The sequence below is a fragment of the Weizmannia acidilactici genome (assembly GCF_008974225.1).
In the GTDB taxonomy this organism is placed as follows: domain Bacteria; phylum Bacillota; class Bacilli; order Bacillales; family Bacillaceae_C; genus Weizmannia; species Weizmannia acidilactici.
Window position 1 is genome coordinate 1 of sequence record NZ_BKZR01000029.1, and the last position, 46,702, is coordinate 46,702.

At 47.1% G+C, this 46,702-nt stretch carries 42 protein-coding genes, 3 pseudogenes and 1 riboswitch; of the genes and pseudogenes, 5 read left to right on the plus strand and 40 right to left on the minus strand.

Annotated elements, in window-relative coordinates:
- From GBH70_RS18005 to GBH70_RS11170, 6 genes and pseudogenes are all read right to left on the minus strand, one after another.
- Window positions 1-339, minus strand: a pseudogene (locus GBH70_RS18005) (TIGR02556 family CRISPR-associated protein); the annotation flags it as partial.
- 37 nt (window positions 340-376) lie between these two features.
- A complete protein-coding gene (locus GBH70_RS18010; RefSeq protein ID WP_253693783.1) occupies window positions 377-1,075 on the minus strand; it encodes a TM1802 family CRISPR-associated protein in 699 nt (232 codons plus the stop codon).
- Complete coding sequence (locus GBH70_RS17265) at window positions 1,042-1,482, minus strand: TM1802 family CRISPR-associated protein (RefSeq protein WP_253693787.1); 441 nt, start codon at window positions 1,480-1,482, stop codon at window positions 1,042-1,044. Before GBH70_RS17265 ends, GBH70_RS18010 begins: the two co-directional genes overlap by 34 nt.
- A 284-nt stretch (window positions 1,483-1,766) precedes the next feature.
- Window positions 1,767-2,054 carry a hypothetical protein gene (locus GBH70_RS17270; protein ID WP_151681119.1) on the minus strand — a complete coding sequence of 96 codons (288 nt, stop codon included), beginning with the start codon at window positions 2,052-2,054 and terminating at the stop codon, window positions 1,767-1,769.
- Between the two features lie 1,676 nt (window positions 2,055-3,730).
- Complete coding sequence (rlmD, locus tag GBH70_RS11165; RefSeq protein ID WP_151681120.1) at window positions 3,731-5,134, minus strand: 23S rRNA (uracil(1939)-C(5))-methyltransferase RlmD; 1,404 nt, start codon at window positions 5,132-5,134, stop codon at window positions 3,731-3,733.
- Between the two features lie 55 nt (window positions 5,135-5,189).
- Window positions 5,190-5,771, minus strand: coding sequence for a hypothetical protein (locus GBH70_RS11170; protein ID WP_151681121.1), 582 nt, complete (start codon window positions 5,769-5,771; stop codon window positions 5,190-5,192).
- A 178-nt stretch (window positions 5,772-5,949) separates the two neighbouring features.
- Here GBH70_RS11170 and putP point away from each other — a divergent pair, with 178 nt between their 5' ends.
- A complete protein-coding gene (putP, locus tag GBH70_RS11175) occupies window positions 5,950-7,428 on the plus strand; it encodes a sodium/proline symporter PutP (protein WP_151681122.1) in 1,479 nt (492 codons plus the stop codon).
- Window positions 7,429-7,919: 491 nt separating this feature from the next.
- On the opposite strand, the gene GBH70_RS11180 is transcribed toward putP, so the two are convergent.
- The 15 genes and pseudogenes from GBH70_RS11180 to pcrB form a co-directional block, all read right to left on the minus strand.
- On the minus strand, window positions 7,920-8,834 hold the full coding sequence (locus GBH70_RS11180) for a diacylglycerol kinase (RefSeq protein ID WP_151681123.1): 915 nt from the start codon (window positions 8,832-8,834) through the stop codon (window positions 7,920-7,922).
- Window positions 8,835-9,090: 256 nt separating this feature from the next.
- Window positions 9,091-9,888 (minus strand): arylamine N-acetyltransferase, encoded by a 798-nt coding sequence (locus tag GBH70_RS11185; RefSeq protein ID WP_151681124.1) that lies wholly within the window; start codon window positions 9,886-9,888, stop codon window positions 9,091-9,093.
- A 192-nt stretch (window positions 9,889-10,080) separates the two neighbouring features.
- Window positions 10,081-10,419, minus strand: a complete 339-nt coding sequence (locus GBH70_RS11190) for a thioredoxin family protein (protein WP_253693790.1) — start codon at window positions 10,417-10,419, stop codon at window positions 10,081-10,083.
- A gap of 429 nt (window positions 10,420-10,848) precedes the next feature.
- Complete coding sequence (locus GBH70_RS11195) at window positions 10,849-11,055, minus strand: hypothetical protein (RefSeq protein ID WP_151681126.1); 207 nt, start codon at window positions 11,053-11,055, stop codon at window positions 10,849-10,851.
- 244 nt (window positions 11,056-11,299) lie between these two features.
- Complete coding sequence (gatB, locus tag GBH70_RS11200) at window positions 11,300-12,733, minus strand: Asp-tRNA(Asn)/Glu-tRNA(Gln) amidotransferase subunit GatB (protein WP_151681127.1); 1,434 nt, start codon at window positions 12,731-12,733, stop codon at window positions 11,300-11,302.
- Between the two features lie 12 nt (window positions 12,734-12,745).
- On the minus strand, window positions 12,746-14,203 hold the full coding sequence (gene gatA, locus GBH70_RS11205; RefSeq protein ID WP_151681128.1) for an Asp-tRNA(Asn)/Glu-tRNA(Gln) amidotransferase subunit GatA: 1,458 nt from the start codon (window positions 14,201-14,203) through the stop codon (window positions 12,746-12,748).
- A 12-nt stretch (window positions 14,204-14,215) separates the two neighbouring features.
- Complete coding sequence (gatC, locus tag GBH70_RS11210; protein ID WP_151681129.1) at window positions 14,216-14,506, minus strand: Asp-tRNA(Asn)/Glu-tRNA(Gln) amidotransferase subunit GatC; 291 nt, start codon at window positions 14,504-14,506, stop codon at window positions 14,216-14,218.
- A 197-nt stretch (window positions 14,507-14,703) separates the two neighbouring features.
- Window positions 14,704-14,871, minus strand: a pseudogene (locus tag GBH70_RS11215) (transposase); the annotation flags it as partial.
- Window positions 14,841-14,975: a hypothetical protein gene (locus GBH70_RS17525; protein WP_259370055.1), complete on the minus strand. Its 135-nt coding sequence runs from the start codon at window positions 14,973-14,975 to the stop codon at window positions 14,841-14,843. The pseudogene GBH70_RS11215 and the gene GBH70_RS17525, both read right to left, overlap by 31 nt.
- A gap of 292 nt (window positions 14,976-15,267) precedes the next feature.
- Window positions 15,268-16,545, minus strand: a complete 1,278-nt coding sequence (gene aceA / locus GBH70_RS11220; protein WP_151681130.1) for an isocitrate lyase — start codon at window positions 16,543-16,545, stop codon at window positions 15,268-15,270.
- Between the two features lie 112 nt (window positions 16,546-16,657).
- Window positions 16,658-18,253, minus strand: a complete 1,596-nt coding sequence (aceB, locus tag GBH70_RS11225; protein WP_151681131.1) for a malate synthase A — start codon at window positions 18,251-18,253, stop codon at window positions 16,658-16,660.
- A 511-nt stretch (window positions 18,254-18,764) separates the two neighbouring features.
- A complete protein-coding gene (locus tag GBH70_RS11230; protein WP_151681132.1) occupies window positions 18,765-19,931 on the minus strand; it encodes a CamS family sex pheromone protein in 1,167 nt (388 codons plus the stop codon).
- Window positions 19,932-19,970: 39 nt separating this feature from the next.
- Entirely contained in the window at window positions 19,971-21,977 is a 2,007-nt protein-coding gene (gene ligA / locus GBH70_RS11235; RefSeq protein WP_151681133.1) for an NAD-dependent DNA ligase LigA, read from the minus strand.
- Window positions 21,978-22,052: 75 nt separating this feature from the next.
- Complete coding sequence (gene pcrA / locus GBH70_RS11240; protein WP_151681134.1) at window positions 22,053-24,278, minus strand: DNA helicase PcrA; 2,226 nt, start codon at window positions 24,276-24,278, stop codon at window positions 22,053-22,055.
- 38 nt (window positions 24,279-24,316) lie between these two features.
- Complete coding sequence (gene pcrB / locus GBH70_RS11245; protein WP_151681135.1) at window positions 24,317-25,012, minus strand: heptaprenylglyceryl phosphate synthase; 696 nt, start codon at window positions 25,010-25,012, stop codon at window positions 24,317-24,319.
- 479 nt (window positions 25,013-25,491) lie between these two features.
- Between pcrB and GBH70_RS11250 the strand changes: the two genes are divergently transcribed.
- Together GBH70_RS11250 and GBH70_RS11255 are read left to right on the plus strand one after the other, a co-directional pair.
- On the plus strand, window positions 25,492-26,754 hold the full coding sequence (locus GBH70_RS11250) for a helix-turn-helix domain-containing protein (protein WP_151681136.1): 1,263 nt from the start codon (window positions 25,492-25,494) through the stop codon (window positions 26,752-26,754).
- A gap of 16 nt (window positions 26,755-26,770) precedes the next feature.
- A complete protein-coding gene (locus GBH70_RS11255; protein WP_151681137.1) occupies window positions 26,771-26,965 on the plus strand; it encodes a hypothetical protein in 195 nt (64 codons plus the stop codon).
- A 132-nt stretch (window positions 26,966-27,097) separates the two neighbouring features.
- On the opposite strand, the gene GBH70_RS11260 is transcribed toward GBH70_RS11255, so the two are convergent.
- The 3 genes from GBH70_RS11260 to GBH70_RS11270 form a co-directional block, all read right to left on the minus strand.
- Window positions 27,098-27,433, minus strand: coding sequence for a YerC/YecD family TrpR-related protein (locus GBH70_RS11260; RefSeq protein WP_151681138.1), 336 nt, complete (start codon window positions 27,431-27,433; stop codon window positions 27,098-27,100).
- Between the two features lie 70 nt (window positions 27,434-27,503).
- The gene (locus GBH70_RS11265) at window positions 27,504-28,529 is read right to left on the minus strand and encodes a DUF3048 domain-containing protein (RefSeq protein ID WP_151681139.1); all 1,026 of its coding nucleotides are present in this window, start codon (window positions 28,527-28,529) and stop codon (window positions 27,504-27,506) included.
- Window positions 28,530-28,745: 216 nt separating this feature from the next.
- Window positions 28,746-30,488, minus strand: coding sequence for an adenine deaminase C-terminal domain-containing protein (locus tag GBH70_RS11270; protein WP_151681140.1), 1,743 nt, complete (start codon window positions 30,486-30,488; stop codon window positions 28,746-28,748).
- A 108-nt stretch (window positions 30,489-30,596) separates the two neighbouring features.
- Between GBH70_RS11270 and GBH70_RS11275 the strand changes: the two genes are divergently transcribed.
- The gene (locus GBH70_RS11275) at window positions 30,597-30,827 is read left to right on the plus strand and encodes a YgaP family membrane protein (protein ID WP_151681141.1); all 231 of its coding nucleotides are present in this window, start codon (window positions 30,597-30,599) and stop codon (window positions 30,825-30,827) included.
- A gap of 50 nt (window positions 30,828-30,877) precedes the next feature.
- On the opposite strand, the gene purD is transcribed toward GBH70_RS11275, so the two are convergent.
- The 13 genes and pseudogenes from purD to GBH70_RS11340 all read right to left on the minus strand — a co-directional run bounded on the left by purD (window position 30,878) and on the right by GBH70_RS11340 (window position 44,310).
- Window positions 30,878-32,122, minus strand: a complete 1,245-nt coding sequence (gene purD, locus GBH70_RS11280; protein WP_151681142.1) for a phosphoribosylamine--glycine ligase — start codon at window positions 32,120-32,122, stop codon at window positions 30,878-30,880.
- Between the two features lie 244 nt (window positions 32,123-32,366).
- Window positions 32,367-33,896 (minus strand): bifunctional phosphoribosylaminoimidazolecarboxamide formyltransferase/IMP cyclohydrolase, encoded by a 1,530-nt coding sequence (purH, locus tag GBH70_RS11285; protein ID WP_151681143.1) that lies wholly within the window; start codon window positions 33,894-33,896, stop codon window positions 32,367-32,369.
- Window positions 33,893-34,486, minus strand: a complete 594-nt coding sequence (gene purN / locus GBH70_RS11290) for a phosphoribosylglycinamide formyltransferase (RefSeq protein WP_151681144.1) — start codon at window positions 34,484-34,486, stop codon at window positions 33,893-33,895. The genes purH and purN overlap by 4 nt, the downstream gene beginning before the upstream one ends.
- The gene (gene purM, locus GBH70_RS11295) at window positions 34,479-35,525 is read right to left on the minus strand and encodes a phosphoribosylformylglycinamidine cyclo-ligase (RefSeq protein ID WP_151681145.1); all 1,047 of its coding nucleotides are present in this window, start codon (window positions 35,523-35,525) and stop codon (window positions 34,479-34,481) included. Before purM ends, purN begins: the two co-directional genes overlap by 8 nt.
- A 19-nt stretch (window positions 35,526-35,544) precedes the next feature.
- Window positions 35,545-36,969, minus strand: coding sequence for an amidophosphoribosyltransferase (purF, locus tag GBH70_RS11300; protein ID WP_151681146.1), 1,425 nt, complete (start codon window positions 36,967-36,969; stop codon window positions 35,545-35,547).
- Entirely contained in the window at window positions 36,954-39,203 is a 2,250-nt protein-coding gene (purL, locus tag GBH70_RS11305) for a phosphoribosylformylglycinamidine synthase subunit PurL (protein WP_151681147.1), read from the minus strand. The genes purF and purL overlap by 16 nt, the downstream gene beginning before the upstream one ends.
- The gene (gene purQ / locus GBH70_RS11310) at window positions 39,187-39,870 is read right to left on the minus strand and encodes a phosphoribosylformylglycinamidine synthase subunit PurQ (protein WP_151681148.1); all 684 of its coding nucleotides are present in this window, start codon (window positions 39,868-39,870) and stop codon (window positions 39,187-39,189) included. The genes purL and purQ overlap by 17 nt, the downstream gene beginning before the upstream one ends.
- Complete coding sequence (gene purS / locus GBH70_RS11315) at window positions 39,867-40,121, minus strand: phosphoribosylformylglycinamidine synthase subunit PurS (protein WP_151681149.1); 255 nt, start codon at window positions 40,119-40,121, stop codon at window positions 39,867-39,869. Before purS ends, purQ begins: the two co-directional genes overlap by 4 nt.
- Window positions 40,114-40,824, minus strand: a complete 711-nt coding sequence (gene purC / locus GBH70_RS11320) for a phosphoribosylaminoimidazolesuccinocarboxamide synthase (protein WP_151681150.1) — start codon at window positions 40,822-40,824, stop codon at window positions 40,114-40,116. Before purC ends, purS begins: the two co-directional genes overlap by 8 nt.
- A gap of 69 nt (window positions 40,825-40,893) precedes the next feature.
- Window positions 40,894-42,189, minus strand: a complete 1,296-nt coding sequence (gene purB / locus GBH70_RS11325; RefSeq protein ID WP_151681151.1) for an adenylosuccinate lyase — start codon at window positions 42,187-42,189, stop codon at window positions 40,894-40,896.
- A complete protein-coding gene (gene purK / locus GBH70_RS11330) occupies window positions 42,182-43,342 on the minus strand; it encodes a 5-(carboxyamino)imidazole ribonucleotide synthase (RefSeq protein ID WP_151681152.1) in 1,161 nt (386 codons plus the stop codon). The genes purB and purK overlap by 8 nt, the downstream gene beginning before the upstream one ends.
- Window positions 43,335-43,799 carry a 5-(carboxyamino)imidazole ribonucleotide mutase gene (gene purE, locus GBH70_RS11335; protein ID WP_371862177.1) on the minus strand — a complete coding sequence of 155 codons (465 nt, stop codon included), beginning with the start codon at window positions 43,797-43,799 and terminating at the stop codon, window positions 43,335-43,337. Before purE ends, purK begins: the two co-directional genes overlap by 8 nt.
- Before the next feature lie 145 nt (window positions 43,800-43,944).
- A riboswitch (purine riboswitch) is annotated at window positions 43,945-44,045 on the minus strand.
- A gap of 66 nt (window positions 44,046-44,111) precedes the next feature.
- Window positions 44,112-44,310: pseudogene (locus GBH70_RS11340) on the minus strand (NETI motif-containing protein).
- A gap of 152 nt (window positions 44,311-44,462) precedes the next feature.
- On the opposite strand from GBH70_RS11340, the gene GBH70_RS11345 reads away from it, so the two are divergent.
- Window positions 44,463-45,191: a DsbA family oxidoreductase gene (locus GBH70_RS11345; RefSeq protein ID WP_151681154.1), complete on the plus strand. Its 729-nt coding sequence runs from the start codon at window positions 44,463-44,465 to the stop codon at window positions 45,189-45,191.
- A 152-nt stretch (window positions 45,192-45,343) separates the two neighbouring features.
- Here the strand turns inward: GBH70_RS11345 and GBH70_RS11350 are convergent, their stop codons facing one another.
- The 3 genes from GBH70_RS11350 to GBH70_RS11360 form a co-directional block, all read right to left on the minus strand.
- On the minus strand, window positions 45,344-45,832 hold the full coding sequence (locus GBH70_RS11350; RefSeq protein WP_151681155.1) for a PTS sugar transporter subunit IIA: 489 nt from the start codon (window positions 45,830-45,832) through the stop codon (window positions 45,344-45,346).
- Window positions 45,833-45,848: 16 nt separating this feature from the next.
- Entirely contained in the window at window positions 45,849-46,310 is a 462-nt protein-coding gene (locus GBH70_RS11355) for a hypothetical protein (RefSeq protein WP_151681156.1), read from the minus strand.
- The coding region (locus GBH70_RS11360; RefSeq protein WP_151681157.1) for an SIS domain-containing protein at window positions 46,303-46,702 on the minus strand (400 nt) is incomplete at its 5' end. The genes GBH70_RS11360 and GBH70_RS11355, both read right to left, overlap by 8 nt.

The following is a 46,702-nucleotide window of genomic DNA, read 5'->3' on the forward strand; positions in this document are numbered from 1 at the left end:
TATTAAGCTAAGATCTTGCAACATTTTCAAAAACAATTGCGCTCGCACCATCGCGTCTACTAAATTATAATCGTTATACTCTTTTTTATCGTTATACTGATAAACACTATAGTTCGCATACATGTGAATTTTCGCAAGTTGTGCAAATTGCGCAATTAACCATTGATAGGAAAGCGGTTTATTCGTTAATAGCGACTCATAGACTTGTAAAATTTTGCGCTTTTCGGAATTTTCTCCACCTTGAGCATGCATTGGAATTAAATAGTAAATAGGTTCTAAACCAAAATTGAATTTTTCGTTTTCAAAAAAGCGTTGCCCAGTTTCTCCAATTTTCCTCATCGCGGAACGTAGCCGTCGAAAATGAGTGAGGGGAACATCAGATAACAGCTTGTTCACTTTTAAAGCCGACTGTGTTTTTGTGTAAAAAAGAAAATGTAACGAAATATGGTTGTCGGTTGTCCATTTGGTATTCGTATTCTTTGTAGTCTTCGATTTCCTGTTCCAAATCCTCCGCAACTTTCACCGTTTTGATTGTGCGGACAAACCGATGAATATGTTCACGAATCTTTTCAAATGGAATATTTTCAAACGGCACATCGTATAGAAAGTCTGGGATAATATAACAAGGGAGACCACTGAAACGAGTATTAAAGTGGCGAAGAATATAGGCTTCTCCCGCCATAATCGCTTGATAAGCATCTTTACTGATGGATAAATTTTTGACAAATGATTTCTCCTCAAGGTCGCTCGCAAAGTTGATTTTGTCATTTATGTAATAGTTGAATTTTAGTTTTGTCGTTTGACCTGTAACCAAACTTTCCTCATTAGTAAGAGCGCACACTCCTTTTTTTGCATGTTCAAAAACACTTAATTTTTGGGCAATCACAAGCCGTTCATATTCGGGTTGCGAAACTACAAGTTGTCCATCGATAGCCAACGTGTATAGTAGAACATCTTTCGCCCGGACATTAGCTTCTTTTTCCATAAAAGTTTGGAATTGTTTTGCAACTGCTTTGACAGCTTTTTTCGCACTTTTTTCCGTTAATTCGCCGCCAACATAGGCTGGATTAAACACATAGCGATATCGTTCTTCCGATTTTTTTCCGCTCCAAGATCTACGAAGAAAACATTTTGCACTTCTTGTAAAAGAGAGTAATAGGGGTCCTCTTGGTTCCAACGATCAAGGAGATTAGTAATCGTCTGACTAAGCAAATATTCGACATTGTTAATGCTCACGGTTCCAAACCATTGCGGACTCGCAGCTCCATCCACCGTACCAATCCATAACAACTCCGATGACGTTGATTCTCCTATTTCCTTCGGCGTTAACCGAACTCTTTTTTCTGTAAGCGAAAAATCAACAATAACAGCGTATTTAATGGCATCATCGGACCTGGCAATCGGTAGAGTCATAGATTGAATCATAGATGGATTTTCCGCTGTTAAATAGTTCTTTCCCAAAGCATAAATGGTTTTAATCAACTTAAGCACCTCCTTATATTTTGAGCAGTTTTATGGCATGCCAAATAAACTTGCCGTTTCCATTTTTTGCAAGTTTTTCTGTCAACTCCGAATTTCATGCCGGCATTAGAAAAAAGCATAATAAAGGCGCTCAAAGGTTGGACGCCATTTGTTGGTTAAGCTGACTTTTAGTTTCCATTGGCGCCCCTGGTGAACCAGCTTCGAAGCCATGATGATCATGTTCTGGATGACGGTTCTAATTCTCCTCCTCGTGGCTCTCTTTTTCAGAGGGGCATCCTGTTCTCTCAAGCCTTCCTGCCCGATGTAAGCGAACATGGGGCGTAACCGTCACAGCCTTTATAGGTTCTTTCCACGCCTTCCTTTTTCGTCTTGGAATTGTCAAATGGGGAGACATCCAGGTCAACCGGTATATATGCCTTGTCTTTGGTGTAAACAGGGCTGATTTCAGCATTTATCCGGCGGATGAGATTCAGTGATTCTTCATGCAGGATCTCTTTCCACTTTTTCGTCAAGGCAGCCTGGTCTAGACGCTGCCTTAAAGTCGTGCTGGAAGGAACCCTTTGGATATCCAAAGCCAGTTGAAAGAAGGCATCATCCCGGAATGTTTCAATATGATCAAAATCGCTTTTACATCTCCATTGGAGCAGCTGCGATTTCTGGAAATCCCCGGCAGTTTATAGGCATTTAACTTTGAAGCTAAATTTGTTTGATCTAGTAAATTTCCTACAATAATCCAGATTGGGCAACAATCCGTTCATTGGTATATTCTATAATAAACTTTTTCACAAGATCACCTGTGGAATTGGTTAAATTGGATTTATGCCCATATTATACTAGATTTTAAGCGAATTGTATGACTTTATGTGAAAATTTCGTCACGGATTCAGGAAAGATATAAATTGGATTGTATAGAAGCGGTTTTAACGAGCCCTTCTAAGCATGACTTCCCTGCGGATGAATCAACTCTTTACCGTTGGCTAGATTGTTTTTCGTTTTATGTAGAGTACTGGATCAATTGCCTTGTATCCATTAAGCTTCAGACAGAACAAGATGGGGACGATCTGAATGTTTGCCCGGAATTTCAGAAACCGCACTCCAAAAATTAGGGCGATTGGTGGGCAATGTCCCCAGATGGCTGACACGTGTTGTCCGGCCCCTTGTAAATTTTTATTTTTGGATACATACCCGTTCTGCATTCTTGACCGCTGGGGGTTGATCTACACTCATGATAGACAAATAGGGTCAACTGATGTTCCGTTTTTTTGGACATTGAAATACCTCCAAGTGCAAGGCTTTTCACGTATTTTCCAAAAACGCTTACACTTTATATTCAACAAAAGTGGCTAAAACCCTTGTAATCAGCAAGCCCTAACTACCGTTCACGCTGTTTTTTTACGCGTGAACGGTCCTTATACCCCTTCTAACTACCATTCACGCTGTTTTTTTACGCGTGAACGGTCCTTATACCCCTTCTAACTACCATTCGCGCTGTTTTTTTATGCGTCAACGGTCCTTATACCCCTTCTAACTACCGTTCGCGTTATTTTTTTGTGCGCGAACGGTTCTTACACCCTTTCTAACTACCGTTCGCGTTATTTTTTTGTGCGCGAACGGTCCTTATACCCCTTCTAACTACCATTCGCGCTTTTTTTTATGCGCGAACGGTCCTTATACCCCTTCTAACTACCATTCGCGCTTTTTTTTTATGCGCGAACGGTTCTTACACCCTTTCTAACTACCGTTCGCGTTAATTTTTTGTGCGCGAACGGTTCTTACACCCTTTCTAACTACCGTTCGCGTTATTTTTTTGTGCGCGAACGGTTCTTACACCCTTTCTAACTAGGGCTTGCTGAACGAATCAGATGCAAGCCCTGTTTTATTTTTCACCGAATGGTAAAATATACCATTTTTTGGTCTCCAAGCGCAAGGTTTTTACGCATTTTCCAAAAACGCTTACACTTTATATTCGGCAAAAGTGGCTAAAACCCTTGTCAAATCTGGAATTTTTGCTTATTCAGCAAGCCATCGAGTAGGAGGAGGTGACTAGCCCCCGTCCTCTCGGCGAATCAGGATGCCTCTGAACGTAATGCCATTGAAGGCAAATACAAAAAGAAAGTACTTATGATTGGTCAAATTTTGGAAAATAGAGGACGAAAAGGATCCCCATACAGAACAAGTGTTTGCACATAAGAAGGCCCTGATTTCGGAAAAGTTTATTTTCACAAAATCAGGGCTGGATCAGAAATCTTTATTTTGGATCGGAAAAGTTTATTTGTGGGCTACAACCGAGTACAAGCCTTGCCACTGCTTCCACGTGCACGGTCTGCGGGAACTGATCCACCGGCTGGACGTCCGTTGTGCGGTAGCCGCCGTCCTCCAATATACGCAAATCGCGCGCCAACGTGGCCGGGTTGCAGGAAACATAGACGACTTTCCGCGGCTTCATTTCCAAAATGGTTCGAAGCAGCGACTCGTCACAGCCTTTGCGCGGCGGGTCGACCACCAACACATCGGCGGTGTTCCCTTCTTCGTACCATTTTGGGATGACTTCTTCCGCTTTCCCCGCTTTAAAATTTACATTCAACATCCCGTTCAGCGCCGCATTCCGTTTCGCGTCTTCAACCGCTTCCGGCACAACCTCAACGCCGAACACTTTTTGGGCCTTTTGCGCCAAGAAAAGCGAGATCGTCCCAATGCCGCAGTAAGCATCAATGACGGTTTCACTGCCGGTAAGCTCCGCGTACTCGAGCGCTTTTTCGTACAGCACTTTTGTCTGCACCGGGTTCACTTGGTAAAAAGAAAGGGCGGAAATGGCGAATTTTACGTTCCCGATCATGTCATATATCACATCTCTGCCCCATAATGTCTCCGTCTTTTCACCCAAAATGACATTCGTCCGTTTAGGATTGACGTTATGGATCACCGATTTTACTTTTGGAAGCCGCGAAACGATATGCTCAACCAGCTCGTTTTGGCGTGGAATTTTATCCGTCCGTGTTATCAGCACTACCATCAGTTCTTCCGTCTGCCTCCCGTACCGGGCCATAATGTGGCGGAGCACGCCGCTGTGGCTTTCTTCATTGTATGCGGGAATCCCGAGTCCGCTGCAGATTTCTTTCACCGTATGGATCGCTTCATTGACTTCCGGGAGTTGGATCACACTCTCGTCGGTATCGATAATTTCATGGGTCCTCGGTTTGAAAAAGCCGGCAACGAGTTTTCCATCCTTTTCCCCGACCGGCACCTGGGCTTTGTTGCGATATTGCCACGGGTTGTCCATCCCGATGATCGGATGGATGCGCGCACCTTCGATTTTTCCGATCCGGGCAATCACTTGGCGGACCTGGTTCTCCTTGTATTTCAGCTGCCCTTCATAGCTGATATGGGCAAGCTGGCAGCCTCCGTATTTAGGAGCGTCTTCTTTCGGGATATCAACGCGGTACGGGCTCCTTTCGTACAGGTCAAGCAGACGGCCGACCCCGTAGCTCTTATTAACTTTAATAACTTTTATTTTTGCTTTTTCACCAGGCAGGCCGTTTTTAACGAACAACGGGTAGCCGTCCACCTTGGCCACCCCTGCGCCGTCATGCGTCAAATCTTCAAAAACAACGTCTATACAATCGTTCTTTTGGACCGGTAATGTTCTTTTCATGCACGTCTTCCTTTACGTCTTAATGGCTACGGAAATTGTATCATAAAGAAAAGCGCTATGAAAAATCACTTTTTATTTTTTCCATCGGCATGCCGGTTTTTTCGGAAATAAACCGGTACAAAGCTTCCATGTCCCCGGAAGCCGCAATGCTTTTAAACTTGCCGGTTAGGGCATCAAAGCCCTTAAAATAACCATTCTCATAGTCCGGATTGTTATACATCAGCAAATATTCCTGGTAGTCTTTCACCGACATTTTATCTGTGATTTGGGCAAAGATTGCGTTCCACTTCCGGATTTCCTGTCCATAAAACGGTTTTAACAAAAACATGTTGGATTGCTGTTCCTGCTCAATTTGCTGAATAGTTTTTTCGATTTCCAATATATATTGGTAAAGGTCTTTTCTCGTACAGCCGCTGAAATGGCCCAGCACCTGCTTTTCGTAATATTCATATTGGTTTTTGAGGGTTCCCAGCTGTTTATTTTTATATTTCCGATACCATTGGATCGTTTTCCCGGCCGATCCGGCAGCCCCGATGATTTTGCTTGCACTTTTCCAATAATCGTGTACCCACTTGATCACGACAGGGCCTTGTGTTTTTATGATTTCGATCATCGATTTCACGGGGAACCAAACCATGCCGACCACTCCGCTATCACGTTATTTGCCTTTATTTTACTACAGTTCTATCCGGAATCCTTTTCTTAGAACGAAAAAATTCTTTCGGGCATTTTTTGTTACAATGATCTTTTTTTAAACATTTTCTAATGATAGACTATTTTTGAAAGTACAAAAAATAAAGGGGGATACTTCTTCTGTGAGTGACCAAACATTAAAGATGATTTCAATCGGCCTGTATATGGTGCTAATGCTTTGGATCGGGTGGGTTGCTTACCGGCGGACGAGCAACCTGGATGATTATATGCTCGGCGGGCGTTCACTCGGCCCGGCTGTTGCCGCGTTAAGCGCCGGTGCTGCCGATATGAGCGGATGGCTGCTGATGGGGCTCCCGGGCGGCATTTATGTGACCGGACTTGCCGATGCATGGATTGCAATCGGGCTGACGATCGGGGCGTACTTAAACTGGAGGCTTGTGGCGCCGCGTTTGCGCTCCTACACAAAGGTCGCCGGCGACTCCATTACGATCCCTTCTTATCTTGAAAACCGTTTTAAAGACCCGACAAAAATGTTGCGGCTTGTTTCTGCACTTGTCATTTTGATCTTCTTCACCCTTTATGTTTCATCGGGGATGGTATCCGGCGCAGTCTTTTTTGAAAACTCGTTCCATATGTCCTATTATACAGGGCTTGTCATCGTGGCAGGCGTTGTAGTGCTGTACACCCTTTTCGGCGGATTTCTCGCCGTTTCTTGGACGGATTTTGTCCAGGGACTGATTATGGTGACCGCGCTTGTGCTTGTGCCGATTGTGGCTTTTACGAAAACGGGCGGGCCGGTGGAAACGTTTCATACCGTGAAAACCATCAACCCGGAGCTGCTCGACTTTTTTAAAGGGACAACGGTACTCGGTATTATTTCTGCACTGGCATGGGGGCTCGGATATGTCGGCCAGCCGCATATTATCGTCCGTTTTATGGCCATCAAATCGGTAAAAGAAACGGCAAACGCGCGCAGAATCGGAATCGGCTGGATGATTTTATCACTCGTTGGCACATCCCTTACCGCTTTAATCGGGATCGCCTATTTCCACCAGCCAGGCCATAAACTGGCAAATCCGGAAACGGTCTTTATCCAGCTCGGGCAAATCCTGTTCCATCCGCTGATTGCCGGATTCGTACTGGCAGCGGTGCTGGCTGCGATTATGAGCACAGTTTCCTCCCAGCTTCTCGTCACCTCGAGCGCGCTGACGGAAGACTTGTACAAATTATTTTTCCGCCGGAATGCCTCGGATAAAGAATCGGTTTTCTTCGGCAGGCTGGCGGTGCTGGTTGTTTCCGTCGTGGCCGCATTGCTCTCCTTAAACCGCGACTCCACCATTCTGGAGCTGGTCAGTTATGCGTGGGCGGGGTTCGGTGCTTCATTCGGGCCGGTCATTTTTTTGAGCCTGTTCTGGAGAAAGATGAATTACAAAGGGGCGCTTTTCGGCATGATTACGGGCGCTGTCACCGTGATTGTGTGGACGCTGTCGGGGCTGGACGCCAAATTGTATTCCATGGTTCCCGGCTTTGCATTTAACCTGATTGTTAGTTACGTTGTCAGCCTGGTTACTTATCAGCACCACACGGAAATTGAGGAGGAATTTAATAACAGCGTGGCTGCATTGAAAGAAGAAGTTTAAACGCGCCGGGAAGGGGGCTGCCCATGAGTTTTTAAAAGGCCGGGCACCCTCTTTTTTATAAGTTGTCCAAGGCGGACCACGATAAGCTATATGATTGCAAGTAAAGGCTTCTACGAGACATTTCGGTCGCGGATTCACGGGCTTTTGTCTAATTGGAACCGTATGCGAGATATTTCGGTCGCGAATCCACGAGCTTTTGTCTATTTGGAACCCTCTATGAGACATTTCGGCCGCTGTCCCCCGGCTTTTGTCTAGTTGGGCTCTTCTTTAAAGACATTTTGCACGGTTTCAGGCTTTGTCTTATCTCTTAGAGGCTTTTAAGAGACACTTCACCCGGCCCACGGCTCAGCTTTGTTTCTAACAGATTTCTAAAAGATGCAGCGGATGAATTACAGCTCATATTACTTGATGGCAGCTTAAAAAACCCATTGAGAAATACATTATTTCTCAATGGGTTTTATTGGCAGGTTACCGTAAAAACAATCGTATTGTTAGTCGATTTTATCCTGCGGGCGGATTTTGTCAATCGGCACAAAAACTTCGAGATGGCGGTACAGATTTTCGAATACAGCCGGAGCTTCCCCGCCATATTCGCCGTCCAGGTTTAATAAAACTTTCTCAGGCGACTTGACTTTGACGCGGCTTGCGGATGTGTAGATCAAGTTCGGATGGTTGATATGCTCACCGCGCAAAGCAAGGGTTACGATGCGGATGAATTCGGCCAGATTCGTTTTTTTCAAGATCATTAACGTGAACAGACCGTCATTGACCGATGAATCCGGGGCAAGTTTTTCAAAACCGCCGACGGAATTCGTTAAGCCAATCAGAAACATCATCGCCTCGCCTTCAAACAGCTTACCGTCATATTCGATCGTCATTTCCGTTGCGCGGATCGATGGCAGCATTTCAATCCCTTTTAAATAATAAGCGAGCTGGCCGAGCATCGTCTTTAACCGGCTTGGAACATCGTACGTTAATTCGGTAAGCCGCCCGCCGCCGCCGATATTGATAAAATATTTGTCGTTCATTTTGCCAATATCGACGGGGAGCGTATCCCCTTTTACGATAATATCAACCGCCGAGGCCACATCCCGCGGAATCTGCAGGGCACGGGCAAAGTCGTTTGTTGTGCCCATTGGGATGACGCCGAGTTTCGGCCGGTAATCCTGCTCGGCGAGGCCGTTGACCACTTCATTAATGGTACCGTCCCCGCCGGCCGCCACGACAATGTCAAAGCGGCGTTCGACCGCTTTTCTTGCCGCTTTAGTGGCATCCCCCGCCCCTGTTGTCGCATGGCAGGACGTTTCATACCCCGCCATTTCAAGTTTTTGCAGAACGTCCGGAAGATGGCGCTTAAAAGCTTCACGGCCGGAAGTCGGATTGTATATAATTCTCGCTCGTTTCATTCCAATCATCCTTATACATGTTCTTACACATGAGATTTATGTATTGCAAGCAAACGGACAGTTTCCGCATACAGGCCGAAAAAAGTCCGAATGGCGGAAACTGTCCGCTGAAGTTGTCCTTTCATGCTGCATAAAAATACCGTACTGTAAATGTCTACCGAATTATCATACAACTTTTTGAACAAAAAATCCAGCACCTGCCGGGAAAGCCGGATATTTGGACGAAAAAACCGGCCCCTCCATGCTGCAAAGCCGGTTAACCAAACAAATGGATTCCCCGTTGGTTTAAAAACTGCACGGTTTCAAGCACGGAGTCTTCCCCAATTTGGTAAACTTCGCCAATTGTTTCTTTCCAGCGTTCGAAATCTTTCATCTGTACTTCACGGATGTTCCGGTAGTTCATGATTTTGAGCGATCGGTCGCGCAAATAATAGCACTCCCGGCCGTTGAAGCGCACCGCTGTCACCCTGCGCATCGTTTGATTCGCGCTGTCATCAATGTATGACGTCCGAATGTCTTCCCGGATATCGCCTTCCGAAAGCGGCATCCATTCAATCGTTTTTTTCACAAAAGACTTCCCGTTTGAGCGGCGGTCGATTTCAAAACGGCCAGTCTCCAGTTGCGTAAAAATGATTTCCTCGCCAAAACCATGGAGCACGTGGCGACGTTTTGCCTCGATTTCGACTGGCTTCATGATCGGGGAACCGTATCCGACATCCACATACAGCTTTCTTCCATTCAGGAGCACCATGAGCGCCACATGGCCGGGCACGACACGTACAAGCGAGCAGTTGAACCCGAGCGCCCTTAGCAGCCGCGCAAAGTTGATATTCAGCGTAAAGCACGTGCCGCCCCAGCCTTTTTCCCATAAATTTGTAACAAACGTATCAAACGAAGGGATGAAAGTACCCTCCTGGAAATAATGGAATTTGCTGAATGTTTCGTAAGGGACGCAGGAAAGATGGTGCTGGATCAGCCGCTGCAAATAATTTAAAGCGGGTTTTTCCCGTTCAAGCTTTAAATAGTGAAGATAAGCATCCACTTGCGCTTCCATATCCTCCCCCCTCATGAGTCTTTCAGTTTCCATTCGCTTTTCGGGCGGGAAAACCCTTTTTATTTGTTGGATAAGCGGTTTTCGCGATAACCGGCATTTTTAGCCACAAAGCCAAGCCAAAATACGTACGGCGAAGAGCAGTTTATCCACCCTAATACTGTTGTTAACGTCTCTTTAATACTATTATAAACATTATCCTGGAGAATCGTATCTCCTGTAAAAATTTCCGTCAATTTGGAGATCATTTTTTTGCTGGTCGCATGTGGGGGACGATTTTTTGAGAGAGGGGGAACGCGGGATCCAGACAGCAGCTTCTTCGCCTCGTTCATTAAGGAAAATAAAAAACGGGATCGGGCGGGATCCATTTGTTAAGTACTGGTCCATCAGTTCGTCATCGTGGTAAACCATTTTTACGCAGATGCCTGCAACTTCCGCGCTTTTTAAGAGAATCGGGATATTCAACATCGCATCCCCGCACCAGTCCTCTGTCAGTACAAGGGAGCGGAGGCTGCGGCTTTTCAGTTTTCCCAAAAAAGGCAGGTCTTCCCTTTTTACCTAGAAAAAAACATCGAGAATATATTGGACACATTCTCCAGGTGACCTGCATGCTGCTGATGTACACATTGGATGACAAAGACGCGGGACCATCAGGTGATGGAAGATGGCACCTTTAAACGTTTTTTTGCCATAATAGAAAAACATTTTAGCACCGTTTGAGTAACCGATTGCAATACAACAGCTGCGGTCAAAGCCGTATTTATGTGCCGCTTCATCCAAAAATGCATAGAGTTTAACTGTTCTTTTTTCCAAGCCTTCAAGGTCGAACACGCCTTTCGTAATGCGCTGAGACATTCTTCCCAAAAACCCACAACGCATTTTCCGGCACAACATAAGTGGTAATGCCGACCCGGCCTGCCCCTATCCGCCCACGGTAAGCATTGCCTACAATGCCCGCTCTTTTTATGGATATACCGGATCAACTTGTTTTTCGATTGCTTCTTCCAGCAAATTTTGGATTTTGACTTTTAAAAAATGGTCTTTGCAATAATAGCCGAGCAACTTGTTCGTTTTCCAATCATATACCGGAAAAACGGCATCGATCTCTTTCCCGGCTTTTTTCAGACAATATGCACACGTGGATGTCAGCTCAAAAATGCCATCATACATTGTTTGCTGCCCCCCGTTTTCTATTTGATCTTTTCTTTATTTACCCGGTTTTTACTTTGTTAAACAACAGGCTATGTTCGTGGCCAATATTGATGATCGCGAAATCCGCGCGGGCATCCCCGCCTGTACCTCGGCACGAGGGCCTGAATATCCCGCAGGCGTCTCGGAAATTCGCGATCATTGGCAATAAAATTGAACAGCCAAAAAAAGCGGCAAGGCACTATGCCCGCCGCTTAATACGAGGTCAGCGTTTATTGATTTCCTGGATTAGCAATTTGTTGACGATCGGCGGGTTGGCCTGCCCTTTTGTCGCTTTCATAACCTGCCCGACAAGGAAACCGAGTGCACGGTCTTTTCCGTTTTTAAAGTCGATAATCGATTGCTCGTTTTTATCCAGCACTTCGGTTACAATCTTTAACAGCTCGCCTTCATCAGAAATTTGCACAAGCCCTTTTTCCTTAACGATTTTTTCCGGATCGCCGCCTTTTTCCACAAGCTCGCGGAACACTTTCTTTGCCATTTTCGAAGAGAGCGTGCCGTTTTCGATCAGCTTGATCATCCCGGCAAGGCTTTCCGGCGTCAACGCAATTTCATGCAGTTCTTTTTGGGCCGAGTTCAAATATGCGGACACTTCGCCCATCAGCCAGTTTGATGCCTGCTTCGGATCAGCGTCGGCGGCAATCGTCGCTTCAAAGAAGTCGGACATTTCTTTTGTCAGCGTCAGCACCATTGCATCATAGGCAGGCAGCCCGAGGGCTTCAGTGTAGCGTTTTTTCCGCTCGTCAGGAAGTTCCGGGATTTCAGCGCGCACCCGCTCTTTCCATTCATCATCGATGTACAAATCAACAAGATCCGGTTCCGGGAAGTAACGGTAATCGTCCGAACCTTCTTTTACACGCATCAAAATCGTTTTCCCGGTTGCTTCGTCAAAACGCCGGGTTTCCTGCTCGATCACGCCTCCTGATAATAATACTTGTTTCTGACGTTCCTGTTCATATGCGAGTCCTTTGCGCACAAAGTTGAACGAGTTTAAGTTTTTCAGCTCGGTTTTCGTGCCGAATTCTTTTTGCCCAACCGGCCTGATCGAAATATTGGCATCGCAGCGGAGCGAACCTTCTTCCATTTTGCAGTCGGAAACGCCGGTGTATTGAATGATCGATTTTAGTTTTTCAAGGTAAGCATACGCTTCTTCAGGGGAGCGGATGTCCGGTTCCGATACAATTTCAATCAGCGGCGTCCCCTGCCGGTTCAAGTCGACAAGCGAATACCCTTCACTCGCTGCGTGCGACAGTTTGCCGGCATCCTCTTCCATGTGAATGCGGGTAATGCCGATTTTTTTCTTCACACCGTCGACTTCGATCTCAATCCAGCCGTTTTTCCCGATCGGCTTATCGAATTGGGAAATTTGGTATGCTTTCGGATTGTCCGGGTAAAAATAGTTTTTCCGGTCGAATTTCGTTTCGGTCGCGATTTCGCAGTTTAGCGCCATTGCCGCCTTCATGGCATAGTCGACAACCTTTTTGTTTAAAACCGGGAGCACGCCGGGATAGCCGAGGTCGATCACGTTCGTGTTCGTATTTGGTTCTGCACCGAAATGCGCAGGCGCTGGCGAGAAAATTTTTGTATCCGTTTTTAACTCAACGTGCACTTCAAGCCCGATCACTGTTTCAAAGTTCATCTTTTTCACCCCTTACAATTGCGGTTTTTGTTTATGGAAATCAGTTGCCTGTTCAAACGCGTGGGCAACGCGGTACACAGTGCTTTCGTCAAAGTGCTTCCCGATGATCTGCAGCCCTAAAGGCAGTCCGTCCACAAATCCGCATGGAATAGAAATGCCCGGCACACCGGCAAGGTTGACCGGAATCGTTAAAATATCGTTGGCGTACATTGTCAACGGGTCTTCAATTTTTTCCCCGATTTTGAATGCCGGCGTCGGGGTAGTAGGCCCGATGATGACATCATATTTTTCCAGTACTTCGTCAAAATCTTTTTTGATCAATGTGCGGACCTGCTGGGCTTTTTTGTAATAAGCATCATAGTAGCCCGCGCTCAGTGCAAATGTTCCGAGCATAATCCGGCGTTTCACTTCATCCCCGAAACCTTCCGAACGGGTTTTTTTATACAGTTCTTCCAGATTGGTTGCGTTCGGCGAGCGGTAGCCGTATCGGACGCCGTCAAAACGGGCTAGGTTGGAAGAAGCTTCGGATGATGCCAGCAGATAGTAGGTTGCAACGCCGTATTTCGAATGCGGCAGCGATACTTCTTCCCAAGCGGCACCGAGTTTTTCCAGCAATTTCAACGCATCAAGGACAGCCTGGCGCGCTTCTTCGCCGACCCCTTCGCCCAAATATTCTTTCGGCACAGCGATTTTCAAGCCTTTTACATCTCCGGTCAGCGCCTCTACATAGTTCGGCACTTCCACATCGGCCGACGTCGAGTCATGCGGGTCGAGCCCGGCAATAGCCTGTAAAAGATAAGCATTGTCTTCTACCGTACGGGTGATCGGCCCGATCTGGTCCAAAGAAGATGCAAAAGCAACAAGTCCGAAACGGGACACGCGGCCGTATGTCGGTTTCATCCCGACGACCCCGCAGAATGCTGCCGGCTGGCGGATCGAACCGCCCGTATCAGAACCAAGCGCAAACGGCACTTCCCCTGCTGCGACGGCTGCGGCCGAACCGCCTGAAGAACCGCCCGGCACCGTATCCAAATTCCACGGATTATGGGTGATTTGGAATGCAGAATTTTCCGTTGACGATCCCATTGCAAACTCGTCCATGTTCAATTTTCCGATTGTAATCGTATTTTGCTTATGTAATTTTTCCATTACCGTGGCATCGTAAATCGGGTCGAAGTTTTCAAGGATTTTGCTGGCACAGGTTGTCCGCAAATCTTTTGTCACAATATTATCTTTAATCCCGATCGGCATGCCGAACAACACATTTTCGGATTCCGGGGTGCCGATTTTATCGTCCATTTCCTGTGCGGCCTTTCGCGCCCTTTCTTCATCCAATGTTAAAAACGCCTTCACTTTGCCGTCTGTTTCTGCAATGTGCTTGTAGGCTTCGTCGACAAGCTCGCTGACTTTAACTTCCTTATTATGTAAAAACTCATGGAGTTCCGAAATTTTATGATCAAACAAAGACATGCTTTCCCCTCCTTATTCTACGATTGTCGGCACGCGGATCTGCCCGTCCTGGGTATCCGGCGCATTTTTCAACACAAGATCCCGCGGCAATCCTTCTTCCACCACATCTTCGCGCATCACATTGCGGATTTCGAGCACATGCGTGGTCGGCGGAACCCCGGTTGTATCGAGTTCATTCAAAGACTCTGCAAAATGAATAATGTCTCCCAGTTGTTTCGTGAATTTTTCGACTTCTGCCTCGCTCATCTCAAGGCGCGCCAAGTTGGCAACGTGTTTTACCTGCTCTTTCGAAATATCAGGCATATCCTTTCACCTCCGTCATAAATCGAACCCTGCAATACTATTGATCATAGCAGAAAAGCTTGCCATGAAGCAAGGGGGGTGCAACAGATCCCAAAAAAGGGACTGTCTCAAAAGCTCTTTTTAAACAGCAAGAAAACCCGTTGAGAAATTCATCTTTCTCGACAGGTTTTCTCATTTTTCGGATCTTATTTCTGAAGCAAGCGGTTCTTTTCCGCCTGTTTCAGAAGGCTGTGGACGATGGCGACCAGCCCGAATTCGATGTTTATCTTGGCCAGCCCCCGCAATGAAAATCTGCGGAACGACCGATTGCCTTTGATATGACCGAACACGCTTTCTACCCCTTTTTTTCTCCAAGCGTAGATTTGACGACACGGGCCACGTGGTCTTTTGGAATCATGTCGCTAAAATCCTTTGGAAGAATGAGTTGTCCCATGCTATAATCAATAAAAGTAGCTGAATAGTTGCTCAAAAAAACCGCCTCCATTCAATGTTTGCTAGTCACTTACATTATAATGGAAAAGGCGGTTGTTTTTTGCACTTTCTTCGTTTATCACGCGTTGATGATCGCGAAATTTACGAGACACCTGCGGGAAAAGCAAGCAAGAAGAGACCCCTCGTGATAAGGAACGAGCGAGGGGCAACGCGTGCGGAAAGCGAGTGAATTTTTCGTGATCATCAACATTCTCAGATAACATTACCTTACATAAAAAAAGGGGGTGCCCCTACGTCAATCTACCGACTTTGGGACAGCCCCTTTTTTATTAATGTGTAAATTGCTCCTGTTCGGTGGAACCTGCGAGCGCGGTTGTTGTAGATGTCCCCCCTGTGATGACCATTGATACTTCGTCAAAATATCCGGCGCCGACTTCGCGTTGATGGCGCGTTGCCGTGTAGCCGTATGGTTCATTTGCAAATTCAGCCTGCTGCAGTTCGGAGTATGCCGCCATGCCGCGGTCGCGGTAATTGCGGGCAAGCTCGAACATGCTGTGGTTCAAAGCGTGGAAGCCTGCAAGCGTAACGAATTGGAATTTGTACCCCATGCGCGCAAGTTCTTGTTGGAAATTGGCGATCGTTTTTTCATCAAGTTTCTTTTTCCAGTTGAAAGAAGGCGAGCAGTTGTAAGCGAGCAGTTTGCCAGGGAATTTTTCGTGAATGGCTTCCGCAAACCGGCGCGCTTCTTCCACATTTGGTTCGCTCGTTTCACACCAGATGAGATCCGCATACGGCGCATAAGCAAGGCCGCGGGCAATTGCCTGGTCAATACCTGACCTTGTGCGGTAAAATCCTTCCGGCGTCCGTTCTTTGGTAATAAACGGCGCGTCATAAGGGTCGACATCGCTTGTAATCAAGCTTGCGGCATTGGCGTCCGTGCGGCCAATGATAACTGTCGGCACGCCCATTACGTCTGCAGCGAGGCGGGCCGCAATCAAATGTCGGACGGCCGTTTGTGTCGGTAGCAGCACTTTGCCGCCCATATGGCCGCATTTTTTCTCGGAAGAAAGCTGGTCTTCAAGATGGACGGCCGCAGCGCCTGCTTCAATCATCGCTTTCACGAGTTCAAATACATTTAACGGACCGCCAAAGCCGGCTTCCGCGTCGGCAATAATCGGCGCAAACCAATCGATACGATCGTCTCCTTCAGCATGGTGGATCTGGTCGGCGCGCTGCAGTGCCTGGTTGATGCGTTTAACAACGCTCGGCACGCTGTTGGCCGGATAAAGACTTTGGTCCGGATACATCTGCCCGGCCAAGTTCGCATCAGCCGCGACTTGCCAACCGCTCAAATAAATCGCCTTTAATCCCGCCTTGACCTGCTGGACGGCCTGGTTCCCTGTTAAGGCTCCCAAAGCATGAATGTAATCTTCCGTATGCAGCAGGTTCCAGAATTTTTCCGCTCCCCTGCGTGCCAATGTATATTCAATCTGCACCGAACCCCTTAGTTTGAGTACATCCTCAGGAGAGTACGGGCGGACAACGCCCTGCCACCTTTCATCTTTGTCCCAGCTACGCTGAAGTTCCTGAGCTTTTTCATTTACCATCGAAAATTCCTCCCATTTTTTCAATATATTGTAAATACACCGGCAAAATGGACTGTCCGCCTATTTTGCCTTGCGCGTTTTCCCTTTGTTCTGCCCTGCCAGGATGGCGCTATCAGCCAAGCAATTTATATGCCGGCAATGTTAAAAATTCAATAAAGTGATCCTCTTTGATCAGTTTATCGAATAACTCGGCCGCTTCATCAAAACGTCCCGAGCGGAAAAATTCTTCGCCGGTTTCGCGCTGTATGCGTTCCAGTTCCTCCGCTTTGATCTGTTCGTACAGTTCAAATGTCACTTTCCTGCCGTCAGACAGCACCCCTTTAGGATGGCGGATCCAATGCCAGAGCTGGGTGCGCGAAATTTCGGCCGTTGCCGCGTCTTCCATTAAGTTGGAGATCGGGACAGCACCCCTTCCCCTCAACCATGACTCAATGTACTGGATGCCCGCATAAATGTTTTCGCGGATGCCTTTTTCCGTAATTTCCCCTTCCGGAACGGCCAGCAGGTCTTCGGCTGTCACTTTGAGATCTTTCTGCTTGCCGGAGTGAATTTGGTTCGGCTGCGGCATTTCTTTGTTGAACGCTTCCATCGCGACCGGTACGAGGCCCGGATGTGCAACCCATGTGCCATCATGCCCGTCCCTTGCTTCCCGCTCTTTATCCGCTCTGACCTTTTGGAACGCCTCTTCGTTCTTTTCCGGGTCATCTTTTACCGGGATTTGTGCAGCCATGCCCCCAATTGCCGGCGCGTTCCTGCGGTGGCATGTTTGGATCGTCAAAAGCGAATATGCCCGCATAAACGGCACCGTCATCGTGACCAAAGACCGGTCAGGCGTAATGAACTGCGGCTGGTGGCGCAGCTTTTTGATATAGCTGAAAATATAATCCCAGCGTCCGCAGTTGAGGCCGGCCGAATGTTCTTTCAGCTCGTATAAAATTTCATCCATTTCAAACGCGGCCATGATCGTTTCAATCAGAACAGTCGCTTTAATCGTGCCTTTCGGGATGCCGATGTATTTCTGCGCAAAGACAAATACATCGTTCCAAAGGCGAGCTTCTAAATGGCTTTCCATTTTCGGAAGGTAAAAGTACGGGCCCGTGCCGTTTTCCAGGAGCCTGCGGGTATTATGAAAGAAGTAAAGCCCAAAATCTACTAAACTGCCAGACATCGGTTTGCCGTCTACCAATATATGTTTCTCTTCCAAATGCCACCCGCGCGGCCTTACAATTAAGACAGCGGTTTCTTCGTTGAGCTTGTATTCTTTCCCGTTCGGGGCGGTGTAAATAATGGTTCTATTGACGGCATCCCGTAGATTGATCTGGCCACCGATGATGTTTTCCCATGTTGGGGATGTTGCATCTTCAAAACAGGCCATAAACATTTTCGCGCCTGAATTCAAGGCATTGATGATCATTTTCCGGTCGACCGGCCCTGTAATCTCGACACGCCTGTCCTGCAAATCCTCAGGCAGCGGTGCAATGGTCCAATCGGCTTCGCGGATTGCAGCAGTTTCTTTGAGAAAATGCGGCAGCTTTCCGGATTTGATTTCTTCCTCCCGCTGTTTCCTGTATTCCAAAAGTTCACGCCGCCTGCCTCCGAAATGTCGCTCCAGCTGTTCCAAAAACTGCAGCGCTTCCGGGGTTAATATTTCATCATAACCCTCATGGATGGATCCCGTTACGGTAATACCTGGTGCTTTGGTCTCCATTCACTCACTCCCTTTCTTTTGTTATAATACAGTATCCTTAACGTGTTTTTATTATATAACAGAACAAATAAAAATGGTAGCTTTTTTTATAAAATTTTTTAAAAAATGTTTTCCTTTTTAAAAATTATGCCATACTAAAAAGGAGCTGTTCCAAAAGCCCGTTCACTAACAGTTTGAGCAAACTTATTTTAAGTCGAAAATCTTGGTAGCACGTACCTTATAAAGTTCCTAAAGGCCGTTTCTACGGGGCAAATTTACGCTTATGGTTTTGATATAGCTCCTCACGACCATTTCTACGGAGAAGATTTACTCTAACGGTCTTGATATAGCTCCTAAGGGCCGATCCTACGGGAAAATTTAGCTCATACGGTCTTTGGAGATTTCCTAAACCTACGTGAAACAGGAGGAAAGATCAGCCTCCTTTGAAAAAAGGTCCCCAAAATGGAAAAATCCCGTCGAGAAATTGTTTTCTAGACGGGATTTCTTGTTTTAATTTGGGACAGCCACTTTTTTAGTTATAAATATGGATGGTCGGGTCTTTTGCTTTCGATTCGCGGACAATCAGCGCTTTTGGTTCGTTGTTGGCCGTGATGCTCACTTGCAGGTTGACGTAATCCGGGAATGTTTTCACGACAAGCCCGGCCACATACTGCGTAAAGGCAATGACTTCCGCCTGTCCGTAAAACTGGATAGGAATATCAATACTTAAATCAACAAGCTGCCCGTTGCTGTATCTCGCCCTGCCGATGCAGCCGGTATAGTTTGGAAAATAATCCTCGATGTCCGTTTTGAAATTCTCGAATGTTTTCTCGTCATCGCGATGCGCATTTGTGGCGCTGTTTGAAGGGAACAAATAATATTTTTCATTAATATTTTTCCAGTCATTAACAGTCGTGCTGTTTGCCGGAACCGTTGCGTAAGCAAAATAATTCCCCGGAATGACCGAATCTTTGCTTTGCTGTTTATAAAGTGCAATGGTAATTGGGACATTTTTCAAAGCCTTCATATTGCGCAAGCGCTGCACAACTTCCTGGGCAATCTGCTTCCCTTTTGTGTTTAACGTGCTCTGCGGGATTTTCACCTCATAGGTCGCGCCATATTTCTGTTTCTGGTAATAATAAACAGAATTCAGCGCAAGCCCGATCGCAACGCCCGACAGCTTTACGTTGCCTTTGCTGTCTTGCGTCAAATAATCCTGTTCCAATATTTGCGCAAGATAAATCGGATTTTTCTCATTTTGCTGCTGGACCGAACCCTTTCCATCGTTCATCGGATTCAGCCCGACATTGTCTTTTTCCTTCAAACCGTTCTTTTTCAGCTGGCTTTTTGTATATTTGCGGTTCAGCCATTTTGTAATTGTATCCGAGGAAAGATACTGCCCTTCCTGGAACAGATAGTCATCAGGGGAATAATTATGCTGTGCCACCCGCATCAGGCCGGTCTCAAACTCTTCAATATCATAAGAAGTGTTTAAATTGCTGACGACCAGCCCCCTTGATTTGCTCGTTTTGTACGGGTAAATGTTTTTATAATATTGGTCTGAAATCTGGTAACTCGTCACGATGGATGTTTCTTTTTTATTGTTGCTTTTCTGGACGACTTTGTCATCTGAACCGAATTTTGGCGTACAGCCCGCCAGTAAAACCATAGATAATATGAGGGGATACCATTTTTTCATACTGCCTGTTCCACCTTTTCATTTCTCGCTTTCCCTTGCTTATGATTTGAGATGTTCCAAAAACGACGCTTCATCCCAAATTTCAATGCCGAGCTGTTCTGCCTTTGTAAGCTTGGAGCCTGCATCCTCGCCGGCAATGACAAGATCGGTTTTTTTGCTGACGCTGCCCGTAACGCTTGCCCCGAGCGCTTCGAGCTTTTCTTTTGCCTCATTACGTGTCATTTGCGACAGTTTCCCGGTCAGCACCACCGTTTTGCCGGCAAAAGGCGATTCCAGCTGATCCGCATCGGCCGGTTTGGGGCCTTTATATGCCATATTGACGCCTAACTCTTTCAATTCACGGATTAAAGCTTCGGCTTCTTCGTTTTCAAAATAAGCGGCAATGGAATCGGCCATTTTTTCGCCGATATCCGGTATGGCTTCCAGTTCTTCACGCGTCGCTCCGGACAAGCGTTCCATCGTTCCAAACTGCTGCGCCAATATTTTGGCGGCTTTAGCGCCGACATGGCGGATGCCAAGCCCGAAAAGCAGTTTTTCCAACGAATTGTCTTTCGAAGCTTCGATCGCGGCCAGCAGATTGGAAACCGATTTTTCCCCCATTCTTTCCAGTTGTAATAGCTCTTCTTTTTTCAGCCGGTAAATATCCGCCACATCGTGGATCAGTTCATGCCGGAACAGCTGGCTGATGACTTTTTCGCCGAGCCCTTCGATATTCATCGCATCCCTTGACACGAAATGAATTAGCCCTTCACGAATTTGCGCCGGACAATTCGGATTGATGCAGCGGAGCGCCACTTCATCCTCTAACCGGACAAGTTCGCTGCCACAGTCCGGGCAATGTGTCGGCATAAAAAATTCCTGCTCGTTTCCGTTTCTCCGCTCCACGATTGGGCGAACCACTTCCGGAATGATGTCGCCCGCTTTTTTCACAACGACATAGTCGCCGATGCGGATATCTTTTTCACGGATTAAATCTTCATTATGCAACGTTGCCCGCTGGACGGTCGTACCCGCCACACGCACCGGTTCCAGAATCGCTGTCGGCGTGACAACACCGGTGCGTCCCACCTTCACTTCAATGCCGGTTAATTTCGTTACGACTTCTTCGGCAGGGAACTTGAAAGCAATTGCCCACCGCGGGCTTTTGACCGTCGTACCGAGGGCGGCCTGCTGGGCGTAATTGTTCACTTTTATGACGATGCCGTCAATTTCATAAGGAAGGTTCGGACGTTTTTCCGTCCATTCTGCGATATATTGCAGCACTTCCCCTATATCCCGGCATTTCCTTCGTTCTTTGTTCACCTTCAGACCGAGCCTCTCAAGAAAATCAAGCCCTTCACTATGGGTCAGAATATTCAAACCGTTTGTATCGCCGATCGCATACATAAACGTATCAAGGTTTCTCGATGCCGCAATTTTCGGGTCGAGCTGGCGCAGCGATCCGGCTGCCGCATTCCGTGGGTTGGCAAAAGGTTCTTCACCGTTCTCTTCCTTGATACGGTTCAATGCCTCAAAAGATTTTTTCGGCATATAGCATTCGCCGCGTGCTTCAATCGTGACCGGTTCATTCAGCCGGAGTGGAATGGAGCGGACGGTTCTGAGGTTGGCCGTGATGTCTTCGCCTATCGTGCCGTCCCCCCTTGTTGATCCTTGCACAAACAAACCATCTTCATATTTAAGGGAGATGGCCAGCCCGTCTATTTTCAGTTCGCAGACATATTCGTACGAATCCCCTACAGCCTCCCTGACCCTGCGGTCGAAATCCCGCAAATCGGCTTCGTTGAAGGCATTTGCCAGGCTCAGCATTGGGATGTCATGGACCACTTTGGCAAACCCGGACAAAGGTTCTCCTCCGACCCTTTGCGTTGGCGAATCCGGCGTAATCAAATCCGGATATGTATTTTCGATTTCCTGCAGCTCACGCAAAAGCTTATCATATTCTGAATCCGGGACAGTCGGACGGTCAAGGACGTAATAATCGTAGCTGTATTGGTTGAGCAATTTGCGCAGTTCGATCACCCGATTGGCTGCCGCATTATAATCCATGTGCAACAATCCTTTCCATCAGGATGCTGGCGGTGTGGGGCCGCCAGCTTTTCCCGTTCGTTGGCTAGACTTATTCTATTCTACTTTTGTGATCGGCGCAAATTCTGCCAAAAGCCTTTTAATGCCGACAGGGCTCGGGAATGCAATATCGAGTTCGAGCGATTTTCCTTCTCCTTTGACGCTGACAATGGTGCCAATTCCCCATTTTTTATGTTCGGCTTTATCGCCCACATTCCAGGAAAGTTTCTCAGCCCCTTGTTTTTGATGGGCGGCAGGACGCACCATCGGCCTTCGCTGCATTCTTTCGCTGCTTCGTGAAGAAGGGGAACGGAAATCAAGACCGTCTTCTTCCTCCCGGTTGGCCTGGTCAATTAATTCTTCCGGAATTTCACTAATAAACCGGGAAACCGGATTGATATTTGTCCGCCCGTACAGCGTCCGCATCTGCGCATTCGTAAGGTACAGTTCTTCTTCGGCGCGCGTTACACCGACATACATGAGACGCCTTTCTTCTTCCATTTCCGCTTCATCCATCAGGGAACGGCTGTGCGGAAAGACCCCTTCTTCCATTCCAATTAAAAAGACGACCGGAAACTCAAGCCCTTTTGCCGCATGAAGTGTCATTAACACTACAGCATCTTTCGGCACATCTTCTTCATCCAGCCGGTCAATATCGGCAACGAGCGCTAAATCGGTCAAAAAGGAGATTAAACTTTTATCATCATTATTTTTCTCAAATTCCTGCGCAACCGAAATAAATTCATCGATATTTTCAAGCCGGCTTTCGGCTTCAATCGATTTTTCCAGTTTGAGCGCTTCGCGGTATCCTGACTTCTCCAGCAGTTCTTCCACGAGTTCAGTGACGGACAGATATTCCTGCATCCGGTTGAAATTGCGGATAAACTCGTAAAATTCTCGGGCGGATTTGGCGATTTTCGGGCTGAGGCCAATAAAATCAGTATCCTGAAGGGCGGCAAATAAAGAAATATCCTGGTCCGCTGCATAGCGCGCAATTTTATCCATCGAAGTTGAGCCGATGCCGCGTTTCGGCACATTGATAATTCGAAGCAGGCTGATATCATCATCAGGGTTGGCAATCAGCCGCAAATAGGCCAAAATATCTTTGATTTCTTTCCGGTCATAGAACCGGATGCCGCCGACGATATTGTATTCGATGTTGGATTTCATGAACACTTCTTCGACGACGCGGGACTGGGCGTTCGTGCGGTACAGGACGGCAATGTCGGAGTATTTGCGTTTTCCGGACGCCGTCAGTTCCTTAATTTTTCCGGCGACAAACTGTGCTTCCGCCTGTTCGCTGTCCGCCCGGTAATAGACAATATTTTGCCCTTCTTCGTTTTCCGTCCATAAGTTTTTCTTTTTCCGGTTTGCGTTGTTTTCTATCACTTTATTGGCGGCCTGCAAAATTTTCTTTGTGGAGCGGTAATTTTGTTCAAGCAAAATAACTTTCGCGTTCGGATAGTCTTTTTCAAACGATAAAATATTCATGATATCCGCGCCGCGCCACCGGTAGATCGACTGGTCATTATCCCCGACAACGCAAATATTCTGGAACCGCGACGCCAGAAGTTTTACAAGTGTGTACTGGGATTTATTGGTATCCTGATATTCATCAACGTGAATGTATTGGAATTTTCTTTGGTAGTATTCGAGGACTTCCGGGACGCGCTTAAATAATTGGATCGTCATCATGATGAGATCGTCGAAATCAAGCGACTGGTTTTTCCTCAGCCGTTTTTGGTAAGCTTCATACACATCGCTTACGACCTGGTCAAAAAAGTCGCCGGCATGCTTTGCGTACTGTTCGTAATCGATGAGATCATTTTTTGCGCTGCTGATTTTCCCGAGAATCGCACGCGGATCAAATTTTTTCGGATCGAGATTCTTTTCTTTTAAAATATTCTTGATGACCGATAATTGGTCGGTTGAATCAAGAATCGTAAAATTGCGGTTAAAACCGATCCGATCGATGTCCCTTCTTAAAATGCGCACGCACATCGAGTGGAAAGTAGAAATCCATACTTCCTCGGCGGCGCCCCCCATAATGCCGGCAATCCTTTCCTTCATTTCGCGCGCGGCTTTGTTCGTAAATGTAATTGCCAAAATATTATACGGGTTGACGCCTTTTTCCACCATTAAATAAGCGACGCGGTGGGTCAGCACCCTCGTTTTGCCGCTTCCCGCCCCGGCGAGAATCAAAAGCGGGCCTTCAGTTGTTTTGACCGCTTCTTTCTGCTGCGGGTTCAGTCCGTTCAGAAGGCGGTCAGTTAAAAATTGCATAGTTTCACCACCACAAAAGAACATTTGTTCCTATTTTATCACAATTCCGTTAGCTTCACAACTTGGACCGTTTTTACGGCCTCCTGGATATTTTCATAGACAACATTGCCGACAACAACCACATCCGCAACCTGCGCCATTTCCGCTGCCTGCTGTGCTGTGCGGATGCCGCCGCCGTAAAACAAAGTTGCCTTTTCAAGCACGTTTTTGACTTTTTCAACAAGATTTTTATCCCCGTATAATCCGCTGTATTCCAAATAAAAAACCGGAAGCTTGAACATATGCTCAGCCATCCTCGCATAAGCGATGACATCTTCATCATCAAGGCGGGTATCTGCTTCCGCCGCCCGGGCTGCTTTGCAGTCAGGATTTAAAATACAGTAGCCTTCCATAAAGATCTCGTTCCAGTCCATCAGCTCGCCGTATTCTTTTACAGCCTGATGGTGGACACCGGTGATCCATGTCGTACTTCTGCTGTTTAAGACTGTTGGAATTAAGTACAGATCATAGCCGGGCGTGATCGTGTCCAAGTTCGACACTTCCAGGCAGCACGGCACTGCGTATCTCCTTACCCTTGACATCAGTTGGAGCGTATTGTCGAGCGTCACGCCGTCCGTCCCGCCGATGATGATTGCATCGGTCCCAGACTCGCAAATTTTTTCCAAGTCGTTGTCCGAAATTTCCTTGTTCGGATCCAATTTGAAGGCATGCCGCCATTCGCGCACATCGTACATAAACCGGAAATCCTCCATTCTTCATCCATCATAGCCCATTATAGCATTTGCAGGCTTGCGCAAAAAAGCTTTTCCTCGGCTAGGAAAAATATAACAGCAATCGGCTTTTGCCGGCACGCTTCGCACTTTTCAAAAAGGAAAACCGGAAAGAATTTTTGCTATTACTGTCAAATACCGCGCTTACTTTCCCAAGTCCGTCCGTGCAAAATCATGATAATATAAAAATATGAGAATTCTATTAAATTTTCCAAGGGGGCTGGATGATATGGATGATCAGATGATGTTAATGAAGATCACGAAGAAAGACATCGACGCGCTCATTCAGAAATTGGACTTGTTTCTGAAGGAAAGAAACGAAAAGAAACGGTAGCCGGAAAAGTACATCCAGATTTCGGATACCCATTCTCCCGGAACAAACTATCAGACTTTTATTCAATTTAGTATAATAAAAGTAAAACGCATGAGCCCGGGTGATCTACATGAACGTGGGATCCATCATCAAGCTGCACCGCATACAGCAAAATTTGACACAGGAAGAATTGGCAGACGGGATCATTTCCACTTCTTATTTATCGAAAATCGAGAATGGAAAAATTGAACCGCATGAAGATGTCATCAAACTTTTAAGCGCACGCCTTGGAATTGACTTAACCAGCCAGGCAGATGCAAACATTAAGAAGAAATGTGAAGACTGGTTTCATTTGCTGCTTACATCAAAGGATACGGATTTAATCAAAAAAACTTATGAAGAAATCTTTCCAATTGCAGAGAATATGCAGGATATGGAACTTTCGGTTTTATGGAAAATCCATCTGGTCCGGTATTATTTGAAAATCGAAGCTTATGATCTGGCTAAACAACAAATAGATAAACTTAGAGAAATCAGTTCAACTTTCAATCCAATACAAAAATATTACTGGCTGAAATTTAATGGAAACTATTATTCTATGATTAATCAACAGCAAAATGCGCTTCAATATTATACACTTGCAGACAACATTAGTATCCAAACAAATATATCAGAAGAAGAAAAAGCCGACCTTTCCTATACTTTATCTGTTACATGCAGCAAGTTGAGGTTAACCTCAGAAGCGCAAAATTATGCTGCTAAAGCTCTTGAATATTATAAGCAAAACTATCATTTTGAAAGATGTGCCGAATGCCACATTATCCTTGGAATTTCATCTCGAAGAATTCGTCAATATGATAAGGCAATTCAAAACTATCAGTTGGCGCAAAAATTAGCAGAACTTACCAAAAGGAAAGATCTTATTCGATTAGTGCATCAAAATTTAGGGCATTTACACTCCGTCCAAAATAACAGAGAAGAAGCAATTTCCCATTATGCAGAAATAATAAAAGAAGAAACTTCTCATTTTGAAGTTCGTCTGCTTGCCCTTATCTCAATTATTGAGGAATATTACAAAAGCTCACATTATGAAAAAGCATTGGGAAAGGTCATGCAGGGACTTGGTTGGTTGGATAAAATCGGAAAAGATAACTATCTTATATTCTATTATGAGCTTACGGTATATAAGTTCCTGCTTAACGAAGAATATGAAGAATTTGAGAAAACATTGTTAGATTTTATTCCTATTTTAAAACAACAAAAAGATTATGCACGCTTGACAACATATACTGAAATGCTTGGGGACTTTTATGTAGAAAATCACAAATATAAACTTGCCACGATCTATTTTAAAGTAGCAATAGAATCATATAACAAAATCATAGAAATTTGAAAGGAAGGTAGTTTAAATGAAAAAATACTTTGTAATTTTTGGTATTGTATCTGTTTTGTTTGCTTCTTCTTTTGTTAAATTGGAGAGCACAGCATTACACACTAAAAAAGTTGCTTATGAAGCAGAACCACGGGTACTAGTTGTAAAATCCCCGACGGCACTTGCTCTTAGTGCAAAACCAAACTATGAAGCAGAACCACGGGTATTATAATTGCTATACTCCTAACCACCCTAATCTTGTGTTCACTTTCAATTCTAATATTTTGAAACAGGCGGATGTTCGCCTGTTTTTTTTTGCGTGAAAAAAGCTCTGCTTCAAAATGAAGAGAGCTTTTTTCAGCTGTTATTCTTCTGTTTCGTTTTCTTCCGCATTGTTATCCTGTTTGTGCTTTTTTTCGATGCGGTCGAGGACCATTTGATATGAATCGTTGCCGTAATTGAGGCAGCGTTTGACGCGTGAAATGGTGGCCGTGCTAGCGCCTGTTTCGGTCTCAATGGCATGGTACGTTTTATCGTTACGCAGCATTCTCGCCACTTCCAAGCGCTGCGTCATTGCCTGTATTTCATTGACGGTGCACAAATCATCAAAAAAGCGATAGCACTCTTCTATGGTTTCAAGCGACAAAATCGCTTCAAACAATTGGTCAAGCGCTCTTCCGCGTAATTTATCAATTTGCATAAACCTTTACATTCTCCTTTGCTCCATTGCTTTCCGGCGCAACCCGGCCGGCTGGCCATTCATTTTGCGTTTAATCGGATACCGTCACACTGCCCAGGCTCTGGACAATATTAATCCACGTTTTTCCCGGTACCAATTTGATCGGCTCACCGTCTTTATACGGTAGGATCCTGCCATTGTCGTTTTCCCATTCGACTTCCTGTAGCTTCCCTTTCTGGATCAAATACGCTTTGCCGCCGGATGTTAAATCAATATCCCTGCGCCCGTAACTGTCGATCAGTTTGTGCTTAGCGGCCACTATAAATAAATTATCGATCAAAACCGGCTGATTGTTGTTCGCATCCACTGTCTGCACGCCGCCTGAGTAACGGGTATACCTTTGTTTTTCCGCATCATAACGGTACTCGGCGTTTAAATTGCTTTGGTTTGAATAACGGATGCTGATTTTGCCGGCTGAAATCCCCGAGATGTTTTTCACTTCTTTTTCCGTCATAAAAGGTAGCGGAGACGGTGCATTGTCCATCACATAGCCTTTTTCTTTGGCGCCTTTTAAAATATTTTTATAAGTGATGTAGGAATTATGCGGCGCTTTTCTTGCAGATGAGCGGTAAAACAGGGTGCCGTCATACTGCATGCCGTTCAGCTCATCGACATAACCCGAATCGAGTAGTTTTTTCGCCCCCGGGCTGTAGCCGTGTGCAATATATAAAGCGTTGTAACCTTTCGCCAGTTTAATAAAATATGGCCTGGCGCTTCTGATAGGGCCGATGTTGGACGGCATATCACTCTCAAAAATAGCAACGAACCTGGTAATATTCCCTTCCGCAAGTGCTTCGTAAACAATATCGGCCGAACACAGCCCCGATTGCGTGCGTGCAAGGGGATGGTTGTTCACCATGACGGCAACAGCACGCCTATCGGGTTTACTGCTTGTCTTAAGGCCCGTTAATGGTTCCGTCCATCTCTTTTCCGTCGCCTGCAAAGATTTAGCGCCTGTTCCGTTTTCCTCCTGCTGTGTGCCGGTACTGTTTTGGCGGCCGCAAGCCGATAGGACAAACAAGAGCACAAGCATCCATATCAAATTTTTCTTTTTCATCCTTGCAACTCCAATCGCTCTTTCTAAACTCCAAAAAACCCCCGCTTTTTAAGATGGGCCGGCTGTGGCGCAGGGTCTGGTCCTGCGGCAAAATGAATGCATTCCCTTTTTCGAAAGTACCATCTCCCTTTTTTCAAGCGGGAAAAAGATAACCAGCAGAACCGCGCTGCCCATTTCTCCCGCTCTTAAATATTGAATAGTTGATACTTTATTATTTTAACGCATTATAGTTGGAAAGAGTATTGTTTTCTTCATGACATCGTACATTCCTTTTGAAGTAATCCGGATGTAAGGCAAGTGGGTTGCGCATAAAAAGAGCAAAGAATACATCGGGTCATCATAATGGTAACCGCGCTTCTTCAGGACTTCAGCGAACTTTTTCATTTGCCCGATTAAATCTTCCATATTTTGATCCGACATGATTCCGCCGACCGGGAGCGGGATTTCATGGACGATCTCCCCCTTTTCCGCAATTACGATGCCGCCGCCCAGTTCTTTCATCCGTTTAAAGGCCAGCATCATGTCGCTTTTAGATTTGCCGATGCATAAAATATCCCCTGTGGACGAGTAGGATGACGCCAGCCCCATCAGGCCTTTTGCAAACCCTTTGATTAATGTGTTGATGCGCCATTTTCCCTTTTTATCCATCAGCATCAAAAAATTATCTTCGTAATCGTCAGGCAGCACATCGTATGAAACGTCGTACGTAATCGAGTACGGCTTCGTAATGACGCTGTTGGACATCTCAATCCCGAACGGCATGGAGAATTGCAAATCATCATACTCAAGATCCCATTCTAGCTGGAGCGGGCCATGGCCAAACGATTCCCAATCGATCGGTTCCTCCTGTTCTACTGCTTTCCCGTCTTTTTTCATCCATATCCCTTTAGACAGGACAGAGACAGGTACCGGATTCGTTTCACTTTCGAGAAAATTGATGCTCGCCACTCTGCCCGTGGCAATCATACCGTGCAAATGCTGGATATTATAATAGCGGGCCACATTGTAGCTTGCCATCAAATACGCGTCAACCGGCGGAACCCCGTGTTTCATCGCGATTTTGATCATTCTGTCAAGCACGCCCTGCTCGTAAAAAGCCGGCGAGCTTCCATCGCTTGTAAAAAACATTTGATCATACTGGTCAATGCCGAGCGTTTTTATTTCGTCCAGCAAAGCAGGCAGGTCGGGGCGGATCGATGAATAACGCAGAGATATCGTGTAACCCTGCATCAGCCGGTTCAACACTTCTTTTCCCGTCATTGCTTCATGGTCACAGTCTGCCCCAAACAGCATCATTTTTGCCAATGTTTTTTCCGATGCACCTGGAAAATGCCCTTCAATTTTCTTTCTCATCCGTTTTGCTTCCTGGATCCAGTGAAGAATCAAGTCATCGCCGTCCGCCAATTTCGGCCAGCCCGTCAATTCCCCTCCCTGCAGCACAGCATCATGTTCAAGCCACGATTTCACGCTCTCATGTGAAAAAATCATTTCTTCATTTGCAAGTTCCGTCTGTCCGTCGAATCGGGCCCACCAATACATTGTGACAGGGAAATGGCGGAACCTTTGCACGAGAGAAAACGCTTTCTTTTTGTCCGACAATAAAACGAGCATAAGATTATCGTTAATCAATGTTGTCGTCCCTGTTTGGGCTGCATAAAGGGCAAAGGATTGGGGATTATATAGTTGAAAAGGGTGGACATGCGGTTCAACATACCCGGGCACCAGCCACTGGCCCGAACAATCCACAACCTCGCAACCGGCCAGATTTTCAGGCAGTTTATCCCCGGTATATACAATGCGGTCCTGATATATCCAAATATGCCCCGATATCCACTTTCTTAACGTGGAATGCAGAAAACGGGCATTTTTTAAAACCATGGTAGGCGCCAAATTGCCGTCGAGTACGGCAACGTGCTCTCTGATTTGTTTATTTTTCCATCTGTAGCGTTGGTCAAGCATTTTGTCATTCCTCCCTAGGGGGAACCCTAATATAAAATTATTTTACCATATTTTAGCCATTAAAGCAGTAAAGAAATTTGAAAACATGCAAAAAGGTGACTTGCAGCAATGAAGATAGCCCCAAATATTGGCATTATGAATGCACTGATCCGGATTACGTGTGGCCTTACCTCGCTTGCCTGGGCGACGGCCAAATTATCGCGAAAACCGTGGTGCAGCACATACTTAATGGTAGCGTTTATGGGTGCGATGAAAGTCGGGGAAGGAATTGTCCGTTACTGCCCTGTGACGGATTTTCTTCAAAACCAGCAAATGAATACGGATAAAAGTGAAGGGTAAACAAAGGCCGGCTGTTTTTCCGGCCTTTGCGGATGTCCGGGGCGTAAAGCCTATTTTCTCTTGCCAATATCATTCCGGTAGAAAAACCCTTCAAAATTCAAGCCGTCTAATTCGTTATACAGTTGTTTCCTTGCCTCTTCCAGCGTGCGGGCCTTTCTACCGATAAAAAGGACCCTGCCACCGTTGGAAACGAGCCTGCCGTCCGCAACCCGCGTACCGGAGTGAAAAACGAAGGACTCCAGCGGCGCAAGCGTGGGAAGCGGCACGCCTTTTTCATAATGGCCGGGATAGCCGTTTGACGCAATGACAACGCCCAAAACCGCATCCGGGCTCCATTGGATGTCCGGTGTTTTTCCATGTAAAAGGTCAAGCACAATCTGTACCAAATCGGATTTGAGCCGTTCAAGCACTACCTGTGTCTCCGGGTCGCCAAAACGGGCGTTAAACTCGATCACTTTCACGCCGCTCCGGGTAAGGATCAACCCTGCATACAAAACCCCTGTAAACGGGCTGCCTTCTTGTGCCAGTGCTTTCGCGGCCGGCCGTAAAATGCCTGCCACCGCCTTTTCCACTTCTTCATCGGGAATTTGCGGAACCGGGGAGTAGGCGCCCATCCCGCCTGTATTCGGGCCTTTGTCGCCGTTATAGGCACGCTTATGATCGCGCGCGATCACCATCGGAAAAACATTTTCTCCATTGACGAACGCCATCAGGGAAAACTCTTCCCCTTCCAAAAATTCTTCTACGACCACTTGCTTGGAGGCATCCCCGAATTTTTGCTCGAGCAGAGCGGCACGTAGCGCTTCCCGTGCTTCTTCCAAAGACATCGCCACGGTAACGCCTTTCCCCGCTGCCAGCCCGTCAGCTTTGATGACGATTGGAGCGCCTTTTTCTTCAATATATCGTTCCGCTTCTTCATAGCTGGAAAACAAGCGGTAATCCGCGGTCGGGATCTCATATTTTTGCATCAATTCTTTTGCAAAAGCTTTGCTGCTTTCAATTCTTGCCGCCTTTTGGGTCGGTCCGAAAATTTTCAGGCCGGCATTTTGGAATTCATCCACAATCCCCGCGCTTAACGGGGCTTCCGGGCCGACAACCGTCAAATCGATGCCCTTTTCTTTTGCAAAAGCAACCAAGGAAACGATATCCATTTCATGAATCGGAACCGTTTCGGCAATATTCGCGATACCACCGTTGCCCGGCGCGCAATAAACTTTATCGGCAAGCGGGCTTTCTGCAATTTTTTGGCAGACCGCATGCTCGCGGCCTCCGCTCCCAATTACAAGTACTTTCATTTTATCGTGGCCCCTTTATCCTGTCTATAGATTCGTAAACTTTCCTGACTGTTGATTGCGGAGGCTGGCCGGAGCGCCTTCACTTTTCTATTTATCCAGCTCCGGCGCCTATCGGCTGGAGTGTTTCTTGTCCTTCTCCCTACGATAAGCAGGCATCGGCTCGTTGCCTCGCCGTGTTTCCTTTATCTCAGTCGAAAGGCCTGAAATCCGTGCACCGATGGGCAGTCGCCTCCGCTTTTCTACATTAATGTTTAAAGTGCCTGATACCGGTGAAGACCATGGCAATGCCGTATTCGTCGGCTTTTTTAATCGAGTCTGCGTCGCGGATTGAGCCGCCCGGCTGGATGATGGCAGTGATGCCGGCTTTGGCAGCCGCTTCAACGGTATCATCCATCGGGAAGAACGCATCGGACGCCATGACGGAACCTTTCGCTTTTTCGCCGGCCTGGGCAAGCGCAATTTCAGCAGATCCGACACGGTTCATCTGCCCGGCGCCTACACCGAGCGTTTTTTCCGTATCAGTTACGACAATGGCATTTGATTTCACATGTTTCACAACTTTCCAGGCAAGTTTCAATGCTTTCCATTCCTGCTCCGTTGGTACTCGTTTCGTTACAGTTTTCACTTGGGCCTCATCTAATGTATATGTATCCTGATCTTGGATCAGCAGCCCGCCTTCTACGGAAGTGATGATTTCTTCTGGTTTGCGAACATCCGAGAAAGGAACCGTCAGCAGGCGGATATTCTTTTTGCTCGCCAAAATTCCAAAAGCTTCATCATCAAATGAGGGGGCAATGACAATTTCAAGGAAAATATCATGCAGCAGTTTGGCTGTTTCCACGTCAACAGGGCGGTTAAATGCGACAATCCCGCCAAAAATCGATTTTGGATCTGCTTCATACGCTTTTTTGTATGCTTCAAGCGCCGTTTCCCCGATACCGATGCCGCACGGGTTCATATGCTTCACAGCGACTGCAGCCGGTTCTTTAAAATCTTTTACGATCTGCAGGGCAGCATCTGCATCGCGAATATTATTGTACGATAATTCTTTGCCGTGCAGCTGCTTCGCATGTGCGATCGAAAATTCCGAGCCGAGCGGATTGATGTAAAAGCTCGCTTTTTGATGCGGGTTTTCCCCGTAACGGAGCGTTTGTTTCAATTCATATGTAAAGGTGACGCGTTCCGGGTTTTCTTCGCCAACGCGTTCCGTCATATAATTGGCAATATAAGCATCATACGCAGCCGTGTGGCGGAATACTTTGGCAGCAAGCGCCTTTTTCGTTTCTTTTGCCACATCGCCGTATTCTTTGATTTCATCAATGACTTTGCTGTAGTCGGCTGCATCCACGACAACCGTGACATATTCAAAATTTTTCGCGGCCGCACGCAGCATCGACGGCCCGCCGATATCAATGTTTTCAATGGCCTCTTCTTCCGTTACATCCGGTTTTGCGATCGTCTGCTGGAAAGGGTAAAGATTGACGCAAACCAGATCGATCGGCTTGATGCCGTGTTCCCGGATTTGTTTTTCATGTTCCGGGATGCGTTTGGCCAACAGCCCGCCGTGGATATTCGGATGCAGCGTTTTTACCCTGCCTTCCAAAATTTCAGGAAATCCTGTTACTTTTTCGACACCTGTGACAGGTACCCCCGCTTCTTCCAGCGCTTTTTTCGTGCCGCCTGTTGATAAAATTTCAAAGCCGAGCCCGCTCAAATTTTTGGCAAACTCCACAACCCCTGTTTTGTCCGAAACACTGATTAAAGCTCTTTTCATTCCAGTAAAACCTCCATGCTAGTTTGTTGTGCAAACAGTTTTTTGAGCACGTTCGGATATAACACATGCTCTGTTTCATGAATTCTTGCCGCCAATGTTTCAGGCGTGTCCCCGTCAAGCACCGGGACGGCCGCCTGGGCAATAATCGGACCCGTATCCATTCCTTCATCGACATAATGGACCGTTACACCCGTCACTTTGACGCCCGCCGCGAACGCCTGCCCGATCGCATCTTTTCCCGGAAAAGCCGGCAGCAAAGACGGATGGATATTGACGATTTTTTGCGGGTACGCATCCAGGATCACGGAGCCGATCAGCCGCATATAGCCGGCAAGCACAATCCATTCAATTTCCTTCTTCTGTAAAAGTACCAATATCTCCTGCTCGTACGCCTGTTTATCCGGATAAGCTTTTGGATTAAAGACAAAGGCCGGAATGTTCTCTTTCGCGGCCCGCTTAATCACCTTCGCCCCTTCACGGTCGCACACCATCAGTTCAACGCTGGCATCGATTTCCCCGTTTTTGGCAGCATCGGCAATCGCCTGAAAATTCGTGCCGCTCCCCGATGCGAAAACAGCTATTTTACGCATATTCACCGCTCCCCGCTGTAAAACGGACGCCTGCTGTATTAGTTACTTTCCCGATCACATAAGCCTGTTCGCCCGATTCGTTAAAAAATTCCACGGCCGCTTGCGCATCTTCCGCATTCACTGCCAGAACAAAACCGATCCCCATATTAAAAACATGAAACATTTCATCGCGGCTGATCTTACCGTAAGATTCAATGGCAGTGAAAACCGGTGGCACCGGCCAAGAACCGGTTATGATTTCAACGCCGAGATCCCCGTCCATCATGCGTGGTATGTTTTCGTAAAAACCGCCTCCCGTGATATGTGCCATGCCTTTGATTTCAAATTTCCTTAATGCCTCTAAAACAGGTTTTACATAAATTTTTGTCGGGGTTAACAACACATCCCCAAGTGGCTTTCCCAACTCAGGGAGAACCGTATCCAGGGGCAGCCCGCGGTCCTTTAGGAAAATTTTCCGGACAAGCGAGTAGCCGTTGCTGTGGATCCCGCTTGAAGCAAGGCCGATCAGCATATCCCCCGGCTGGATATTTTCCCCCGTGACAAGCGCGTCTTTTTCACAGGCGCCGACGGCAAAACCAGCGAGATCGTATTCTTCCCTTGCATACAAATCCGGCATTTCCGCCGTTTCGCCGCCGATCAGTGCGCAGCCCGCCTGCACACACCCTTCCGCAACGCCTTTTACAATCTGCTCGATCTTCTCCGGATCAGCCGAACCGCAACCGATGTAATCAAGAAAATAGAGCGGTTCCGCCCCCTGTACAACGATATCGTTCACGCACATCGCAACACAGTCAATGCCGATCGTGTCATGCCGGCCCATTAAAAATGCCAGTTTCAATTTCGTGCCGACCCCATCCGTTCCGGAAACGAGGACGGGCTGCCGGTAATGGAGTTCGGAAAGGTCGAACACGCCGCCGAATCCGCCAAGTCCGCTGATTACCCCCGGCCGGTTTGTGCGTGCAACATGTTTTTCCATCCGTTTGACCGCTTCATAGCCTGCTTCAATGTCTACGCCGGCATCCCGATATGTGTTTGACATATGACTCCTCCGTAAAATGCTATTTTTTAATCAATTCTTTTTCATGCGGCAGCACCGTATCCGGATAGATTTCCGTCGGATAGTTGCCGGTGAAGCAGGCGAGGCATTGGCCGCAAGTTTCGTTGATGGCCGGCCTGCCGATTGCTTCGAGCATATTTTCAACTGTTAAAAATGTAAGCGAATCCGCTCCGATGATCTGGCGGATTTCTTCCACACTGTGGTTGGCGGCAATCAGTTCTTCGTGCGTGGACGTATCGATGCCATAAAAACAAGGATGTTTCATCGGCGGCGAACTGATGCACACATGCACTTCCGTTGCGCCGGCATCCCTGAGCATGGAAACGATCCTTTTGCTTGTCGTCCCGCGCACGATTGAATCATCTACCATAATAACTCGTTTGTCTTCCACAATGGCGCGCACTGGGGAAAGCTTCATTTTTACGCCCTGCTCGCGCAAAGACTGCGACGGCTGGATGAACGTGCGCCCGACGTAACGGTTTTTGATCAGGCCCATTTCATACGGGATGCCCGATTGTTCCGCATAACCTATCGCTGCCGAAATGCTTGAATCGGGCACACCTGTCACGACATCCGCTTCAATGCCCGCCTGTATCGCCAGCCGTCTCCCCATATTTTTGCGGGCGGCATGGACGTTAATGCCGTGGATATTGCTGTCTGGGCGCGAAAAATACACATATTCCATTGTGCAAATCGCAGGATACGTTGCATATGAATAGTGCTCGGACTCGATGCCATGGTCGCTGATTGATACAAGTTCCCCCGGGCGGATGTCGCGGATATACTCGGCGCCGACAATGTCAAATGCGCACGTTTCCGAGGCGACGCAGTAAGCATCACCGATCTGTCCGAGCGAAAGCGGGCGCAAGCCGTTCGGATCGAGGGCTACAAGCAATTCATCTTCCGTCATGACGACAAAAGCATACGCCCCTTTTAACATCGTCAACGCGCTTTTCATCTGTTCTTTAATCGTGCGGTAACCGCTCCTTTTCATTAAATGGGCGAGCACTTCGGTATCGGATGTTGTCTGGAAAATGCTGCCCTGCATTTCGAGTTGGTGCTTCAACGTATGCGCATTGACAAGATTGCCGTTATGGGCAAGCGCTAGGCTGCCGTTTTGCGAACGGAACAGAAGCGGCTGGACGTTTTCAATCCCGCCCCCTCCGGCTGTCGCATAGCGGACGTGGCCGAGGGCGGCATCCCCGTTAAGCCCTTCGAAAGTTTCGGTTGTAAATACTTCGGTCACAAGCCCTTCCCCTTTTTTGCCGATTAACCGGCCGTTTTGTTTGACAACAATGCCCGCTCCTTCCTGGCCCCTGTGCTGCAGACTGTGGAGCCCATAATACGTCAGCTGTGCCGCCTCTTTATGCCCCCAAATGGCGAAAATCCCGCATTCTTCGTTTAATCCTTTTATTTCAGCAAGCATGCCAAAGCTCCTTTCCAGGCATTCTCACAATCCTGCCTGCCTGCTTGAATCCAAGTCTCGCCGTTTTCCCCTTTTATCGTGATCTTTTCATCATCTGTAACTTTTCCAATACATACCGCATCTTCCAGCAATCTTTCAAAAGCCTGCTGATGTTCTTTTTTCACAGACACAATAAACCTCGACTGGGTTTCACTAAATAAAGCAACAACCGGGTTTCCTTTTAAAGTGGTTTCCGCCCCCAAACCTTCTGTTCCAAACAGGCATTCGGCAAGTGCCGTTGCAAAGCCGCCTTCCGAAAGATCGTGTGCACTTTGGACGAGGCCGGACTGGATCGCCACAAGCAGCTGGTGCTGACGGCGCGCTTCGGTTGCCAAATCAATGGCAGGCGGTTTTCCGAAAATGACACCGTCCACAAACTTTTGCAATTCGCTGCCGCCGAATTCCGGTTTTGCCTCCCCGATCAGATAGATCAAATCCCCGAACTGTTTAAACGTTTGCGTCGTAATATGACCGATATCTTCAATCAGCCCGACCATGCCGACAACCGGCGTCGGGTACACGGCCTGGACGGATGCTTCTTTTCCTTCCGTTTTCTGCAACGTTTCATTGTAAAGCGATACATTTCCGCCGATGACCGGGGTTTCCAGTTCACGGCATGCTTCGCTCATGCCGTCTGCCGCTTTTTCGAGCTGCCAGAAGATTTCCGGCTTTTCCGGGGCGCCGAAATTCAGACAGTCCGTGATGCCGAGCGGCTGAGCTCCGGAACAGATGATATTGCGCGCCGCTTCCGCCACTGCAATTTTCCCGCCGGTTTCCGGATCCAAATACACATATCGGGCATTGCAGTCAGTCGTCATCGCGAGCGCTTTTCGTGTCCCGCGGATTCTGACAACCGCCGCATCCGACCCCGGTGCGACGACTGTGTTTGTGCGCACCTGGTAATCGTATTGTTCATACACCCATTCCTTGCTCGCAATCGTCGGCTGCTTCAACAGCCGGAAAAAAGTTTCCTGAAGGTCGCCGACATCCGGGATTGCCGGATTCATTGCCTGATAAGCCGAAAAATAAGCCGGTTCTTTTGGCGGTTTATGGTACAAGGGCGCATCTTCCACAAGCGCATCGACCGGCACTTCCGCGACAAGATCCCCGTGGTGGTACAATTTCAGCATTTTATCATCGGTCACCGTGCCGACCGCGACAGCATCGAGCCCGTATTTTTGGAACAAGCGGATAATCTCCTCTTCCCGTCCTTTTTTCACAACGATCAGCATCCGTTCCTGCGATTCCGACAGCATCATTTCGTACGGCGTCATGCCGGTTTCGCGCTGCGGGACATGATCGAGGTTCATGACTAAACCGACACCCGCTTTGCTTGCCATTTCCGACGAAGAGGAGATTAATCCAGCGGCGCCCATGTCCTGAATCCCGACAAGCGCATCATTGTGGACGAGTTCGAGGCATGCTTCCAACAGCAGCTTTTCCATAAACGGATCGCCGACCTGGACTGCCGGGCGTTTTTCATCCGAAGCTTCGCTGAGCTGTTCGGAAGCAAAAGTCGCACCGTGGATCCCGTCACGCCCTGTTTTTGCGCCGACATACATGACCGTATTGCCGATGCCGCGCGCCTGTCCTTTTTGGATATCTTTATGTGCAATCAGACCGACGCACATCGCATTGACAAGCGGATTGCCGTCATAGCAAGGGTCAAATGCAACTTCCCCCCCGACTGTCGGGATACCGATGCAGTTGCCGTAACCTGCGATGCCGGCCACCACTTCTTTAAAAAGATGCTTGACGCGAGGAGAGTCGAGTTCACCGAAGCGCAAAGAATTGAGGAGCGCGATCGGCCTTGCCCCCATCGAAAACACATCGCGGATAATCCCGCCAACGCCAGTTGCCGCACCCTGGTACGGTTCAATCGCAGATGGATGGTTATGGCTTTCGATTTTAAACACGACGGCGAGCCCATCGCCGATATCGATAATGCCCGCGCCTTCCCCCGGGCCCTGCAGGACGCGTTCGCCTTTTGTGGGGAATTTTTTCAAAACCGGTTTTGAGTTTTTGTAGCTGCAATGTTCCGACCACATGACGGCGAAAAGCCCTATTTCCGTATAGTTTGGCGTCCTGCCAAGGATATTTTCCACCAGCGCAAATTCTTCATCGGTCAGTCCGATTTCACGATAGATTTTTTGGCTTTTGATTTCGGCCGGGCTTGGTTCAAGCAATAACGGCATGGGATTCCCTCCAGTTTTTTACGATCGATTTAAAAAGTTTCAGACCGTCCTGGCTTCCGAGCAATGTTTCAACAGCACGCTCCGGATGGGGCATCATCCCGAGCACATTGCCTTTTTCATTCACAATTCCCGCAATATTGGCAATACTTCCGTTAGGATTGTCCCGATAAGTAAACACAATTTGCCCATTTTCTTTTAGCTTTTCGAGCGTTTCGGCATCGCAGTAATAATTCCCTTCGCCATGGGCAACCGGAATGCGGATCGTCTCCCCTTCTTCGTACAGGGAAGTGAACATCGTGGAGGCATTTTCAACCTGCAGCGAAACGGTTTTGCAAACAAATTTCAACCCGGCATTCCTGAGCATTGCACCCGGCAAAAGCCCCGATTCCAGCAAAATCTGGAACCCGTTGCAGACGCCAAGCACTGGCTTTCCTTCCTCCGCCGCTTTGATGACCGCCTGCATGACCGGTGAAAAACGCGCAATCGCGCCGGAACGCAAATAGTCGCCGTAAGAAAATCCACCCGGCAGTAAAATTCCGTCAAATGCATCCAAATTGTCCGCATCATGGCGTACGTATTCCGCTTCTTCACCAAGCGCATCTTGAATCGCATGAAACATATCCACGTCACAATTGGACCCTGGAAATACGATCACAGCAAACTTCACGGAGCAACACACTCCTCAATTTCATAGCGGTAGTCTTCGATGACAGGGTTTGCCAGCACCCGCCCGCACACTTCCTGAATGATGGCATCCAAATCGCGTCCGGACGGTTCCACCAAAAGTTCCAGGAATTTTCCGGCCCGCACTTCCTTCACTTCCCGGTAGCCAAGATGCTCCAGTGATTGTTTAATGGCTGCCCCCTGTGGATCCAATACGCGCTCGCGCAGTGTGACATAGACTTTGACCTTATACATGCGAAATATCTCCTCTCAAGCGATTTAAGATTTCCTGGTAAACTTCCGTTAAGCTGCCCAAATCCCGGCGGAATACATCTTTATCGAGTTTCCGGTCCGTTTCCCGGTCCCAAAGCCTGCATGTATCCGGGGAAATTTCATCCGCCAAAAGAATCTTTCCTTCTTGATCGCGCCCGAATTCTAGCTTGAAATCAACGAGGCGGACACCTACTTCCGAAAATAAAGCTTGCAAACTTTCGTTAACGATTAAAGCCTGCTTCCTTAAAAACTGCAATTCTTCCAAACTTGCAATGCCGAGCAAAAGCACGTGGTCTTCCGTGATAAGCGGATCGCCAAACTCGTCGTTTTTGTAATAAAATTCCACAATCGGCTCCTTTATCGCGGTTCCTTCTTCTATGCCGAGCCGTTTCGCCAGGCTCCCGGCCACAACATTGCGGACAACCACTTCAAGCGGAATGATCGAGACGCGGCGCACCAGCTGTTCACGACCGGAAATTTTGCGGATAAAATGGCTTTCGACCCCTTTTTCTTCCAGCCTTTGAAAAATCAGGCTCGAAATTTCATTGTTCAGCTGCCCTTTGCCTTCGATTTCCGCTTTTTTCACGCCGTTAAAAGCCGTTGCAGAATCTTTGTATTCGACCCGCAGCACATCCGGATTTTCCGTTTCATATAACCGTTTCGCTTTCCCTTCGTATACAAGCATGCTTCTGCCTCCTTTAAAATGGATGAAGGCGCCGGGCCGGATTTCCAAACCCGGCAGTCCTTCCCGGGTTCACTGCAATCCCAAGCGGTCAAAAATCGTGTCGACATGTTTCAAATGGTAATGGTAGTCAAAGCAATCATCGAGTTCCGCTTCCGTCAGCTTGCTTTGGATGACCGGGTCTTTTTTCAGCAGTTCCTTAAAAGGCACCTGCTTTTCCCATGACTCCATCGCTTTCGGCTGCACGGTATCGTACGCGGCTTCGCGAGTCATGCCTTTATCAATTAAAGCAAGCAGCACCCGCTGCGAATAAATGAGGCCCAACGTTTTTTCCATATTCCGCTTCATGTTTTCCGGGAATACCGTTAAATTTTTTACGATATTGCCGAACCGGTTCAGCATATAATTGATGGCAATGGTCGCATCAGGCAAAATAATCCGTTCTGCGGAAGAGTGGGAAATGTCGCGTTCATGCCAGAGGGCGACATTTTCATAAGCCGTGACCATGTAGCCGCGTAGCACCCTCGCCATCCCGGTCATATTTTCCGAGCCGATCGGGTTGCGTTTATGCGGCATGGCGGAAGAGCCTTTTTGGCCTTTGCTGAAAAATTCTTCGACTTCGCGGGTTTCGCTTTTTTGCAGCCCTCTGATTTCAGTTGCAAATTTTTCGATGGATGTTGCAATCAAAGACAAGGTCGCCATATAGTAAGCATGGCGGTCGCGCTGCAGCGTCTGTGTCGAAATCGGCGCCGGCTTTAGCCCCAGTTTTCCGCACACATATTTCTCAACGAACGGGTCGATGTTTGCGTAAGTCCCGACAGCGCCGGAAATCTTTCCGTATCGGATGCCGTCCGCCGCCTGCCTGAAGCGCTCCAGGTTCCGTTTCATTTCTTCGTGCCAAAGGGCCATTTTTAAACCGAAAGTCGTCGGTTCCGCATGGACGCCGTGGGTTCTCCCCATCATAACGGTATATTTATGTTCGATCGCTTTTTGTTTTAAAATCCTGATAAAACTTTCAAGGTCTTTTTCAATAATCTCATTTGCCTGCTTGAGCAGATAGGAAAGCGCCGTATCCACCACATCAGTCGACGTCAGCCCGTAATGCACCCATTTTCTTTCCTCGCCGAGCGATTCCGAAACTGCCCTTGTAAACGCAACAACATCATGGCGCGTTTCCTGCTCGATTTCTAAAATTCTTTTCACATCAAATTTGGCATTTTCACGGATTTTTTGAACATCTGCTTTCGGAATTTCGCCCAGCTCGGCCCATGCTTCACAGGCAAGGATCTCAACTTCCAGCCAGGCTTTGTATTTGTTTTCGTCTGTCCAGATTGCGCCCATTTCGGGCCTTGTGTACCGTTCAATCATTCACAGCTGCCTCCGATCGTTTCTGTACATCCTGCCATACACCGCTTTTTTCAAGGGAAAGCAGGGTTTCTTCGATTTCATCCGTAAGTACCGTAATATGGCCCATTTTCCGCTGGTATTTCGCTTCTTTTTTTCCGTAAATATGGACTGACCATTCCGGCTGGTAAGGGATTTGTCCAACAGCTTTTTCCAGATGCTGCCCGAGCAGATTGACCATCACAGCCGGCTTCAGCAGCTCCACTTTTCGAAGCGGCCAGTTGCAGATCGCGCGGATATGCTGGCCGAACTGTGAAATCGAGCATGCTTCAATCGAGTAGTGCCCGGAATTATGCGGGCGCGGCGCCAGTTCATTGACATAAATCGTACCGTCTGCTTCCAAAAACATCTCGACTGCCAGCGTCCCGACAAGGTTCAGCGATTCCGCCACCTGCAGGGCAATTTGCTGCACCTCTTCTTGTACCGCGCCATCCACTCTGGCCGGAGCAATCGTTTTGTGCAAAATATGGTCATGATGGATGTTTTCAACCACCGGAAAAAGGCTCGTTTCCCCTGCTTCATTCCGGGTGATGATGACAGAAAGTTCTTTTGCAAAATCTATCATTTTTTCGAGGACACATGCGCCGTGGACAAGCAACGGCCTCGTTTCCGTGAGGCTCTTTTCGTCCCGCAGCGTCACCTGCCCTTTTCCATCATAACCGCCGCGCGCCGTTTTTAAAATACATGGATAGCCGATTTCTGCCACCGCTGCTTTTAAATCAGCTTCATTTTGGACCACTTTGTACGGTGCGACCCGGACGCCGGCTTTCGTAACGGCATCTTTTTCATAGATGCGGTTCTGCGTGACTCGGATCAGTTCCGCCCCCTGCGGCACATGAGCGGATTCGGCTGTTTTTTTCAAAGTTTCATAGTCGATATTTTCAAATTCATAAGTGATGACATCGCACCGTGCCCCAAGCTGCCTTAATGCCGCTTCATCATCGTAAGCCGCGATCACTTGATCGTCCGCGACTTGCGCGCACGGGCAATTCGGAGTTGGATCAAGGACGATGATCCGGAAACCCGCTTCTTTTGCGGCAAGAGCCATCATTTTCCCCAGCTGGCCGCCGCCGATAATGCCGATGGTGCTCCCCGGCTGAATCATTTCCCTACTCAAGTTGATCACTGCTTTCATACACGATTTGGGCAAGTTTTTCCCGCCTTTGTTCGAGTCGTCCGGCAATCGTTTCATTCGTGGTTGATAAAATCTGCGCTGCGAGCAGGCCGGCATTCGTTGCGCCTGCTTTGCCGATTGCCACCGTTGCGACCGGAACCCCTCCCGGCATCTGCACAATGGAGAGCAAAGAGTCAAGGCCATTTAACGCTTTTGACTGGACCGGAACCCCGATGACCGGCAGCGTCGTTTTTGCTGCGACCATCCCTGGCAGATGCGCCGCGCCGCCTGCACCTGCAATAATGACTTTGATTCCCCTGCTTCTTGCCTCTTCTGCATATTGAAACATCAGATCCGGCGTACGGTGCGCGGATACGACTTTTTTCTCGTAAGGCACTTCAAGCTCATCCAGCACACTGCAAGCATGTTTCATCGTATCCCAATCCGAAATGCTGCCCATGATGACGCCGACTTCGATTGCCACCTGTATCCCTCCACGTTCTTATCTACAATAAAAAACCCCGGACAGATCCGCCCGCCCTTTTTTGAGAGAAAGCAGTCCATCCGGGATGCAGCACAAATAAACATTGAAAACCTTGTGATTCCCAATTTCCACTTTCCCTCATAGTCCGGTTATTTACGGTAACCGGGTAGAGACGTATGGGCCATATTCCCATTATATATGAGGGTTGTATTCAACTTTGTATTATTATCTTAACAGGGACATCAAATGCTGTCAACGAATAATCGAACATTATATTATTGCTGTTTTCTAATGTTCGGATTTTCTTCCTTCGAATAAAATCTTCCTCGCAACCGGTTCGTACTCTTTTTTTCCGTTTTTGATTACTTCCCGGAAAACCGGTTTTTCAATTCTTCTTACCGGCTGAAAACCTTTCTTTTTCCATCCTTGCAAGGCAGTCGGAAATGGTCTCATTTTCCAGCACTTCGAATTGTTTTTTCTCGGCCATTGCTGCAGTTTTCCTTTCCGGCTTTTGACTACAAGCATAGTACAATTTTAGTTCATTTTTCCATGGTGTCAAAACCCGATTGCTTGAGCAGAATTTTTTTAGATGAACGCTTTTTATGATACGATAGGTAATCAATGAGATGAGGTGTTTAAATGAAAATAGAAGTTTGGTCTGACTTTGTCTGCCCATTTTGCTATATTGGAAAACGGCGTTTGGAAATGGCGCTGGCACAATTTCCGCACCGAGACCAGGTGGAAGTTGAATTTAAAGCTTTTGAACTTGACCCTGCTGCCGGAAAAGGCATCGGCAAAAATATCCACGAAGCGATTGCTGAAAAATACGGCATCAGCATGGAAGAAGCAAAACAGGCAAACCACGGCATCGGTGAACAGGCGGCAAGCGTCGGGCTTCGTTATGATTTTGACAACATGAAGCCGACGAATACGCTGGATGCACACCGTCTGGCAAAGTTTGCAGCTTCGGAGGGAAAAGCAGCGGAGCTCTCCGAGAAACTTTTCCGGGCATATTTTACGGAAGGCCAATATATCGGGGATCATGATACACTCGCCAATATCGCCGAATCGGCAGGGCTTGGCCGCGAAAAAGCATTGGACGTCCTAGAGGATCAGAATGCTTACTTAAATGATGTGCGCATTGACGAAGCGGTTGCCCAGCAATACGGCATCACCGGCGTCCCGTTTTTTATTCTCAACCAAAAATACGCCATCTCCGGCGCCCAGCCGCTCGAAACCTTTACAAGCGCCCTTCAGAAAGTATGGCAGGAAGAAGCCGCAGCGCCGGTGCTGCAAGACCTGTCCACCGAAGAAGACGTTGCCTGTGCAGATGGAAGCTGCATTGTGCCGGGGAAGGAAGAAAAGTAACCATATTATGGCAGGCAGGGATATTCCCTGCCTTTTTAAAATATGCATTGGCATTCTTTCTGTGTCCGCTTTTAATGCTTAGAAAAATTTGCTCGCGGATTTAAGTTATCGTTTCTATTTGCTATATTCCTGGGCAGGCTGATCCCGGCCCTCTATTTTAATTCAACTTTTCCGATCTCATGCCCCGCACTCACTTTGCCATTTGCTGAAATCGTAAAATCCAAAATACTGTTGGAATTTGTAAAGATAACCATTACACTGTTATCCTTTCCAGCTGCTTTCAGTGCGGATAAGTCCATATCGGCAATTTTATCACCAGCTTGGACCGTATCATTTTCATTTACATATACCTTAAAAGGCGCCCCCTTAAGTTCTACCGTATCAATTCCCAGATGCACCAATACTTCCAGCCCATTATCTGTCTGAATACTAATGGCATGTTTTGTGTCAAAAACGCTCAAAATTTTTCCGGATACCGGGCTTCTGACTTCTCCGGCCGCTGGTATTACGGCAAATCCATCTCCCATCATCTTTGTGGAAAAAACCGGATCATTTACTTCAGTTATTGGTACTAAATGGCCGCTTGCAGGCGCAACCAAGCCTACTGTTTGGCTCTTTTTCTTTTTTAAAAAGTTGAGCATATCGGTTCCCTACTTTCTAAATCATTAATTTAAGCAAAACAAAATCACAAAACATATACATTACAAGAAAAGCTCCAAGCATTGATAAATAGCTGGCATCATTTCTTAAATTGGATAACTTAATTTTTTTATTTGGAGAAGATAAAATCAATAGTACAATAAAAAAGGCAATTAAAAGATTCCCCAACAAAAGCTGGAGCAACGCCGATAAGTAAATAGCCAGCATAAAAAGGTCATGATGATTTAAATGAACTTTAAGATGATACAGATAATACCCCATCAGCAGATCAAGGCAGGAAGCGATCAGCATGACAGCAGCAAAAGGGCTGCTTGAAAACAGTTCTTTAAAAGATGTTGGATATATGGCAACAATCACACATAAATAAATCATATAAAAAACAGGGACGAGAAAAAACAATGCAATCATTATATTAAATATTTTCGTTTCATTTCCAACAAACCTTCTTATTTTATCCATTTTGCAAGCCCCCGTTTTCCAATTGCTCAGTAAACAGCTTGTAATGCAGGGAAAAAAGTTCAACCAGAATGTATAAGCTGACAATGCTTCTGTGCCGTGGTTTATGAAACTCGGATGCATAGTAATAAAGATTGTATGTTGAAATGCCGGCCAATTTGTTTGTCCCAAATTGTGTGATGCTGACCATTTTTATATTTCTTCTTTTAAAATCCTTTGCTATATTGACAATCCGTTCATTATTGCCGCTCAATGAAATTAAAAATACGATGTCTTTTTCATTTAACGCTTTTTCTGCTACCGATAATTCTTCCAGCGCTGGGAAGTTCGTCACAAATTTTCCTGAGTATATAAAATTTCTTGTAATCTTTTCCGCAGCCATTTTTTGCTCCCAA

Coding starts and splice junctions, on each gene's coding strand:
- rlmD (WP_151681120.1), bottom strand. CDS start 5,134: ATGAAAAGAACATTACCGGTCCAAAAGAACGATTGTATAGACGTTGTT.
- GBH70_RS11170 (WP_151681121.1), bottom strand. CDS start 5,771: ATGGTTTGGTTCCCCGTGAAATCGATGATCGAAATCATAAAAACACAA.
- GBH70_RS11180 (WP_151681123.1), bottom strand. CDS start 8,834: ATGAAACGAGCGAGAATTATATACAATCCGACTTCCGGCCGTGAAGCT.
- GBH70_RS11185 (WP_151681124.1), bottom strand. CDS start 9,888: ATGGAAGCGCAAGTGGATGCTTATCTTCACTATTTAAAGCTTGAACGG.
- GBH70_RS11195 (WP_151681126.1), bottom strand. CDS start 11,055: ATGTATGATGGCATTTTTGAGCTGACATCCACGTGTGCATATTGTCTG.
- gatB (WP_151681127.1), bottom strand. CDS start 12,733: ATGAACTTTGAAACAGTGATCGGGCTTGAAGTGCACGTTGAGTTAAAA.
- gatA (WP_151681128.1), bottom strand. CDS start 14,203: ATGTCTTTGTTTGATCATAAAATTTCGGAACTCCATGAGTTTTTACAT.
- gatC (WP_151681129.1), bottom strand. CDS start 14,506: ATGCCTGATATTTCGAAAGAGCAGGTAAAACACGTTGCCAACTTGGCG.
- aceA (WP_151681130.1), bottom strand. CDS start 16,545: ATGGTAAATGAAAAAGCTCAGGAACTTCAGCGTAGCTGGGACAAAGAT.
- aceB (WP_151681131.1), bottom strand. CDS start 18,253: ATGGAGACCAAAGCACCAGGTATTACCGTAACGGGATCCATCCATGAG.
- GBH70_RS11230 (WP_151681132.1), bottom strand. CDS start 19,931: ATGAAAAAATGGTATCCCCTCATATTATCTATGGTTTTACTGGCGGGC.
- ligA (WP_151681133.1), bottom strand. CDS start 21,977: ATGGATTATAATGCGGCAGCCAATCGGGTGATCGAACTGCGCAAATTG.
- pcrA (WP_151681134.1), bottom strand. CDS start 24,278: ATGCAATTTTTAACTGACCGCCTTCTGAACGGACTGAACCCGCAGCAG.
- pcrB (WP_151681135.1), bottom strand. CDS start 25,012: ATGTACGATGTGCGCGAATGGCGGCATGCCTTCAAATTGGATCCGAAC.
- GBH70_RS11250 (WP_151681136.1), top strand. CDS start 25,492: ATGAACGTGGGATCCATCATCAAGCTGCACCGCATACAGCAAAATTTG.
- GBH70_RS11255 (WP_151681137.1), top strand. CDS start 26,771: ATGAAAAAATACTTTGTAATTTTTGGTATTGTATCTGTTTTGTTTGCT.
- GBH70_RS11260 (WP_151681138.1), bottom strand. CDS start 27,433: ATGCAAATTGATAAATTACGCGGAAGAGCGCTTGACCAATTGTTTGAA.
- GBH70_RS11265 (WP_151681139.1), bottom strand. CDS start 28,529: ATGAAAAAGAAAAATTTGATATGGATGCTTGTGCTCTTGTTTGTCCTA.
- GBH70_RS11270 (WP_151681140.1), bottom strand. CDS start 30,488: ATGCTTGACCAACGCTACAGATGGAAAAATAAACAAATCAGAGAGCAC.
- GBH70_RS11275 (WP_151681141.1), top strand. CDS start 30,597: ATGAAGATAGCCCCAAATATTGGCATTATGAATGCACTGATCCGGATT.
- purD (WP_151681142.1), bottom strand. CDS start 32,122: ATGAAAGTACTTGTAATTGGGAGCGGAGGCCGCGAGCATGCGGTCTGC.
- purH (WP_151681143.1), bottom strand. CDS start 33,896: ATGAAAAGAGCTTTAATCAGTGTTTCGGACAAAACAGGGGTTGTGGAG.
- purN (WP_151681144.1), bottom strand. CDS start 34,486: ATGCGTAAAATAGCTGTTTTCGCATCGGGGAGCGGCACGAATTTTCAG.
- purM (WP_151681145.1), bottom strand. CDS start 35,525: ATGTCAAACACATATCGGGATGCCGGCGTAGACATTGAAGCAGGCTAT.
- purF (WP_151681146.1), bottom strand. CDS start 36,969: ATGCTTGCTGAAATAAAAGGATTAAACGAAGAATGCGGGATTTTCGCC.
- purL (WP_151681147.1), bottom strand. CDS start 39,203: ATGCCGTTATTGCTTGAACCAAGCCCGGCCGAAATCAAAAGCCAAAAA.
- purS (WP_151681149.1), bottom strand. CDS start 40,121: ATGTATAAGGTCAAAGTCTATGTCACACTGCGCGAGCGCGTATTGGAT.
- purC (WP_151681150.1), bottom strand. CDS start 40,824: ATGCTTGTATACGAAGGGAAAGCGAAACGGTTATATGAAACGGAAAAT.
- purB (WP_151681151.1), bottom strand. CDS start 42,189: ATGATTGAACGGTACACAAGGCCCGAAATGGGCGCAATCTGGACAGAC.
- purE (WP_371862177.1), bottom strand. CDS start 43,799: ATGGGCAGCATTTCGGATTGGGATACGATGAAACATGCTTGCAGTGTG.
- GBH70_RS11345 (WP_151681154.1), top strand. CDS start 44,463: ATGAAAATAGAAGTTTGGTCTGACTTTGTCTGCCCATTTTGCTATATT.
- GBH70_RS11350 (WP_151681155.1), bottom strand. CDS start 45,832: ATGCTCAACTTTTTAAAAAAGAAAAAGAGCCAAACAGTAGGCTTGGTT.
- GBH70_RS11355 (WP_151681156.1), bottom strand. CDS start 46,310: ATGGATAAAATAAGAAGGTTTGTTGGAAATGAAACGAAAATATTTAAT.